Annotated in this window: 47 protein-coding genes and 7 tRNA genes (2 of these 54 only partly in view); 12 read left to right on the top strand and 42 right to left on the bottom strand. The window is 63.3% G+C overall.

Going from position 1 to position 56,450, the window contains the following annotated elements; genetic code table 11:
* Positions 1-533: the 3' end of a glycosyltransferase family protein gene (locus ACQRCJ_RS00550; protein WP_204624989.1), read on the top strand. 553 nt of this gene lie to the left of the window's left edge; only the last 533 of its 1,086 coding nucleotides appear in the window; the start codon falls outside the window, past its left edge; its stop codon occupies positions 531-533.
* A 418-nt stretch (positions 534-951) separates the two neighbouring features.
* Here the strand turns inward: ACQRCJ_RS00550 and ACQRCJ_RS00545 are convergent, their stop codons facing one another.
* The 14 genes from ACQRCJ_RS00545 to ACQRCJ_RS00480 form a co-directional block, all read right to left on the bottom strand.
* The gene (locus ACQRCJ_RS00545) at positions 952-1,656 is read right to left on the bottom strand and encodes an ABC transporter ATP-binding protein (protein ID WP_006003506.1); all 705 of its coding nucleotides are present in this window, start codon (positions 1,654-1,656) and stop codon (positions 952-954) included.
* Positions 1,649-2,437 carry an ABC transporter ATP-binding protein gene (locus ACQRCJ_RS00540; protein WP_006003508.1) on the bottom strand — a complete coding sequence of 263 codons (789 nt, stop codon included), beginning with the start codon at positions 2,435-2,437 and terminating at the stop codon, positions 1,649-1,651. Before ACQRCJ_RS00540 ends, ACQRCJ_RS00545 begins: the two co-directional genes overlap by 8 nt.
* Positions 2,434-3,666 carry an ABC transporter permease subunit gene (locus ACQRCJ_RS00535; RefSeq protein ID WP_168935224.1) on the bottom strand — a complete coding sequence of 411 codons (1,233 nt, stop codon included), beginning with the start codon at positions 3,664-3,666 and terminating at the stop codon, positions 2,434-2,436. Before ACQRCJ_RS00535 ends, ACQRCJ_RS00540 begins: the two co-directional genes overlap by 4 nt.
* A 9-nt stretch (positions 3,667-3,675) precedes the next feature.
* The gene (locus ACQRCJ_RS00530; protein WP_168935217.1) at positions 3,676-4,584 is read right to left on the bottom strand and encodes an ABC transporter permease subunit; all 909 of its coding nucleotides are present in this window, start codon (positions 4,582-4,584) and stop codon (positions 3,676-3,678) included.
* A gap of 88 nt (positions 4,585-4,672) precedes the next feature.
* Complete coding sequence (locus ACQRCJ_RS00525; RefSeq protein WP_297158967.1) at positions 4,673-5,803, bottom strand: branched-chain amino acid ABC transporter substrate-binding protein; 1,131 nt, start codon at positions 5,801-5,803, stop codon at positions 4,673-4,675.
* A 167-nt stretch (positions 5,804-5,970) separates the two neighbouring features.
* On the bottom strand, positions 5,971-7,326 hold the full coding sequence (der, locus tag ACQRCJ_RS00520) for a ribosome biogenesis GTPase Der (RefSeq protein ID WP_297137499.1): 1,356 nt from the start codon (positions 7,324-7,326) through the stop codon (positions 5,971-5,973).
* A gap of 408 nt (positions 7,327-7,734) precedes the next feature.
* A complete protein-coding gene (locus ACQRCJ_RS00515) occupies positions 7,735-8,877 on the bottom strand; it encodes a sensor histidine kinase (protein ID WP_303995314.1) in 1,143 nt (380 codons plus the stop codon).
* Positions 8,878-8,981: 104 nt separating this feature from the next.
* The gene (locus tag ACQRCJ_RS00510; RefSeq protein WP_297137495.1) at positions 8,982-9,455 is read right to left on the bottom strand and encodes a response regulator; all 474 of its coding nucleotides are present in this window, start codon (positions 9,453-9,455) and stop codon (positions 8,982-8,984) included.
* A gap of 41 nt (positions 9,456-9,496) precedes the next feature.
* Positions 9,497-10,153, bottom strand: coding sequence for a sensor histidine kinase (locus ACQRCJ_RS00505; protein ID WP_427799165.1), 657 nt, complete (start codon positions 10,151-10,153; stop codon positions 9,497-9,499).
* Position 10,154: 1 nt separating this feature from the next.
* Positions 10,155-10,565, bottom strand: coding sequence for a response regulator (locus ACQRCJ_RS00500; RefSeq protein WP_204624993.1), 411 nt, complete (start codon positions 10,563-10,565; stop codon positions 10,155-10,157).
* Position 10,566: 1 nt separating this feature from the next.
* The gene (locus tag ACQRCJ_RS00495; RefSeq protein WP_204673840.1) at positions 10,567-12,288 is read right to left on the bottom strand and encodes a sensor histidine kinase; all 1,722 of its coding nucleotides are present in this window, start codon (positions 12,286-12,288) and stop codon (positions 10,567-10,569) included.
* Between the two features lie 43 nt (positions 12,289-12,331).
* The gene (locus ACQRCJ_RS00490; RefSeq protein ID WP_168935211.1) at positions 12,332-12,751 is read right to left on the bottom strand and encodes a DUF1634 domain-containing protein; all 420 of its coding nucleotides are present in this window, start codon (positions 12,749-12,751) and stop codon (positions 12,332-12,334) included.
* A 27-nt stretch (positions 12,752-12,778) separates the two neighbouring features.
* Positions 12,779-13,867: a sulfite exporter TauE/SafE family protein gene (locus ACQRCJ_RS00485; protein WP_427799164.1), complete on the bottom strand. Its 1,089-nt coding sequence runs from the start codon at positions 13,865-13,867 to the stop codon at positions 12,779-12,781.
* A 749-nt stretch (positions 13,868-14,616) separates the two neighbouring features.
* On the bottom strand, positions 14,617-15,969 hold the full coding sequence (locus tag ACQRCJ_RS00480) for an alanine/glycine:cation symporter family protein (protein WP_427799163.1): 1,353 nt from the start codon (positions 15,967-15,969) through the stop codon (positions 14,617-14,619).
* Between the two features lie 207 nt (positions 15,970-16,176).
* Here ACQRCJ_RS00480 and ACQRCJ_RS00475 point away from each other — a divergent pair, with 207 nt between their 5' ends.
* A complete protein-coding gene (locus ACQRCJ_RS00475) occupies positions 16,177-17,130 on the top strand; it encodes an alpha/beta fold hydrolase (protein WP_240937656.1) in 954 nt (317 codons plus the stop codon).
* Positions 17,131-17,380: 250 nt separating this feature from the next.
* On the opposite strand, the gene ACQRCJ_RS00470 is transcribed toward ACQRCJ_RS00475, so the two are convergent.
* On the bottom strand, positions 17,381-18,637 hold the full coding sequence (locus ACQRCJ_RS00470; RefSeq protein ID WP_427799162.1) for a competence/damage-inducible protein A: 1,257 nt from the start codon (positions 18,635-18,637) through the stop codon (positions 17,381-17,383).
* Between the two features lie 38 nt (positions 18,638-18,675).
* Complete coding sequence (locus ACQRCJ_RS00465) at positions 18,676-19,374, bottom strand: glutamine amidotransferase (protein ID WP_168935206.1); 699 nt, start codon at positions 19,372-19,374, stop codon at positions 18,676-18,678.
* A 153-nt stretch (positions 19,375-19,527) separates the two neighbouring features.
* On the opposite strand from ACQRCJ_RS00465, the gene ACQRCJ_RS00460 reads away from it, so the two are divergent.
* Both ACQRCJ_RS00460 and ACQRCJ_RS00455 read left to right on the top strand, forming a co-directional pair.
* On the top strand, positions 19,528-21,219 hold the full coding sequence (locus ACQRCJ_RS00460) for a diguanylate cyclase domain-containing protein (protein ID WP_427799161.1): 1,692 nt from the start codon (positions 19,528-19,530) through the stop codon (positions 21,217-21,219).
* Positions 21,209-22,210 (top strand): RluA family pseudouridine synthase, encoded by a 1,002-nt coding sequence (locus ACQRCJ_RS00455; protein ID WP_168935204.1) that lies wholly within the window; start codon positions 21,209-21,211, stop codon positions 22,208-22,210. The genes ACQRCJ_RS00460 and ACQRCJ_RS00455 overlap by 11 nt, the downstream gene beginning before the upstream one ends.
* Positions 22,211-22,338: 128 nt before the next feature.
* On the opposite strand, the gene ACQRCJ_RS00450 is transcribed toward ACQRCJ_RS00455, so the two are convergent.
* The 6 genes from ACQRCJ_RS00450 to ACQRCJ_RS00425 all read right to left on the bottom strand — a co-directional run bounded on the left by ACQRCJ_RS00450 (position 22,339) and on the right by ACQRCJ_RS00425 (position 26,991).
* The gene (locus ACQRCJ_RS00450) at positions 22,339-22,734 is read right to left on the bottom strand and encodes a PaaI family thioesterase (protein WP_168935203.1); all 396 of its coding nucleotides are present in this window, start codon (positions 22,732-22,734) and stop codon (positions 22,339-22,341) included.
* A 90-nt stretch (positions 22,735-22,824) separates the two neighbouring features.
* The gene (locus tag ACQRCJ_RS00445) at positions 22,825-23,727 is read right to left on the bottom strand and encodes a Tim44 domain-containing protein (RefSeq protein WP_300705791.1); all 903 of its coding nucleotides are present in this window, start codon (positions 23,725-23,727) and stop codon (positions 22,825-22,827) included.
* A 168-nt stretch (positions 23,728-23,895) separates the two neighbouring features.
* On the bottom strand, positions 23,896-24,879 hold the full coding sequence (locus ACQRCJ_RS00440) for a DUF4198 domain-containing protein (protein ID WP_427799160.1): 984 nt from the start codon (positions 24,877-24,879) through the stop codon (positions 23,896-23,898).
* A gap of 83 nt (positions 24,880-24,962) precedes the next feature.
* Complete coding sequence (locus tag ACQRCJ_RS00435) at positions 24,963-25,784, bottom strand: ComF family protein (RefSeq protein WP_303933354.1); 822 nt, start codon at positions 25,782-25,784, stop codon at positions 24,963-24,965.
* Positions 25,781-26,368 (bottom strand): flavodoxin family protein, encoded by a 588-nt coding sequence (locus ACQRCJ_RS00430; protein WP_239463769.1) that lies wholly within the window; start codon positions 26,366-26,368, stop codon positions 25,781-25,783. The genes ACQRCJ_RS00435 and ACQRCJ_RS00430 overlap by 4 nt, the downstream gene beginning before the upstream one ends.
* Positions 26,368-26,991: an MBL fold metallo-hydrolase gene (locus ACQRCJ_RS00425; RefSeq protein WP_300705794.1), complete on the bottom strand. Its 624-nt coding sequence runs from the start codon at positions 26,989-26,991 to the stop codon at positions 26,368-26,370. The genes ACQRCJ_RS00430 and ACQRCJ_RS00425 overlap by 1 nt, the downstream gene beginning before the upstream one ends.
* 145 nt (positions 26,992-27,136) lie before the next feature.
* Between ACQRCJ_RS00425 and ACQRCJ_RS00420 the strand changes: the two genes are divergently transcribed.
* Positions 27,137-29,641, top strand: coding sequence for a tetratricopeptide repeat protein (locus ACQRCJ_RS00420; RefSeq protein ID WP_204625003.1), 2,505 nt, complete (start codon positions 27,137-27,139; stop codon positions 29,639-29,641).
* Positions 29,642-30,000: 359 nt separating this feature from the next.
* On the opposite strand, the gene ACQRCJ_RS00415 is transcribed toward ACQRCJ_RS00420, so the two are convergent.
* Positions 30,001-30,495 (bottom strand): protoporphyrinogen oxidase, encoded by a 495-nt coding sequence (locus tag ACQRCJ_RS00415; protein WP_427799159.1) that lies wholly within the window; start codon positions 30,493-30,495, stop codon positions 30,001-30,003.
* Between the two features lie 71 nt (positions 30,496-30,566).
* Positions 30,567-31,496, bottom strand: a complete 930-nt coding sequence (locus tag ACQRCJ_RS00410) for a hypothetical protein (RefSeq protein WP_427799158.1) — start codon at positions 31,494-31,496, stop codon at positions 30,567-30,569.
* Between the two features lie 263 nt (positions 31,497-31,759).
* Here ACQRCJ_RS00410 and ACQRCJ_RS00405 point away from each other — a divergent pair, with 263 nt between their 5' ends.
* The 3 genes from ACQRCJ_RS00405 (at position 31,760) to queE (ending at position 33,575) form a co-directional block, all read left to right on the top strand.
* Complete coding sequence (locus tag ACQRCJ_RS00405; protein WP_168935197.1) at positions 31,760-32,341, top strand: manganese efflux pump MntP family protein; 582 nt, start codon at positions 31,760-31,762, stop codon at positions 32,339-32,341.
* Positions 32,342-32,481: 140 nt separating this feature from the next.
* Entirely contained in the window at positions 32,482-32,898 is a 417-nt protein-coding gene (locus ACQRCJ_RS00400) for a 6-pyruvoyl trahydropterin synthase family protein (protein WP_427799157.1), read from the top strand.
* The gene (gene queE / locus ACQRCJ_RS00395; protein WP_427799156.1) at positions 32,898-33,575 is read left to right on the top strand and encodes a 7-carboxy-7-deazaguanine synthase QueE; all 678 of its coding nucleotides are present in this window, start codon (positions 32,898-32,900) and stop codon (positions 33,573-33,575) included. Before ACQRCJ_RS00400 ends, queE begins: the two co-directional genes overlap by 1 nt.
* 415 nt (positions 33,576-33,990) lie before the next feature.
* On the opposite strand, the gene ACQRCJ_RS00390 is transcribed toward queE, so the two are convergent.
* The 9 genes from ACQRCJ_RS00390 to ACQRCJ_RS00350 all read right to left on the bottom strand — a co-directional run bounded on the left by ACQRCJ_RS00390 (position 33,991) and on the right by ACQRCJ_RS00350 (position 36,972).
* A complete protein-coding gene (locus tag ACQRCJ_RS00390) occupies positions 33,991-34,644 on the bottom strand; it encodes a GntR family transcriptional regulator (protein ID WP_168935195.1) in 654 nt (217 codons plus the stop codon).
* Positions 34,645-34,875: 231 nt separating this feature from the next.
* Positions 34,876-34,950 (bottom strand) — tRNA-Gly (locus ACQRCJ_RS00385).
* Between the two features lie 58 nt (positions 34,951-35,008).
* Positions 35,009-35,083, bottom strand: a tRNA-Gly gene (locus ACQRCJ_RS00380).
* A 19-nt stretch (positions 35,084-35,102) separates the two neighbouring features.
* Positions 35,103-35,177, bottom strand: a tRNA-Gly gene (locus ACQRCJ_RS00375).
* Positions 35,178-35,209: 32 nt separating this feature from the next.
* Positions 35,210-35,284: transfer RNA gene (locus ACQRCJ_RS00370), tRNA-Cys, on the bottom strand.
* A gap of 8 nt (positions 35,285-35,292) precedes the next feature.
* Positions 35,293-35,367 (bottom strand) — tRNA-Gly (locus ACQRCJ_RS00365).
* A 35-nt stretch (positions 35,368-35,402) separates the two neighbouring features.
* Positions 35,403-35,477: transfer RNA gene (locus ACQRCJ_RS00360), tRNA-Cys, on the bottom strand.
* 8 nt (positions 35,478-35,485) lie between these two features.
* Positions 35,486-35,560 (bottom strand) — tRNA-Gly (locus ACQRCJ_RS00355).
* A 107-nt stretch (positions 35,561-35,667) separates the two neighbouring features.
* A complete protein-coding gene (locus ACQRCJ_RS00350) occupies positions 35,668-36,972 on the bottom strand; it encodes a phenylacetate--CoA ligase family protein (protein ID WP_040368905.1) in 1,305 nt (434 codons plus the stop codon).
* 193 nt (positions 36,973-37,165) lie between these two features.
* Here ACQRCJ_RS00350 and rsfS point away from each other — a divergent pair, with 193 nt between their 5' ends.
* The 4 genes from rsfS (at position 37,166) to ACQRCJ_RS00330 (ending at position 40,830) form a co-directional block, all read left to right on the top strand.
* Complete coding sequence (rsfS, locus tag ACQRCJ_RS00345) at positions 37,166-37,558, top strand: ribosome silencing factor (protein ID WP_168935194.1); 393 nt, start codon at positions 37,166-37,168, stop codon at positions 37,556-37,558.
* A complete protein-coding gene (gpmI, locus tag ACQRCJ_RS00340; protein WP_297160241.1) occupies positions 37,555-39,090 on the top strand; it encodes a 2,3-bisphosphoglycerate-independent phosphoglycerate mutase in 1,536 nt (511 codons plus the stop codon). Before rsfS ends, gpmI begins: the two co-directional genes overlap by 4 nt.
* Positions 39,080-39,322 carry a hypothetical protein gene (locus ACQRCJ_RS00335; RefSeq protein ID WP_168935192.1) on the top strand — a complete coding sequence of 81 codons (243 nt, stop codon included), beginning with the start codon at positions 39,080-39,082 and terminating at the stop codon, positions 39,320-39,322. The genes gpmI and ACQRCJ_RS00335 overlap by 11 nt, the downstream gene beginning before the upstream one ends.
* A gap of 92 nt (positions 39,323-39,414) precedes the next feature.
* A complete protein-coding gene (locus ACQRCJ_RS00330; protein WP_427799155.1) occupies positions 39,415-40,830 on the top strand; it encodes a mannose-1-phosphate guanylyltransferase/mannose-6-phosphate isomerase in 1,416 nt (471 codons plus the stop codon).
* 479 nt (positions 40,831-41,309) lie between these two features.
* Here the strand turns inward: ACQRCJ_RS00330 and ACQRCJ_RS00325 are convergent, their stop codons facing one another.
* The 9 genes from ACQRCJ_RS00325 to nusG form a co-directional block, all read right to left on the bottom strand.
* Positions 41,310-42,908, bottom strand: coding sequence for a (Fe-S)-binding protein (locus ACQRCJ_RS00325; protein WP_168935190.1), 1,599 nt, complete (start codon positions 42,906-42,908; stop codon positions 41,310-41,312).
* Positions 42,909-42,918: 10 nt separating this feature from the next.
* Positions 42,919-43,842 carry a respiratory nitrate reductase subunit gamma gene (locus tag ACQRCJ_RS00320; protein ID WP_303930514.1) on the bottom strand — a complete coding sequence of 308 codons (924 nt, stop codon included), beginning with the start codon at positions 43,840-43,842 and terminating at the stop codon, positions 42,919-42,921.
* Between the two features lie 677 nt (positions 43,843-44,519).
* Positions 44,520-48,689, bottom strand: coding sequence for a DNA-directed RNA polymerase subunit beta' (gene rpoC / locus ACQRCJ_RS00315; protein WP_168935188.1), 4,170 nt, complete (start codon positions 48,687-48,689; stop codon positions 44,520-44,522).
* Positions 48,690-48,809: 120 nt separating this feature from the next.
* Positions 48,810-52,946 carry a DNA-directed RNA polymerase subunit beta gene (gene rpoB, locus ACQRCJ_RS00310; protein ID WP_300646347.1) on the bottom strand — a complete coding sequence of 1,379 codons (4,137 nt, stop codon included), beginning with the start codon at positions 52,944-52,946 and terminating at the stop codon, positions 48,810-48,812.
* 627 nt (positions 52,947-53,573) lie between these two features.
* A complete protein-coding gene (gene rplL, locus ACQRCJ_RS00305; protein ID WP_006003610.1) occupies positions 53,574-53,960 on the bottom strand; it encodes a 50S ribosomal protein L7/L12 in 387 nt (128 codons plus the stop codon).
* Between the two features lie 59 nt (positions 53,961-54,019).
* Positions 54,020-54,544 (bottom strand): 50S ribosomal protein L10, encoded by a 525-nt coding sequence (gene rplJ / locus ACQRCJ_RS00300; protein WP_427799154.1) that lies wholly within the window; start codon positions 54,542-54,544, stop codon positions 54,020-54,022.
* A 187-nt stretch (positions 54,545-54,731) separates the two neighbouring features.
* Positions 54,732-55,439 (bottom strand): 50S ribosomal protein L1, encoded by a 708-nt coding sequence (gene rplA, locus ACQRCJ_RS00295; RefSeq protein ID WP_040368907.1) that lies wholly within the window; start codon positions 55,437-55,439, stop codon positions 54,732-54,734.
* 109 nt (positions 55,440-55,548) lie between these two features.
* Entirely contained in the window at positions 55,549-55,971 is a 423-nt protein-coding gene (rplK, locus tag ACQRCJ_RS00290) for a 50S ribosomal protein L11 (RefSeq protein ID WP_006003616.1), read from the bottom strand.
* Between the two features lie 50 nt (positions 55,972-56,021).
* Positions 56,022-56,450 carry the 3' portion of a transcription termination/antitermination protein NusG gene (nusG, locus tag ACQRCJ_RS00285; protein ID WP_006003618.1) on the bottom strand. The gene runs 147 nt beyond the window's last position, so only the last 429 of its 576 coding nucleotides appear in the window; the start codon falls outside the window, past its right edge; the stop codon is at positions 56,022-56,024.

Below are 56,450 nucleotides of genomic sequence, written 5' to 3'. Positions count from 1 at the left end.
AAAGCGTGCTGCGCCTCAATCCCCGCGACGACGGCCATGTGGTGGTCTACCAGAGCAATTCCACGCACCGCAAGCTGGTGGACTTTTTGCTCCAGGCCACGGACCGCCCCTGCTATGTCTTCGGCTATGACCGGACGGAAGGCCGCGAGGGCAACGTCATCTTCATGAAGAAGAGCGAAGAGGGCTTTCTCAAGCTGCTGGAAGGCTGTTCCTACGTCATCCAGGGCGGCGGCCATACCCTGATGACCGAGGCCCTGCACCTGGGCAAGCCCATCCTGAGCCTGCCGCTCAAGGCCATGGTGGAACAGTGTTTCAACGCCCTGTACCTCGAACGTCTGAACTACGGCATGCAGGCCGACATGATGACCCTGGAGCCCGCCTTGCTGCGCCGCTTCGAGGAACGCCTGCCCGAGTTCCGGGCCTCCATCGCGCGCGGGCATTTCTGCGGCAACGATCTGGTCTTCGGCCTGGTGGATACCTTCATCCGCACCGGTACCCTGCCGGTATCGGGCACGCCGAAGGTGGTGGAGTAGGAGAAAAAGCTCGCATACGGCAGGGATTCCATCCCTGTTTCCATGATGGCAAAACGCCTCTTCCGTCTCATGCGGGAGAGGCGTTTCTGCGTGGGGCGCTCCACGCGCAGGGGGGCTCTTTGTCATTCTCTTTGTCCATATGTTCGCTCGGCCATCCCCACGGGAGTGGGGAATACTGCCTTCTCCGGCAAGCTCATCGGCGCGTCCTCGGTCCATCCCCACGCATGTGGGGAATACTCTTCGACGAGATGCAAAAGATAACAAGCTGTCAGAGGGACGGCTGCATACTGCCGAACCAGGCCATGCTCGCTGCGATCCCTGCGCCACGAGCATCAAAAAAGGGAAGGAGCTTTCGCGCAAGGCGGCTCCTTCCCTTCCAACGATACCGCCCGGCAGGGCAGTTAGGATCCATTGATTTTTACATGCCCAGATAGGCGGAACGCACGTCCTCGCTCTTGAGCAGGTTCTCGGCGCTGTCGCTGGTGACGATACGGCCGTTCTCCATCACATAGCCGCGGTGGGCGATGCGCAGGGCCTGGTTGGCGTTCTGTTCCACCAGGAAGACCGTGGTGCCGTTGGCGTTGACGCGCTGGATGATCTGGAAGATCTGCTGGATGATGATGGGTGCGAGGCCCAGCGAGGGCTCGTCCAGCAGGAGCAGCTTGGGCCGGGCCATAAGGGCGCGGCTGATGGCCAGCATCTGCTGTTCGCCACCGGACAGGGTGCCGCCGGTCTGCTTGCGGCGCTGGGCCAGGATGGGGAAGAGGTCGAACACGTAGTCCATGTCTTCCTTGATGCCCTGCACGTCGTTGCGCAGGAAAGCGCCCAGGTCGAGGTTCTCGCGCACGCTCAGGTCGGGGAAGATGAGGCGGCCTTCGGGCACCTGCGAGATGCCCAGGCGGACGATCTCGTGCGGGGGCAGCTCGTGGATGGGCTCGCCGTTCCAGAGGATCTCGCCCTTGCGCGGCCGGTTGATGCCGCAGATGGTCATGAGCGTGGTGGACTTGCCGGCGCCGTTGGCACCGATGAGGGTCACGATCTCGCCGTCATCCACGCGCAGGGAAACGTCGCGCAGGGCCTGGATGTTGCCGTAGTAGGTATCAATGCCCTTGACTTCAAGCATCTTCGCTTTCTCCCAGATAGGCCTGAATGACGCGCGGGTTGCTGCGCACTTCCGCGGGAGTGCCGGCAGCGATGCGCGAACCGTATTCCATGACATAGATGCGGTCGGACAGGGACATGACCATGCCCATGTCGTGCTCGATGAGCAGGATGGAAAGATCCCGGTCCGCGCGGATCTGGAGCACCAGATCCTTGAGCTCGTTGGTCTCCTGCGGGTTCATGCCGGCGGCGGGTTCGTCCAGCAGCAGCATGCGGGGCTCGGTGGCCAGGGCGCGGGCGATCTCCAGACGGCGCTGGGCACCGTAGGCCAGGTTGCAGGCCTTTTCGTTCCACAGATCCTGCAGGTGCACGGTCTCCAGCAGGCTGTAGGAGATGTCGATGGATTCCTGCTCTTCGCGACGGGTGGCGGGGTTGCGGGTCAGCGCGCCCCAGATGCCGGCCTTGGTGCGGCAGTGGCGGCCGATCATCACGTTCTCCAGCACGGTCATGTCGCTGAACAGACGGATGTTCTGGAAGGTGCGGGCCATGCCCAGCGCCGTGATGAGGTGGGGCTTGCGCCCGTTGAGCAGATGCTTCTCGCCGTTGGCGCCGTACAGGTGCACGGTGCCTTCCGTGGGCTTGTAGATGCCGGTGACGCAGTTGAAGAAGGTGGTCTTGCCGGCGCCGTTGGGGCCGATGAGGGCCACGATCTCGCCTTCGTTGACGGTCAGGTCCAGCTCGTTGAGGGCGCGCAGACCGCCGAAGTCACGCGTCAGGCCCTTGACTTCAAGGACGGGTTTCATGCGCGTTCTCCTTTGTTGCCGCCCTGCAGGGCGGTGATGCGGTAGCGGCGGCGCTCACCGGTGACGAGGCCCTGGGGCCGGAAGATCATCATGATGACCATGATGGCGCCGAAGATCAGCATGCGGTACTCGGAGAAGGCACGCAGGTATTCGGGAGCCAGGATGAGGATGGTGGCGGCGATGACCACACCCACGATGGAGCCCATGCCGCCCAGCACCACCATGGAGAGGATCATGGCCGATTCCATGAAGGTGAAGCTGGCGGGGTTGATGAAGGTGGTCTTGGCCGCAAAGATGACGCCGGCGAAACCGGCCCAGCAGGAGCTCAGGGCAAAGGCCGAGAGCTTGACGCGGGCCAGGTCGATGCCCATGGCCTCACAGGCGATCTCGTCTTCACGCAGGGCCTGCAGGGCAAGGCCCACACGGGAGTTCTTGAGGCGGCTGATGACGATGATGGTCAGGATCACGGCCAGCAGCACCAGATAGTAGATGAAGATGGTGTTGGCGGCGATCTCCAGCTCCTGGCCGAAGAAGGAGGGACCGGGGATGTTCTTGATGCCGCCGGAACCGCCGGTGAGGCTGGTCCAGTTGAGCAGCACCAGGCGCACGATCTCGCCGAAGCCCAGGGTCACGATGGCCAGATAGTCACCGCGCAGGCGCAGCACGGGGAAGCCCAGGGCCAGGCCGAAAACGATGGCCATGAAGCCGCCCACGGGCAGACAGGCCCAGAAGCCCAGGCCGAACGCCTGGTTGAGCAGGGCGTAGGAATAGGCGCCCACGGCGTAGAAGGCCACATAGCCCAGCACCAGCTGGCCGGCGATGCCCACGGCGATGTTCAGGCCCAGGGCCAGGATGACGTAGAGCATGGCCGAGATCATGATGTTGGTCTGGTAGAAGGAGCTCACCAGAGGCATGACGATCATGACGGCCAGCAGCAGGCCGAGGCTGGTCAGACGGGTGGTGGTATTGCGGTTGGGCAGGGTGACCAGGCTGTGCAGGCCCTTGCCCAGGCCTTCGGGCAGGCGGATCAGCGGGATGCCGCGGGCCTTGCGGCTGAAACACCAGTTCCAGAGCATGGAAAGGAAGAAGATGGCCACGCCCAGCAGGATGACCCTGTCGAACTGCCATTCCACGGTCTGGTCAACGCTGTTGAGCTTGATGCCCATGACCGGGAAGGTCAGGAGCATGAACCAACAGGCAGCCAAAAGGGCTTTTGTAAGATATTGCATCATGATTGGCTACACCTTCTGCACTTTCGCTTTGCCGAGGATGCCGTCGGGACGGAAGATGAGGATGAGGATGAGCAGGGCAAAGGCCAGGGCATCCTCATAGTTGCCCGACAGGTAGCCGGTGGTCATGCTCTCGGCGATACCCAGCACAAGGCCGCCCACCATGGCACCGGGGATGGAACCGATGCCGCCGAGCACCGCGGCCGTGAAGGCCTTAAGGCCGGCCAGGAAGCCGATGCCGAAGTTGACCTGTCCCATGTGGGAGGCGATGAGCACGCCGCCCAGGGCCGCCAGGGCCGAGCCGACGATGAAGGTGAGCGAGATGATGCGGTCGGCATTGATGCCCAGCAGCAGGGCCATCTTGCGGTTTTGCGCGGTGGCGCGCATGGCCTTGCCCATGCGGGTATAGCGGATGAACAGGCTCAGGGAGACCATGGCCAGCGTGCTGGTGACAAGGATCAGGAAATCACTGGGGCCCATGATGTTGCCCAGGTAATCCAGAAACTCCATCTCCGGCAGCAGGCGGGGGAAGGGGACATAGTCAGAGGTCTGCGCCAGCAGCACATAGTTCTGTAGGAAGATGGACATGCCGATGGCCGAAATGAGGGGCGACAGACGCGGGGCGCCGCGCAGGGGTTTGTAGGCCACCTTTTCCAGAGTATAGCCGTAGGCCGCGCTCCAGACCACGGCCGCGAGGGCCGCAACGATGAGGATGCCTCCGGCGGGGAAACCGACGATGCCCAGCACACCGGCTACCAGCAGGGCCGTGAAGGCGCCCAGCATGTAGATTTCGCCGTGTGCGAAGTTGATCAGTTCGATGATGCCGTACACCAGCGTATAGCCCAGGGCGATGAGGGCATAGATGCTGCCGCGTGTGAGGCCGCCGAAGAAAAGTTCGATAAAGTACTGGAAGTCCATGCCGTTACAGGGGCTGCGGTTTACCCGGGCGCAGCGGGCAAGAGGGCGCGGAGGCCATGCCTCCGCGCCCGTGCGCCATAGTATCCTATTAATGCAGAGTGACGCTGTGGTCGCTTTCGACGAACTTGCCGTCCTTCACCACATAGACGGACAGGCCCAGACCGGTGGCGTCACCGGCCTTGTTGAAGGACATTTTGCCCAGAGGGGTGTCCACTTCGGTGCTCTTCAGAGCGGCCATGATCTTGTCGGTCTCGGTGCTACCGGCCACTTCGATGGCCTTGATGAGGGCCTGGGTGGCGGCATAGGCGTTGTAGTAACCGAAGCCGGGCTCGCTGCCGAACTGCTTGACGTGGGCTTCGCGGGCGTGCTTGTACATGGCCAGGGTACTGGTATCCTTGGGATAGGAGGCCATGACGCCTTCGCTGTCCTTGCCGGTCATCTTGAGGAAGGTCTCGTCCTTCACGCCGTCAGGACCGATGAGGGGGGTCTTGACGCGGTCGCGGCGCATCTGCTGCACCAGCTTGGAGGCGGTGTTCTGGTAGCCGCCGAAGATCAGGACGTCGGCCTTGGCGCGACGCAGCTTGCGCACCACGGCGGAGAAGTCCACGGCGTCGGGGGTCACGGCTTCGAACAGGACGGTCTCGACGCCGGCCTTTTCGAGGATGCCGCGGTTCTGCTGGGCAAAGCCCTTGCCGTATTCGCCGTTGTCATGCAGGTAGGCGACCTTCTTGGCCTTCAGCACTTCGATGATGTAGCTGCTGGTCAGCTGGGCCTGGGCATTGTCGTTGGCCACGGTGCGCAGGAACAGGGGGTGCTTGCCTTCCAGGGTCAGGGCAGGCGTGGTGGCCGTGGGGGAGATGCTGATGATGTTGGCGCTTTCATACATGGGCAGGGAGGCGTTGGTGGCGCCGGAGCAGATGGGGCCCATGATGGCCACGACCTTGTCGGAGATCAGCTTGGTCGCGGCGTTGGTGGCCAGTTCGGGCTTACACTGGTCGTCCTGGGACACCAGTTCGATCTTCTTGCCCAGCACGCCGCCCTTGGCGTTGGCTTCTTCAATGACGATCTTGGCGGCATTGAGGCTGGGGACGCCGTACGAGGCCAGGTCGCCGGAATGGGCGCCCTGCACGCCGATTTTGATGGTGTCGGCGGCCATGGCAGGAGCCGCAACGGCAACGCTGCACAGCGCGGCCATGAGCCAGGTCATGCACTTTTTCATTTTCTCCCTCCTTGAGAGACTCCATGCACTGCCGGGCGTCGCACAACAGCAAAGCGACGTCTACCTTGCGGCAGTATAAGCCCTTTCTATTGCATCTTTATCTGATTCCTGTCAATGCGGTTTGCCGGATGGACACACAAATCCATCTCCCCCGCACGGCCACATATCTACTGTGATTTCTTGTGGCTGGAACGCAGGTGCAGGCGCATGGGCGCATGCGTGATGCCGAAGATGCGGCGCAGGGCGCGTTCCAGATAGCGGGCATAGCTTTCCGGCACGCGGTCGGCGTCACTGACGAAAAAGACGAAGGTCGGCGGCTGGGACTCGGCCTGGGTCAGATAGAAGAACTTGGCGCGCACGCGCTTGACCACCGGGGGCTGGTGGCGGGTCAGCACTTCTTCCATGGCCCGGTTGAGCTGGCCGGTGGGCACGCGGATGGCGCATTCCTCATGGATCTTGCGGGCCATGGGCAGGATCTTGTTCAGGCCCGTGCCCTTGAGGGCCGAGACCGTGAGGATGGGCACATGCTTGCAGAAGGCCAGCATCTCGCTCACGTTCTGCAGCAGCTGCTTGAGCTGACCGGCGGGCACCAGGTCGCACTTGTTGACCAGCACCATGAAGGGGATCTTGCGGGTATCCAGCAGATCCATGAGGCGCTTGTCCTGCTGGCTCACGCCTTCGGTGGCGTCCAGGGTCAGCAGGGTCACGTCGGCCTTGGTGGTGGACTTGAGGGCCGCGTTGACGGAGTACTTTTCCACGATGTCCGTGATCTTGGTACGGCGGCGCACCCCGGCGGTATCCACAAAGACGTAATCCTGGCCGTCGCGCTCGAAGCGCACGTCCACGCTGTCGCGGGTGGTGCCGGCCACGTCGGAGACGATCATGCGTTCCTCACCGGCCAGGGCGTTGATCATGGAGGACTTGCCCGCATTGGGGCGGCCCAGCATGGCCAGGCGCAGGGCCGGGGGCTCGTGTTCGGCCTCGTAATCATCGGGCAGCAGGTCGGCCAGTTCTTCGGTAAGGGCGCGGATGTTGTGCCCGTGCTCGGCCGAGACCGGCAGCAGGGGGAAGCCCAGGCTGTGGAACTCGGCCAGCAGCTCGTCTTCCTTCTCCAGGCCGTCCACCTTGTTGACCACGCAAAGGGTGGGCAGGCCCATGCGGCGGATGTGGGCCGCCAGATATTCGTCCAGGGGCAGCAGGCCGTCACGGCCGTCCACCACGAAGGCCACGGCACAGGCGTCCTTCATGGCCGCCTCGGCCTGGCGCAGGATGTCGGACTCGAAGCCGCGGATGCCTTCGGGGCCTGCGGTGACCATGGCATGGGCATCCAGGGTGATGCCGCCGGTATCCACGATGCCGAAATCAGGATGGCCCTTGCGGCGGACCACACCTTCCATGCGGTCGCGGGTCACGCCGGGACGGTCATGGGTGATGGCGCGGTTGCTGCGGATCAGGCGGTTGAACAGAGTGGACTTGCCCACGTTGGGGCGTCCCACCAGAACGATGCAGGGTAATGAGGACATGGGTCTCCCTTCGGCCATGACGGGCCGTTGTTGCGAAAATGGGGCCGCACGGGGCGGCGGGCATGGCGCACGGAGAAACGGGATGGAAAAAAGGCCCCTCAAAGCGGGGTGAGCGCCACACGCTGCGCTTGTGTAGCATCCTTGAGGCCGTTTGAAAAGAAAAAAATGCCCCGCGGGCGCATTTGCCGGAATCGACCGGATGCGGGCAGACAACACAGCGGGATGACAGGCGTTTTTTCAGGATGCCGTCAGGGCGGCAGAAAGCCGTGCCGGGCAGTCGTAAAAAAACAGTCCCTGCCGGTCCGAAGGGCCTGCAGGGACTGTGTGGGTGTGGCTGATCGCTGGGGCCGCCGGAGCGGCCATGGCCCGGAGAGGGGGCCTTGGGGAAAAATGCGGTGCGGGAGGCACTCACTCGTTGCCCTCGCTCCGGCTCTCGCTGACGGGCAGGGGCAGCAGCAGGCGGAACAGGGCCCCGCCTTCGGGGCGGTTGGCCGCCGTGATCTGGCCGCCCCGACCGTGGACAAGGCCCGTGGCCACGGAAAGGCCCAGGCCCGCAGCCCGGCCCGCCTGACGGTGGGTGGTGAAGAAGGGCTCGAAAATATGGGGCATGATGTCGTCAGCGATGCCGGTACCGCTGTCGGCCACCGAAAGTTCGTACCAGGTGGTGCCGTCGTCATCGGCGGGCAGCAGCCGGGCGCCGATGTCCAGCGTGCCGCCCTCGGGCATGGCGTCCAGGGCGTTCTCCACCAGATGCAGGCAGATCTGTTCCAGCTCCAGCGCGGAGCCCAGGGGACGGGGCGCGTCCTCGCCCCATTCCGGCGGGAAGTGCAGCCGGCAGGTCACCTTGAGGCTGTCCATGCGGCCTTGCAGCAGGGTCAGGACACGGGAGACCACGGCCTGCACGTCCATGGGCGCGCTGCGGGGGTCCAGGCCCACACCGGCCATGAGCAGCTTGCGGGTGATCTCGCGCACGCGCATGCTCTGGGTCACGATGGCCTTGAGGGACTCGCGCAGGTCCTCGATGTCGGGCAGGGCCTCGGCCTCGGGGCTGTCCAGACTGTCGCCCATGAGGCCCGCGGCCTGGACGATGATGTTCAGGGGGTTGTTGACTTCGTGGGCCACGCCTTCGGCGATGCGGCCCAGACTGCGCAGGCGGGCCTCTTCGGCCAGACGCCGGGCCTGGCGCCGGGATTCGGCCCGCTCCCGGGCCTTGCGGCATTCTTCCAGCACCGCATCCAGCGAGACGGGCTTGGCAAGCCAGTTGAGCGCGCCGCGCCGCATGGCCTTGACCGCCTGGCTCATCTCCGTGGCGCCGGAGAGCATGACCACATCGGGACGCGGTTCATGTTCCTGCAGGAGCTTGAGCAGGGAGACGCCGTCCATGCCCGGCAGGCAGACATCCAGAAAGACCAGATCCCATTCCTGCCGGGAGAGCATGCCCAGGGCCGTTTCCGCATCGCCGGCCACGGCAGCCTCGATACCGCGCAGCTCCAGGCGCTGTGCCAGCGGTTCGGCAAAGGCCTGTTCGTCGTCGACGATGAGTACACGCATGACGTCTTTCCCCCTTGCGACAATGCGTCAACATGATGCACGCCCGGAGCGTGCGGGATCTTTCCTGTCCGGCGGTACTGCCGCCGGACAGGGGCAATGGCGGCCTAAAGCTTGTGCTCGGCCAGGAGGTCTTTTTCGTTGAGGACATCCTGGGCGGCGTCGAAATCACCGCCTTCGGCCAGGCTGACAGCCACCATGGCGTTCTCCACCTTGTCGCGGTAGGCCATGCGGATGCTGTTCAGCAGCTCGTCGATGTCCATGGGTTTCTTGAGGAAGTTGTAGGCGCCCATGCGGTAGGCCGTCTGTTCTTCGGCATCACCGCCGTGACCGGTCAGGATGATGACCTGCACCTGGGGGTTGCTCTTCTTGACGCTGCGCAGCACTTCGAAACCGTCCATGCCGGGCATGCGCAGGTCCAGGACGATGACGTCGGTGGGCTCTTCAACGGCTTTGAGGGCCTGCGGGCCGTCATAGGCCACGCGCGCTGAAAAACCGCGCATGGCAAGGCGCTCGGCAAGCGTGTCCACAAACTGTTTTTCGTCGTCTACCAGCAGAATCTTGATATCTTCCTTGCTCATGCCATTCTCCTTCACCCGGTGATGCCGGGAAAAATGTCGTTCTAGTCTTCACTCCCGCAGGCGGAAATGGAGAGGAAAAAGCGCTGTGCCGGATCGCGCCAGGGCATCAGCAGGGCCTGCCAGCCGGGCCGGGGCCGGGCGTTGAGCAGGGGGCTGCCCGTCAGGGCCGCCAGGGCCATGTCGCGATTGGCGCCGTCGCAAACTTCGATGATGATGCCTTCCACCTTGTTCTGGCGACCGGCGGAAAAGCGGAGCTTCACCTGCCCGCCCACGGAGGCGCACAGGTCGAAGATGTCCAGCAGGGCACGCAGCACCGCCAGGGCGGGCACGGCGGACCATACGGGTTCTTCGCTGTCGGCAGATTCCAGCACCATCTGCACGGCGCGGGCCCGGCGGGCCGCCATGAGGCAGAAGGTGCCGGCCACACGCGCCAGGTCGCAGGGCGCGTTCTCGTTCTCGCTATGGCTGACCTGGGCCAGGTACTCCATGCACTCGGCCAGGGCCGCGCCCCGCAGGATCTGCTGCTGGGCTTCCTTCAGGGCCTTGATGACGCGCAGGTCGGCGGGCTTGTCGGCCCCGGCGGCCAGCTGCACCATGTCCTGCGCCAGTCCGGCGGATTCGCGGATCACGGCCAGCACGTTGCGCATGTCGTGCGTGGCCGAGGCCAGCAGACGTCCCATGCATTGCGAATCGGTCATGCTACGCCCCCCTGGCCTTGTCGCTGCCGGTGCCGCCGGAACGGGCCGCGGCTTCCAGCGTTTCCAGGAACATGCCCAGGCTCAGCGGCTTGGTCAGGCAGGCGAAGGCACTGGCCACGGGGCTGTCGCCGGAATCGTCCACGGAGTCATGCCCCGTGAGCACGATGACCGGCAGGCCGGGGTACTTCTGGCGCACCTGCTGGAGGACGGCGTCCCCGGTCATGCCGGGCATGAGCAGATCCACCACCATCACGTCGGGCAGGGCCTCCGCGGCCGCCATCTCGTCCAGGGTGGTCAGGGCCGCCTTGCCGTCCAGGGCCACCCGTACTTCGATACCGCGCAGATCCAGGCGCTCGGCCAGGGTCTCCACGAATTCCTTCTCGTCATCGGCCAACAATACACGCAGTGCCATCTCAAGCCTCCACAGGACGTTCCGGCGGTGTAAGCGGCAGCGTGATGCTGACCGTCGTGCCCTTGCCTTCGGTGCTGTCCACGGTGATCTCGCCGCCGAGACGGCGCACGATACCGTAGGTGATAAACATGCCCAGACCGTTGCCCTTCTCCTTCTTGGTGGAATAGAAGGGCTCGAAGATGTGCTTGATCACTTCCGGGCTCATCCCCTTGCCGTTGTCGGTGACGCGCACCAGCAGCCCGCCGTCGGCCATCCGGCTGCAGGCGATGTCCACCTTGCCGCCGTCAGGCACCGCATCCAGGGCATTGCCCATGATGTTGAGGAAGACCTGCTGCAGCTGGCCGCGGTCGGACACGATGTCCGGCAGGCCTTCGGCAAAGTCCGTGCCGATGGTCACGCCGCGGTTCTTGGCGCCGCGTTCCAGAAAGCCCATGGTCTCGGTCAGCACTTCGGGCACGCTCAGTTCCTGGCGGTTGGCCTCCATGCGCCGGGCAAAGCCCAGCAGACGGTGGGTGATGCCGCGGGCACGTTCCACGGTGCTCTCGATGGCCTCCAGCAGGCTGATGAGCCTGTCCTTGCGCTCGAAGTTGCCGCTCATGTGCAACAGGTCGAGACCAAGGCCCGCCTTTTCGTTGATGACGGCCAGGGGGTTGTTGACCTCGTGGGCCACCCCGGCTGCCAGCCGGCCGATGGAGGAGAGCTTCTGGTTGTGTTCCATCTGGGCGAAGACCGCCACGCGGCGTTCGTCGCTGGCCTGCAGGCGTCCCACCAGATGCTTCATCAGCAGGTGCGAGACCAGCACGATGATGGCGATGCCGCCGCAGAAGACCAGCAGCAGCTCGCTGCGCAGGGCCGTCCAGGGTTTGTAGATGTCCAGGGTGGGCTTGACGGCCAGGAGCATGAAGTCCGTGCCCGCCAGGCTGGTATAGGCCACCATGAGATCCTGGCCGCTGTCGTCCTTCCAGGGCCGCACCGTGGTCTCGAAGGACTGGGGCGGCAGGGTCAGGGGCAGCTTGTCCAGCACCTTGCCGTAGAAACGGGAGTTGGTCTGGAGCACGCCCCGGCTGTCACAGAGGAAGGCGTCGGTATCCTGCATCAGGCCCACGGCCGCCACCAGGCGTTCCAGCCGGGAGGTGTCGATGGTCACGCGCAGGGTCCATTCCCGGCCGCTCTCTTCCATGCGGTGCACGGCGATGACCATGTGCGGGAAGCCGCGCAGCCCCAGGAAGACGTCGCTGATGTAGCGGCCCTTGACCTGGGCCTCGCTGAGCCAGGGCTGTCCGGCGTAGTCGGCGTCCTTGAGCTTGTAGGGGCCCACATAGGCCACCTGCCGCCCGTTCACATCCACCAGGCCCATGTCCACGAAGCCCTGGAACTCGCTCTTGAGCGCCAGGAAGACACGGTTGAGGGTCTGCTCGTTGGTCAGGTCGTCAAAGCTGTAGGCATGGGCGATCAGACTGACGGTGGAGGCCCGCTCGCCGAGGAAAAGCTCCATCGAGGCCTGCGATTTGCGCACCATGGCGTAGAGCGGGTTCTCCATCTCCCGTTCCAGGGTGCTCATGTACTGGGCGTGGTTGATACCGGTGAGGATCAGCAGCGGCGTCACCGACACCGTGACCATCAGGATGGTCATGATGCGCCGCAGTGAGCGGTAACGCGCTGGTGATACGGCGTCCGGCACTTCCAGCAGATGCCCGAAATACGCTTTGATTGCAGAAAACATGCGACCTCCCGCGCAGGAACGGCGCGGCCTGTGCTCCGTCGGCCTAATGCCCGCCGCCCACCAGGATGCCGGAGGCGGCCAGCACCAGCACCAGCACTTCGAGGATGGCGATGACGCACAGCAGCCACTGCTTGCGACGCGCCAGGGAAAGCGCCAGCTGGGCGAAGCAGACGATGGTCAGGCCCGCCAGGATGATGATGCCCACAAAGTTGCAGATGTCGCCCTTGCCGATGAGGGCCAGCCAGCCCCAGCCCTGCGGGATGCTGCCGGCGGCACGGTAATCGGCGGCGCTGCCGGTCCACAGGCGCGGCAGGTCGTCCAGGGGGATCTGCGGGGTGAGGATGCCCGTCACGTACAGGACGTAGGTGATGAGCATGATCACGAAACCGATGAGGGAACCATAGAACAGAGTATCGGCATAGCGCAATTGCGCGGGCGAAGCCTGGATGTCATTCTTGTTCATTTTTCTGTCTCCTTCATGCCCGGCAGCTTACCAGCCCAGGCCCTTCAGCAGCGCCTTGGCGCCAGAGAAAAACAGCACGGCGATGACCATGATACGGATGAACTTGGGCTTGGCCTTGGCCAGCAGGCGCACACCCACCACGGAACCGAGCATCAGGCCCACGATGGACGGGATGGCCATCAGCGGGATCACGCAGCCTTGGTTCAGGTAGACCCAGGCGGCGGAAGTATCGGTGATGGAGAGCAGGAACTTGGAGGTACCCACGCTGACCTTCAGCGGCACGCCCATGAGCAGGTTGAGCACGGGCACGTTGGCCCAGCCGGCGCCCAGGCCGAACATACCGGCCATGATGCCGATGACGATGAACAGCAGCAGACCGGCCAGAGTGCGGTGGGTCTTCCAGTCCATCACTTCACCGGTGCTGGGCTCGAGGAACACACCGTTCATGCCCAGGGCCAGGCCCACGGCGTCCTGCTTGTTGACCACGGGACGCACGGAGTTCTTGGAGAAGAAGAGCAGCACGGCGATGCCCAGGATGGTCACGCCAAGGCAGGTCTGGATGATGTCGGTGGGCAGGGCCAGGCCCAGCATGGCGCCCACGATGGAGCAGGCCGAGGCGATGAGGGCCACGGGCAGGGCCAGACGCAGGTTGGCGAAGTTACGCCGCAGCAGACCGGGACCGGCAGCCAGGGCACCGGCCAGGGCCACCAGCAGGCCCGCGCCGCGGACGAAGTCCAGATGGAAGGGGAAGAAGCCCGAGACCAGCGGCACGAAGAGCACGCCGCCGCCCACACCGGCCATAACGGCGATGATGCCGAGGATGAAGCAGAAGAAAAGCAGCGCCACAGGCCAGAACCACCACGGATGGTCATCCACGACCTGGGCGGTCTGCACGTCGCCCGTGGTGGCGGCCACCGGCGAAGGCGTCACGGCCGTATCCTGGGCATCGGCCACGGTGACGACGTTCGTCTGGGCGGCAGGAGCCGTAGCGACGGCATCGGCCGCCATGCTGATGGCCGGACAGGCCAGGACGAAGGTCAGGAAAAACAGAACGAGCCACTGCCCGGCAGTGGCTTTGACGGCACGGGCCGTCGTTGCAAGTGCGTTGCGCGCCATGTGATCCCCCTTTACTGTCTGGTGGGGCGGTGCCCCACATGCATTCCTTTTGATGGCCTTACCCTACGCGTACGGCGGGGCGGCCGGTATCAGGAGAATCCTGAAATTGGCTCCATCAGCGGCCTGCGGCCGGAAGATGCGGTACAGGTGACTGCTTTTATTCGTTATTTTCTTCACAAAAAACAGCTGCCACACCTGCATGCGGACAGGAATGGCTCTCAGGAGGAAGAGCCTACATGGGGAAATCTCCCCATAGCGGCGGGGAAAGCCGCTTTTTTCCTGATGCCTGCTCGGGCATCCCGGAGAGGAGCACGGAGCGCAGGCGACGCGGGCCTGAAGGACAGATAGGCAAGAGGGAGAGGTGCAGAGCCGGGAAGCGTCTTTACACGTTGGGACGGCCTCCGAAAAGCAGGGGCAGGTAAGCGGAGGTACAGGACATGTGCTGTACCTCCGGCCCCCGGCAACGACCGTGACGGACAGGCGGAGGTCAGCAGGCAAGTCTGTTCGCGGCAACAGGGGCCAGGCACTCGGGACGAAAAAAGGCTGCCGGGACTGAGGGCGCAGGCAGCGCGGCAGACGTCCGGTCTTCGGTCTGCCGCGACGTCCGGGAGATTTTGCAGGGCACAGGACGGAAGAAAGCCCCCGCAGGGCAGGGGCTTTCCGTTCGGAAGGCGGACAGCGGCAGGATATGACGGATGCCGCTGCGTGATGGAGCAGGCAGGAGGAGGGGGGATCCCCTGCTTCGGGGGCTATCCTTCGGAGGTCGGTTCCTTCTTGAGGGAACGCAGGTAGGCCAGGGTCTCGGCCTTGACCACCGGGGTCAGCATGATGAGGCCTATAAGGTTGGGGAAGGCCATGAGGGCATTGAAGATGTCGGACAGGGTCCAGACCAGATCCAGCTTCATGGACGCGCCCAGGCCGACGGAGATGATGAAGGCCCAGCGGTAGGGGATGATGGCCTTGCTGCCCAGCAGGTATTCGATGGCCTTTTCGCCGTAGTAGCTCCAGCCGAGGATGGTGGAGTAGGCGAAGAGGATGATGCCGATGGTCACGATAAGGCCGCCCAGTTCGCCGGGCAGGCCCGTCTCGAAAGCATAGGAGGTGAGGGGGGCGCCGTTCTTGCCGGAAGTCCAGACGCCGGTGACAAGGATGACCAGGCCGGTCATGGAACAGACCACCAGGGTGTCGATGAAGGTCTGGGTCATGGAGATGAGGGCCTGCACCACGGGCTGGCTGGTGCGGGCGGCCGCGGCGGCGATAGGAGCGGAACCCAGGCCGGATTCGTTGGAGAACAGGCCGCGGGCCACGCCCAGACGGATGGCCATCATCACCGTGGCGCCGGCAAAGCCGCCGGTGGCCGCCACAGGCTGGAAGGCGCTGGACACGACCATGGCCAGGACGCCGGGGATCTCGGTGATGTGCATGAGGATCACCGCCAGAGCGCCCAGCACATAGAGGGCGATCATGACGGGCACCAGCAGGGCGGTCACGCGGCCGATGCTGCGCACACCGCCGATGATGACGGCGGCGGTCAGGCCCATGAGCACGATGCCGGTGATGCCGGGAGCGATGGAAAAGCTGTGGTTGAGGGCGTCAGCCACGGAATTGGACTGCACCATGCTGCCGATGCCGAAGGTGGCGATGGCCGCGAAGAAGGCGAAGAGCGTGGCCAGCCATTTCCAGCCCAGCCCGCGCGAGATGTAGTACATGGGGCCGCCGCTGAAGGTGCCGTTCTCGTTCTGCACGCGGTATTTCACGGCCAGCACGGCCTCGGCGTATTTGGTGGCCATGCCCACAAGGCCGGTCATCCACATCCAGAACAGCGCACCGGGGCCGCCGATGTAGATGGCCGTGGCCACACCGGCGATATTGCCGGTGCCCACGGTGGCGGAAAGGGCCACCATCAGGGCCTCGAAGTTGGAGATGTCGCCCTGGGCCTTCCTGTCGGGGGTCTTGCGGACGATGAGGGTGAATGCGTGGATCAGATGACTGAACTGCAGGGCTCGCAGGGAAAAGGTCAGCCACAGGCCCGTGCCGACCAGAAGGATCATCAATGGCCATCCCCAGACATACCCAGAAACCGTGTTCAAGAAATCCAGCATGTTCCCTCCCGGAAAAGAGGCCGCAGCCGCGTGCCTCCCGGCGTCTTTGCATTAAACTGAATACGCCGTTGTTTATAAATATTAAACCATGCTATAAAATTTTTTTGCGACTGCAAAGGGGTTTCAGCCGCAAAAGCTCACATCTTTCACATTTCATCCAAGGCCGCTCCTGCGGGGATGATCCGGGGAGCGGACACGGGGGGAACCATGATCCGTTCACTTCTGTCCTGCCTGCTGATGCTGCAGGTGCTGCTTTTTTCCCTTCAGGTCGCCACGGTCCAGGCCCGTGCTGATGCCGCCACGGAATATCAGATCCAGACCTTCCCGCTGGAGCGCAACGGCGTCGCCCTGCATCTGCAGCGTCTGGCCGTGGCCGGGACGCAGCCCCAGCGCCAGATCCTGCTGGTGCACGGCCTGACCTATTCCTCGCATGAGTTCGACGTGAACTATGCCGACTACAGCCTGGCCCGCTACCTTGCCGCGCGCGGCTTCGCTGTCTGGACCTTCGACGTGGCCGGTTATGGTGAATCCCAGGAAGTGGAAGACGGCTTCATGCCCAATTCCGACTATGCCGCCGAGGATGCTGCGGCCGCCGCGGCCGAGATCCTCAAGGTCTCCGGCCAGAAGAAGCTGGATGTGCTGGGCTGGAGCTGGGGCACCGTCACCAGCAGCCGCTTCGTGGCCCGTCATCCCGAGATGGTGAAGAAGCTGGTGCTGTATGCGCCCATCATGGTGGGCCTGGGTGCCGCCGAAGTGAAGGTGCCCTTCAACCACAATACCTGGCTGCATGCGGCGGGCGACTTCCAGACCACCAAGGACGGCGCCATCGACTACACCATCGTGGACCCGCAGGTGGTGGCCGTGTTCCAGTCCAACTGCTGGCGCTATGACAAGGACTCCAGCCCCAACGGCGGCCGCCGCGACCTGCTGGTCTCCGCGGAGACGCCTCTCATCGACCCCGCCGCCATCCGGGTGCCCACCCTGGTCATCGGCGGTGACAAGGACCCGTACCTGAACCTCGACAGCATGCGGGCCGCCATGAGCAAGCTGCCTTCCGGCTCCAAGCTGGAGATCATGCCCGGCGCTGCCCATGCCATGATGATGGAAAAGCCCTATTACAAGGAATTCCGCCAGAAGGTGGTGGAGTTCCTGGAACACTAGTCCCGGGCTGCGACAGGCCGGGATACCGGCTTGACGGAAAAGCCCGGTCATGACATACCGCCCCGTCCATCAGCTCATGCCGATAAACGGGGCGGTATCGTTTCAGGGAAGAAAGGGAGACGGCAGCGTGTTCGACGTACCGGAGCACGGCTGTCTGCCATGCGGGCAAGCTGCCGGTCTTCACACCGGGATGGGGCGCTGTGCAGGATGTTCCGGGGAAGGACGCTCCTTCCCGGCTTTGAGCAGGCTGCTACGCCTCCATCTCCACAGGCAGGCCGAGCATGGCGCGGCGCAGCATGTCCAGGGCGTGGCTGGCGGCGCGCTGGCGGGTCCAGGCCCGGCCCATGTAGCGGCCGTGGGGGCGCATGACGCGCAGCCAGGTCTGCCGGCCGTTGCTGAGGGCGATATAGACCAGGCCCACGGGCTTGGTGGCCGTGGCGCCGCCGGGGCCCGCGATGCCGGAGATGCCCACACCCCAGGTGCTGCCGTAGCGGGTGCAGGCCTGTTCGGCCATGCAGCGGGCCACTTCGGGGCTGACGGCCCCCACGCTGGCCAGCAGCTCTTCGGGAACGCCCAGCAGCCGGGTCTTGGCTTCGTTGGCATAGGTCACGACCCCCTGATGGAAGACCGACGAGGCACCGGCCACGTCGGTGATGCGTTTGGCCAGCAGGCCGCCCGTGCAGGATTCGGCCGTGGTCAGGGTCTCGCCGCGTTGCAGCAGCAGGGGCACGACGACGCTTTCCAGATTTTCCACGTCCACGCCGTAGACGTGTTCGCCCAGACGGCGGCAGACGGCATCCCGCACGGGGGCCACCAGCCGTGCGGCCTCTTCGGCGGTGGCGGCCTTGGCCGTGATGCGCACGAACATCTCGCCATCGGTGGCATAGGTAGCCACTGTGGGGTTGGCGGCACCGGTCATGTCGCGCAGCCGCAGTTCGGCATCCCCTTCGCCCAGGGCAAAGGTGCGCACCATGCTGGAGTGGATGCAGGCCCCGGTCTTGCGGGCAAGCCAGGGCACGACCTCGTCATGCAGCATGGGCAGGAGCTCGGACGGCGGGCCGGGCAGCAGGATGACCAGCTTGCCGCCTTCCGCAGGCGCGGCGCAGCCCGGGGCCGTGCCCACGCTGTTGGCAAAGGCGTGGCTGCTGCGCGGCAACCAGGCCTGCTTGTACTGGTTCTCGCCCACGGGCCGGTCACCGAAGTATTCCCGCAGCCTGCGCAGGCTGTCCGCATCTTCTTCCAGCGGCAGGCCCAGGACGCGGGCCACGGTCTCCTTGGTGAGGTCGTCGTTGGTGGGGCCCAGGCCGCCGGTGGTGATGATCAGGTCGCTGCGCTGCAGGGCGGCGCGCAGGCATTCTTCCAGGCGGGCGGCGTTGTCGCCCACCACGCAGGCATGGTGCAGGTCGATGCCCAGGGAGGAGAGGGCGCGGGCCACATGGGCGGCGTCCGTATTGATGGTGTGGCCGAGCAAAAGCTCGGTGCCCACGGAAATGATCTCGGCTTTCATGCGATGTTCCTTATCTGTGGGGATGCGTCGGGGCGGGCTCAGGCGGTGAAGACGCCGGTCAGCCAGCGGCGGAAGAAATCTTGTCCGGCGGCCGCGGCACGGCTGCCCAGATCGCGGGCATCCTGACGGATGGCCGCCACGTCCAGACCGGCGGCGGCCAGTTCGCAGGCATGGCCCATGAGCCAGTGCTCCATGCGGGCGGCGTCGGCCTCGGCATGGAATTGCAGGGCCAGCTGGCCTGCCCCTGCCTGAAAAGCCTGATGGGGCGTGATGTCCGTGGAGGCCAGCAGGGTGGCGGCGGGCGGCAGGTCGAAGGTATCGCCGTGCCAGTGCAGCACGGGGGCCCCGCGCAGGGCTGCCAGGGGCGAGGCTGCGCCGGCTTCCGTCAGCTGCAGGCCGCCCCAGCCGATCTCCTTGGCCTTGCCCGCATAGACCGCCGCGCCCAGGGCCTGTGCCATGAGCTGGGCGCCCAGGCAGATGCCCAGCAGGGGCCGTCCTTCGCCCAGGCGGCTGCGGACGAGCTCCAGTTCACGGGAAAGGAAGGGATAGGCCGCCCCGTCGTGGACGCCCATGGGCCCGCCCAGGACGATGCACAGGTCGGCATCGCGCCAGTCCCGTGCATCCGGGAGGCCATCCGCCACATGGCAGGCCTGTATGGTCCAGCCTGTTTCAAGGAGTACGGGCGCGAATGTCCCAAGATCTTCAAAAGCCAGATGTTGCAGTACGCAGCAGCGCATGGGGACCTCCTGTGAGGGAGCGTCGTCCGGTGTCATGGAAGGTACGGGCGCTCCCGCTGCCCCCTGTCATACACGCGGAATGCCGGGAGGGAAAGGCTTGCTCCCTTCATGCGCTTTTGATAGGAAATCATGTATGATACCCGGGATGACCCTATGAGTGATGTACCTTTACCGGCTGACTGGTATGAATCCCATGTCATGGGTGCCGCAGACCCCCTTTGGCAGTGGGACGTCCACAGTGACCGCATCGTCCTGAGCCCGGAGGCCGCCAACCTGCTGCAAGGCGGGGCGGGGAATGGTTACCGGGGCGAATGCGGGGCCTTCTGTGACGGCCTTGCCGAAGACCGGCAGGAAAGTGTCCGGCAGCTCTTCGGTAGCCTGCGCCGCTCTTCCTTCGACAGTGCCATGGAGATCCTGCAGACCGTGGGCGAGGACATCATCTGCTGCCGGGCCATCGTGCTGGAGCGTTTTTCCTGCGGCACGCCCCGCCTGCTGGTCGGGGCCCTGACCAGGCTGGACGGCAGGGGCTGGTTGCATGAGACCGGCGCGGAAGGCCGGTGGGTCTATGATTGCGCCTGGGAGGAATATACGCTGGACAGGAACTGTGCCCGGCTGCTCCGCCTTCCCGACAGCGTCGGCCTGCGTCTGCCCCGTCAGACCATCCGGGACATGCTGGGGGCCGATGCCGCACGCTTTTTTTCCAGCCGCTTTTCCCGGCTCCTGAACGCCCGTGACCATGACGGCAGCTTCGTGGAGCGCGCGCTGCTGCATTTGCCGGACGGCAGCCGTAAAAATTTTCTGGTTTCCGGCACCCTTGTGGGCCATGACGATTCCGGGCAGCCCGTCTATGTGACAGGGAACCTCGTGCAGCGGGGCGGGGAAGAACCTCAGGAAGCCCTTTCCAGCAAAAGCTGCGAGATCTCCCTCATGGCCCTGTTCGGCAGCGGTGACGGCCTGTGGGACTGGAACATGGAGACCAACACCATCTACTACAGTCCCCGCTATACCGCCATGCTGGGCTATGACAGGAGCACTTTCGGCAACACTTTCGAAAGCTGGCGGGACAAGCTGCATCCCGATGAGCGTCCGGCGATCCTGAAACGGCAGATGGACATCATCATGTCGCCCCGCTACGGTGACAGTTACGAACATTCTTTCCGCATGCTCAAGGCAGACGGCACCTATTGCTGGATACTGAGCCGGGCCCGCGTTCTGCGGCGCAACGCCCACGGTCGCGCAACGCGCCTCATCGGCCTGCATACGGACATCACCACCACCCAGGGAGAGCGCGACCGGCTGGCGGAGATGATCGAATACGATCCCCTGACGGACGTCCACAGCCTGGTCTATTTCCATAACGAGCTGGACCGGCTGGACATGCAGCCGGACAAGGTGGTCAGCATCATCAGCTGCGACGTCAACGGACTGAAACTGATCAACGACTATCTGGGACACGACACCGGCAACAGCATGTTGCAGACGGCCGCCCGTCTGCTGCGGAGCTCGCTGCGTTCCACGGACTGCGTAGCCCGGCTGGGCGGTGGCGAGTTCGCCGTGCTGCTGCCCCGGTGCAATCTGCGCGATGCCGCGCGGGTCCTGGAAAAGATCAGGGCGGTGTTCCGGCATTACAACGAACATTCCGGCAATGTGCCGGTCATCATGTCCTTTGGCCTTTCCGGTGCGGAGGAGGCACCCTCCCTGCGGGAGGCCCTTGCCCTTGCCGACCGCCGGATGCTCCACGAAAAGCACGGCAGCCGGCTGGTTTCCGGCCATGCCATCAAGGCCTGGATAGAAAAACGCAAGGATTGCGTGGTATCCCTGGAGGAGAGCCGATATGATGGGTGAAGCGCCCGACCCCAATACAGTCATCGTGGATCCCCGCGAAGGCGGGCAGAAGCTGCTGCAATTCCTGCAACGGCGTCTGGATCTGCCGCCGTCGCTGCTGCATCGCTGGATCCGCACGGGTCAGGTCCGCATCAATGGTGGCCGGGCAAAACCGTTCGGCCTTGTGGCCGCGGGCGACAGCGTGCGCCTGCCTCCCTTTGCTCTGGGCATGAGCCGCCGGAGCAAGGCCACGGGAGGTCAGGCCTCCCCGGAGCAGGAGCATGAGCCGCGCCAGCGGACACAGGCCCTGCCCCCTGCCCCCCGTCCATTGCAGAAGGACGGGGACCTCTGGGTCTTCTGCAAGCCGGCGGGCCTGCCCACGCATCCCGGCACCGGCCACGAGGACAGTCTGTCCAGCCGTCTGGCGGCCCGGGCAGGGGATGCCCCGTTCAAGCCCACGCCTGTCCATCGTCTGGACAAGGACACTTCGGGCATCCTGCTGGTGGCTGCCAGTTTTTCCGTCCTGCGCGAGCTGACCACGGCTCTGCGTGAACGGCGGATGAAAAAAGAATATCTGGCCTGGGTGGAAGGGCGCTGGCCCCATACGGGGGTGCGCCTGTTCCGGCACTGGCTGCGCAAGGAGGCCGATAACGGCCGGGAACAGATGCATGTCCGGCAGACCGGCGCACCGGGCAATGGGGAGACGGAAGCCCTGCTGCTGGTCCGGCCCGTACGGGTGGAGGATCGTCGCAGTCTGCTGCTGGTCCGTCTGCTGACCGGGCGCACCCACCAGATCCGGGCCCAGCTTTCCTCCCTGGGGCATCCCATCGAGGGGGACGTCAAATACGGGGCCCGCGGACGTGCCGCAGGGACGCCCATGTACCTGCATGCCATGCGGGTCATCCTGCCGGATGGACGACGTTTTGCCTGCCTGCCCGACTGGCCCGCCGACAGGCTGCCGCAGGCCGTGCCGGACGAGATCGACGAGGCGGCGGCCCGGCAGGGGAACTGAATCCTAAGATGACCATAAAGAAAGGGGACGGCATGATGCCGTCCCCTTTTTGTGTGCTTGTTGCCTTGCCGGAAGGAGAGCGCCTGCCGGTAAAGGACGCGCAGGGAAAAAGGACTTTTTCGCTCGCGTTAGCGGGGCAGGGGCACGTTGGTCTGGAAACCGGTGGCCAGACACTTGGCCACATGGGCGCCGCTGCCGTCATAGACGTTGACGTCGTAGGTGAGCACATGGGCGCCGTTGCGCACCAGACGGGCTTCGGCCTTGAGGGGGCTGACCATACCGGGGCGCAGGTACTCGATGGTGGTGGACAGGCTGACCACACCGTGGTCGTTGCCGGCATTGGCCGCACAGCCGAAGGCCACGTCGGCCAGGGAGAAGATGGCGCCGCCGTGGGCCACGCCCATGCCGTTCTTGTGGTTCTCGGTGATGGGCATGGTCACGCGGGCATATTCGCGGCTGACTTCTTCGATGCACATATCAAGATGACGCACGAGCTTGTCGTGCTTGCGGACATAACATTCCATGTGGACTCCTTGCCCCGCCGGGCGGGGGATAAAAAAGGCCGGAAGAACTTCCGGCCCCGGTTACTTAGTAATAGTTCTTCTTTGCGTATATTACGCTACTTGCTGGATGCCGTCCAGCTTCCAGGTGCCACCGTCGAGCTCACGGACGAAATGCCAGATCTCGCGCATGTTGGAAGGCGTAGGCTGATCGGGACGTTCGCGCATGAGGACATCGAAGTAGACCTGGGCGCGCTGTTCCTTGTCTTCATTGACCACGCTCAGGAGCTGGGCGTTGACCAGCAGGATCTCGGTCTTGCTGGGTTCGGTCTCTTCGGCCAGCTGCTGACGCACGGCGTCCATGACGGCCGGGCTGGCGAACTGGGCGATATCGTTGAGATCACGGCTGTCCCAGGCAGCCTGGAGGCGGTTGTAGGCCATCTTGGCGCCGCGCAGGAATTCTTCGGCATCGAAGTCGGCGGGCATGGGGATGACCACTTCGGGCTGGCTGTTGTAGGCATTGTTCTGGCCGCTCAGGGTGTCCCAGCCGGAAGCCGCGGTGTCGTTACGCTGCAGGGGGGGCTCCATGCCGCCCATGGGAGCGTTGCCGGCACCGGCGGGCGCGGGCTGGGCCTTGCTGCGGGCGCGGGCAAAAAGCTTCAGGCCCACGAAGAGCAGGATGCCGAGCAGCAGGATGTCCATGATGCCGCCACCGGAGAAGCCGCCGCCGAAGAGCAGGGAGCCGATGAGCGAACCGGCCAGAAGGCCGCCGAGCAGGCCACCCATACCGCCGAGGAAGCCCTTGCGCTGGGGCTGCTGGGCCTGGGCCGCCTGCTGGCGCTGCTGCGTGGACTGGCGCTGCATGGCGCTGGGGGCCTGGGCGGGCTGAGACATGGAAGGACGGCTGCCGAAGGAACGCCCCCCGCCCAGACGGGCCGCATCGGCGGTGTCGGGCAGGGCATACATACAGGCGCCTCCCAGCATGATGAGCATGGTCAGGATAGCTTTGATCTTCATTGATGTCTCCGTAAGGGTAAAGATGCGTTCAGGCTTCTTTTCTCAATACCATTTACTATAGCTGGCTTGGGCAAAAAGGCAAGGCCCGCAAGGCTCTCCCGGGGGGACGGCCGGGGCTGCACGGTGATAATCGCGGGAAATACCTGCTGAAAAAAGTGTATTTTCGGCCTACCGGTTTTTGTCGGGCTGTTCCGCCGCATCCACGTACAGCCAGAGGACGCTCCCCAGGATCAGGGGCGTGGGCTGGCCGTCAGGGCCCTTGAGGGGCTGGCCGGGCACTTCCACCACGCAGCACCACCAGCCGGGCGCTCCGGGGGTGAAGGTGAACTGGCCGTCGGCATCGGTGCGGGCTTCCAGATCATGCTGCCAGGGCAGGGGGCCGGTCTTTTTTTCCGTGCGGATGCGGTCCATGTATACACGGGCATTTGTCAGGGGACCGTCAGGACCCAGTGCCTTGCCCGTAAAGCTGCTGCCTGCGGTCAGGCCGAAAGGCCGGGTCAGGGGCAGGATCTCCAGGCGCAGTCCGGCGGGCCGCTCCCAGCCTTCTTCCACGCCGCAGACCGGCAGGATGCTCTTGACGTACTGCTGCTCGAAGCATTGCCGTTCCGCATTGAGGCGCGGGCGGGTCTCGGTGATGAACTGGTAGAGGCCGGGCTGGTCGATGGCCACATTGGCGCCCCAGGCCTTGGTATCCAGGTACAGGCTTTCTTCCATGTCGCCCAGCAGGTCACGGCGCTCGGGCTGGGGAGTCCCGTTGACGAAACGGGTCCCGGCATCGTGCCGCAGCACGGCGAAGAGCTGCGGCATGTCCATGGGCTGGGCGGCATGTTCTCTGGGACGCATCAGGCTGATGAGCATGTCCACCTCCGCATTGAGCGGCGGCGGGGCGGGCTGGGCGGCAGCTTGGGCCTTGCTCTCCTCACCGGCGGCTTCGGCAGGGGCCTCCTTGCCGCTGTCGGCGGTGTTCTTGGTTTCTTTGGCGGCAGGCGCTTTGGCAGCCTGGGGTTCCGTGCCTTTTTTCTCGGCGGGGACGTCGATGAAGGTATGGCTGGGGATGAGCAGGGTGACTTCGGCGCGGGCCGGGGCAGGGACAGTCAGGGAGACGGCCAGGGACAGCATACAGCCCAGCAGGGCGGCACGTGGCAGTGACATGCTTCGATCCTTATTTTATGGGTAATATAGGGCAGATGTAGCAATTTTCCCCATTTTTGTCATGCGCCATTTCCAGAGGCGCCTCAGGGACGGGGCGTCCGCGCCAAGGCCAGGACATCCACGCGCGCGGCCCCGGCCCGACGCAGTTCGGCGCTGGCGGCCCGCAGGGTGCTGCCGGTGGTGATGATGTCGTCCACCAGCCACAGGTGCAGCCCCCGGACGTCGGCAGCCTGAAAGCTCCCGGCGGCGTTGCGCTGCCGCTGGGCCGCGGTGAGGCCTGTCTGGTGAGGGCTGTCCGCCGGACGGCGCAGCAGTCCGGGACGGACAGGAAGGGAGAGCAAGAGCCCCAGCGCCACGGCCAGCTCATGCGCCTGGTTGTAGCCGCGTCGGCGCAAATGATCCTCATGCTGGGGGATGCCCAGGACGGCGTCGGGCAATGGCAGGCAGGAGGCGGCATCGGCCAGCATCCCGGCCAGCAAGAAGGCCAGGGCCGGTTTGCCGCCGTGCTTGAAACGCAAGATGAGCTGGCGCAACGGCCCGTGGTACTGGCCGTGCAGTGCCAGTCCCTGCCAGGGAGGCGGGGAAGTCAGGCAGTCTCCGCACAGCAGCGGCTGCCCGGCGGCAGGCCAGGGCAGGGGGAGCCCGCAGGCCCGGCAGCGGCCCCCGACGTACGGGCCCAGGGCCCGGGCACAGGCGGGACAGAGGCCGTGGGCCAGCATCCCGGCTTCCGGGCCGGAGCCGCCTGTCCCGTCATCCTCCACAGGCGTGCCGCAGACCGGGCAGCGGTGTTCGCTGAAGCCCAGCAGACGGGTCAGGCGGAACAGGAAGGAGGAACGCCGCAGCGGCGCCTCCGGGACAGCGCCGGGTCTCCTCTCCCTGACGTGATCCCGCCCGGCAGGGCTCACGGGCGGCCCTCCGCCAGACGGACGGCCCAGTCCCGGCCCCAGCGCTCAAGATCGGCGCACAGGTCGGGACGGGAAAGCAGGTCCTCGGGACAGGCCAGGCCCCGAAGGGTGCGGGTATCCGCTATCCGGGCGCCGAAGCTGGCAAAAAAGTATTTCAGGCCCAGAAGGCTGCCGGTGAAGAGCTGTTCCCCGCGCGGACGGGCCGCCGCCAGAGCCGCCAGCACCAGGGGGCCTTTGCCTGCCGGTCGGCCCGCCTCCACCCCGGCCCAGATGCGCTGGGAACGGTCCACCAGCGCCTTGGCCTGGGCGGGCAGGCCGTAGAAGTAGACGGGGGACGTCCAGAGGACCACGTCCGCGGCGGCGATGGCCGCAAAGACGGCCTCGGCATCGTCCGTCCGCGCCAGCGGGCAGACATGGGGCGCGGCGTCACAGCTCTGGCAGCCCCGGCAGGGACGGATGTGCTTTTCCTGCAGGGCGATCTCCTCCACGGGCCCGCCGCCGGACAGTCCCCCGGCGATGAGGCGGGCCATGGTATGGGTGGTGCCGTTGGCGCGGGGACTGCCCAGCAGGGAAAGGATGCGCATCAGACGAAGTCCCCGCAGAAGGGGTTGTTGCGGCGTTCGTTGCCGATGCTGGTGGCCGGGCCGTGACCGGGCAGGACGGCCGTTTCTTCCGGCAGGGCGAAGAGCACCTTGCGGATGGAATGCAGCAGGGTGTCGTGATCGCCGCCGGGGAAGTCCGTGCGGCCCAGGGAACGGTAGAAGAGGGCATCACCGGTGAACACGGCCTTTTCGTCCGGGAAGTAATAGGAGACGCCGCCGGGGGTATGGCCGGGGGTGTCCAGCACGGTGCAGGCCATGCCGCCGAAGACCTGCGGTCCCGTGGGCAGGTCACGGCTCTCGAAGGCAGGCACCGGCGGGAAGCCCCAGATGCCGCCGTCGGAGGATTCCGTACCGATCAGGCAGGCATCGTGGACCGGAGAGTAGACAGGGGCGCCGGTCTCCTTCACCAGCGTGGCCACGCCGTACATATGGTCGAAGTGGCGGTGCGTGAGGCAGATGGCGGCCAGCGTCAGGCCCTTGGCGCGAAGATCGTGCAGGATGGGGGCGGGATCGCCGCCGGCATCGATGACCACGGCCTGGCCGTCCTTGTAGACGAGGTAACTGTTGGTCTCCAGCGGACCCAGAGGATAGACGGAATACGGCATGGGATCCTTCCTTTTGCGAATGGGATTTTCTTCTAGGTAGCGCAGGAGGGTCCGGGGGGCAAGCCCGCCCGGTACCGGCATATTCGCGGACGATATTTCTTGATTTTTTCTAGACAATGCCCGGGGGGACAACTACACTGGCGGCATGAATACCGCTCCTTCCGCCTGTGACCTGACCCGCAGGGACCTCATGGACATGGACGCCCTCCTGATGCAGGAACTGGGCAAGTTCATCCAGTGTTCGCACCATGCCCTGTACTTCCCCACCACCCATGCGCCGCGCCAGCCGGAACTGCTGCCGCGCGAACGCCGCCTGCTCCTGCCCCTGTACCGGCAGGGGAGCCTTTTGGGCGTGCTGATGCTGCACGGCGTCAAGGTGAGGGATGCCCGTCTCCTGTTGCCGCAGCTCCCTGCCATCGCTGACCTTTGCCTGGAACTTCTGGCCCGGGTCAAGGCCACGCGCGTGGATGCCGTCACCGGCCTTGCCACGGAGAACGTGCTCTACGGCTCCATGGAAGACGAGGCCGCCCGGGTGCGCGAGATATTCGCGGACCCCTCCCGCGGGGACGGACAGAGCTCCCCCCTGCACCGGCTGTGCATGGGGCTGGTGCTGCTGCATTTTTCCAACGGGCGCGAGATCGTGGGCCGCATGGGCTTCCGCTTTGCCGATGAGCTCATGCGCCGCGCGGCCGAAGCCTTGCAGGAGGAGCTGCCGTCGGATGTGGTGGCCGCCCGTGTGGGGCGCTTCGGCATGGCCCTGCTGCTGCCGTCGGTGAGCGGCCGCAGCGCCTGCCAGAAGATGGCCGAGGCCGCGCTGGCCCGCATGGCCGGGGCCGCCATGCCCGCCCCCCTGACGGGCAGGACCATACGTCCCCGTCTGAGCGCCGGACATGCCGTGTACCCGCAGGACATGGAGGGCGCCGAGCTGCGTCTGCCCATGTTCGAGCAGGCCCGCATGCTCATGGAACGTGCCCGGCTCGCGGCCCGCATGACCTCCCAGCCGGGAGCGCCGCGCGTCATGCCCTTTGCCCGCATCCTTCAGGACGGCGGTACCGTGCTCCGGGCCCTGCCGCAGGGCCGGGTGCGGGTGGGGCTGGGGGCCCAGGCCAAGGCCCGCGAAGGCATGCGTTTCGCGGTCTGGGGGCCGTCGGGACAGGAAGGCTCCGGCAACCAGTACAAGGGCGAAGTGGTGCTCCTGCAGGTGCGGGAATTCCACTCCGTGGCCGAGACCGTGCATCTGGCCGATGCCACGGCGCCGCTGGAAGCCGGGGACAGGCTCAGCCTGCTGGAAGTGCCCTCCCTTGCGGCGTCGCATCCCCATACGCCGGGCGGCAAGACCGCTGCCGCCGATGCATCCGGCACGCCCGGGCAGGAAGGGACGGCCGCGGCGGATAAGGAAACGGAGGAGGCTTCCGCTGCCGGGAGCGTGCAGGAGGTACGCGCCCGCATCCCCGTTCTGGAGGACGGCTCCTGCGCGGGCATCTACGGGCATGGGGACTTTTTGCATCTTTTTGCCCAGGAGAAAGAGCGCACGGGGCGCTTCGTGCTGGCCATCGTGCGGGTGGATGTCCCGCATGACGCACGGCAGGAAGCGGCGCTGGGCGAATGCCTCGCGGCATGGCGGCAGATCCCCGAACTGTGCGCCGGGGAACCGCTGGCGGGGCTCTATGGCAGCAATGCCCTGATCTTTTTCCATGCGGACAGCAGCGCCGAGACGCTGTTGCCCCACTATGCGGCCCTGTGCACCCGGCTGGAAGGGGCCGGACTGCCGGTCTCGGCCGGTCTTGCCGGGTATCCCCTCCTGCACTACCGCAAGGGCGAGATGCCCGACTGCGCCCTCAAGGCCTTGGAGTACGCCCAGCTGCTGCCTTCGCCGCGCGCGGGCCTGTGCAATTCCCTGGCCCTGAACATCAGTGCGGACCGCCGCTATGCGCTGGGGGACGTCTTCGGCGCCATCGACGAATACAAGCTGGCCCTGCTGGCGGATGCGGAAAACGTGCTGGCCCGCAATTCCCTGGGGGTCTGCATGGCCGCTCTGGGGCGTTATCACGAGGCCCGGCGGCATTTTCTGGAGGCCCTGCGCTACAAGGGCGATGCCGGGCCGGAACGGCAGGAGCGCATCGCCCAGACCCATTACAATCTGGGCACGGTCTGCCAGCAGCTGGGCGAGCGCCGTGCCGCGGCCCGCTATTACCGGGAATGCATCAAGGACGCCCCGGAACACGTCTATGCCCATCTGCGTCTGGGGCAGCTGTGCGAGGAGGGCGGACGCCGCAACGAGGCCCGGCGCTTCTATGAGCTGGCCGCCGCCATCGAGGACAGGCAGGCGGAGCAGGCCGGGGAACAGCGGCCCAGCCTTGCCCGGCGCTATCTGGCCCGGCTCGCGGCCCGGCAGCGGCATGGCGGCGAGGCCCGCGAACTGCTGCACGATACCCTGCTGCGCAATCCTTTCGATGCCGCGGCCATGCTCCTGCTGGCCCGCCTGTATCTGGACGGCGACGAGGATCCGGCCATGGCCGAGCTGCTGGCCCGCAAGAGCGTGGGCCTGCGCGACACGCCCGAAGGCTGGCAGGTACTGGCCCGGGCCCTGCGCGCCCTGGGCCGTGAAGAGGAAGCCAGCCTGGCCGAGGCGCATGCCTCCGTGGGCTAGCGGCAACGTACGGGCAGTGAAGGAAGAGGCCCTTGCCTCGTTCTTCTGTCTGTGCTTGTGAGGGCAAGGGGACGCCCGCGCCTTCGGGGAGCTGTCGGCGGCCCGGCAACTCTTCCTCCGGACGGGCCGGGAAGGAAAAAGGATGGGCGGCCCTCCCTTCATCCGGGAGGGCGGGAAGATATTTCTCCGCTTCGTGTGTCCGGCGGAGAGGATGCGGGACGGATCAGCCGTACCGTGCATCGTGAAGAGGGGGGAGCCTGCGGGTCCCCCTCTTTTCGCATTTGCGGCGGACGGGCATGAAAAAAGGCCACCCGCATGGCGGATGGCCCCGGATGTTCGCGATGTGTGGAAGGCCAGGCCTAGCGGCCCAGCAGGGCCTTGCTGGCCGGGGTCAGGCCGCGCAGGCTTTCCACGACCCTGGCCGTGCCCAGACCGGCCGGATCCTGTTCCATGATGATGAGGATGCGGGCGTCATCGGCGCTGACGCGGGTCAGGGTCTCCATGGCCATGGCCCGGCTGCGGGGCGTGCCGCGGAAGATCCACATGGCGCCTTCCTGCTGCAGGTCCGTGGGAGCGTCCTGCATCTCGCGCATGCGGGAAGCAAAGGTCCTGGCGTCCATCTTGTCCTTGTTGGGCAGGATGAAGATGGTGATGTGGGCCTCCACGGCTTCCTCGCCGCGCTTGCCCAGCAGGAGCATGTATTCGTCCGGGTGTCCGCTCTGGAAACCGGGACGTTCGTCACTGGTCCAGCCGTCGGGCAGGTCCACGGCGAACTGGCTGAAGGTCTTTTCGGCGGCCGGAGTACTGACGGCGGCGGTCAGCAGAAACACGAGAGCAAGAAGAATATGGCGCATAACGGATCCTTTGGAGTGGGGTAAGATGTTCTCGCCAGCATAGCCCGCAGCGGGGACGGGAGCAAGCGGGGTCAGAGCCGCGGCAGCTGGGTGAGCGGTACGGCCATCCGTATGATGAGGAAACACCAGGGCAGGAGCTGCAGCACAAGGCTGCGGGCCTTCCGGGGCCGGTACAGGAAGACGCTCCAGCTGATGATGGCCAGGGCGGCCAGCACCGACAGGATCAGGGCGTTCATCTGGGGCATGATGTCGAAGGGGACGCCGCTGTGCAGGCTGCGCAGCAGGGCGGCCAGCAGGGTGCTCCAGAAGTCTATGATGGAAGGCAGATACCCCACCACGGCCCAGACCGTGCACCAGCGGACGGCCAGGGGGAACGCCCTTTCGTCCGTCAGCGGTGCGCGGTGGCGCAGATACCAGAGCCAGAGCAGGGCAGCGCCGCCCGCCAGCGAGAGGTAGCGGAAGAGCAGGTGCAGGGCCTGGCGGATCTGGAGCAGGATGAAGTTGCTGCGCTCCATGCCCTGCGGCGGCTCCAGCAGCAGGCCTGTGGACAGCAGGCTGCCCAGCAGGAAGAGCAGCAGGGCCAGCAGACAGCCCCAGAGCGTCAGGCGCAGGTCAGTGGTGCGATAGACCGTGATGGCCGGATCCGTGGTGTCGGGCCAGTGACGGGAGGCACGCAGCAGGCCCCAGAGCAGCAGGGTGGCCGGCAGCCAGGCCAGCAGGGCCACGCTGGCGGGCTGGACGAGAAGGTCGGCCAGCGGAGGCATCTGCGGTTGCCGCAGGGTTTCCAGCAGGAGCATGAGCGGGAACAGGGGCAGGGAGAGGGCGGCACAGAACAGGTCCAGACGCAGGAGCTGACGTCCGCCCCAGAGGCACAGGGCCGCGTTGCCCTTGCGGCCGGCCAGCAGGGTCATGAGGATGAGGAAGGGCAGGGCCTGGGCCGTCTGTGCGAGCAGGGCCTGCAGGTTGCCAAGCCAGTATATGAGGATGAAAGTCATTTGCATGGGATACTCTCCTGCCCGCTATATAAGCGTTGCCCGTGCGGGCTGCAAGAGGAGGGCGCCGGGACAGCAGCCTTTGCCGCGGGCCGTCGGGATGCGGATCTGCCGTGCGGGCGCGTGATCGTGGCTGCCGCGCAGGAACGCGGAAGTGGTTTCCGGCTCCGGAGCCTCTTCCCGGCCGGGGATGCTGCGGCGGAAAGCTTGCCGCCGTCGTGCGCTTGGGGTATGACTCGTCTGTTTCACCTCCGTCAACCTGCGGGATAATCATGTCATTTTTTACTGTTTTTCTGCTGGCTGTGGCCCTGTCCATGGATGCTTTTGCCGTGGCGCTGGCCTCGGGATGCGCCATCCGCGAAGTCCGGCTACGCCAGTATGTCCGGGTCAGCGCGGCCTTTGGCTTTTTCCAGTTCTTCATGCCGGTGCTGGGCTGGTTCCTGGGGCAGTCGGTGCATCATTTCATCGAGGCCTGGGACCACTGGCTGGCCTTCGTGCTGCTGGCGTGGATCGGCGGCAACATGCTGCGCTCCGGTATCGGTGGCCTGCGCAAGAACGAGCCCGTGTCCTGTCCCCAGAGCGACCCCACCGCAGGCTGGAACCTGCTCCTTCTGGCCGTGGCCACCAGCATCGATGCCCTGGCCGTGGGCCTGACCTTTGCCATGACGAATACCAATGCCTTCCTGCCTTCCTGTCTTATCGGGGTGGTCTGCGCCGCCATCTCGGCCTGCGGGCTCTTTTTGGGCAAAAAGCTGTCCTCGCTGCCCATGCTCAACGGCTGGGCCGAGGTGCTGGGCGGCGTGGTGCTGCTGTGCATCGGCCTGAACATCCTGCACGAGAGCGGTGTCATCTAGCCTGCCGGGAAGGCCGCAGGCCCCTGCCGGATGGTTGCCGAGCCGCGCCAAGATGCCCTATAGTGCCGGAGGCCCGGAGACCGTCCGTGCCGCAGGCATGTCCGAAATCATCCGGCATGCCGGAGTGTTGAGAGGAGACCATGATCAGTATCTGCCGTTATCATAATATTTCCGTGGGACACCGCATCTGCGGGCACGAATCCCACTGCGCCCGTCTGCACGGGCATAATTACCGCATCCATTTCACCTGCACCGCCGACGAGCTGGACGCCCTGGGGCGCGTGCTGGACTTCCAGGTGGTCAAGGAACGCCTGTGCCAGTGGCTGGAAGACCACTGGGATCACCGCTTTCTGGTCTGGGACAAGGATCCCCTGCTGGAAGGCCTGCGGGCGCTGGATCCTTCGGTGAGCGTCCTGCCCTGCAATCCGTCCGCCGAGAACATGGCCCGCTATCTGGGCGAAGTGGTGGGGCCGGCCCAGCTGGAAGGCACCGGGGCCCGTCTGGTGGCCGTGGAAGTGGAAGAGACCGCCAAGTGCAAGGCGCGCTGGAGCCTGTGATGCGGACCCTGGCGGTCAACGAATTTTTCGTCACCCTGCAGGGCGAGGCCTCCTTTGCCGGGACGCCTGCCGTGTTCGTCCGTTTCCAGGGCTGTCCTGTGGCCTGCCCGTGGTGCGATACGCAGTACGCCGCCCGCCTGGACGGCGCGACGCTGGATTTTGCCGCCGTGCGTGCCAAGCAGGGGCCGGGAGCGGGCTATGCCGATGTGGAGCCCGGGGCGTTGCTGGCAGCCATCCGGGAGGCCGGGCCGCGCCATGTGGTGCTGACCGGCGGCGAGCCCTGCCGCCATGACCTCACGGAGCTGACCTCCCGGCTGGTGGCGGAAGGTTTTCGTGTCCAGATCGAGACCAGCGGCACCATGCCCATCCGTTGCCATGCGGATGTCTGGGTGACCCTGAGCCCCAAACTGGACATGCCGGGGGGGCTGGCAGTGCGTCAGGATGCCTGGGAGCGGGCCGGAGAGATCAAATTCCCTGTGGATGCGGCCGCGGATCTGGCCCGTTTCGAACAGGCGCTGGCAGCGGCCCGCAAGGCGGCTGTCCGGCCGCTGACGGAGCTCGTCTGGCTGCAGCCCGTGAGCCAGGGGAAGGAAGCCACACGACTGTGCGTGGAGGCGGCTTTTGCCCATCAGTGGCGTGTGAGCGTCCAGGTCCACAAATATCTGGACTTGCGTTGACGCAGCCCTTTGAACAGGGAAAGGCACAACGAATATGAAAGGCGGCATGCACATGGCATGTCGCCTTTTTCTTTAGCTGGTGGCCGCAGCAGCAAAGGATTCTGGAACGTTAGGGACGACTATACCGGATGGAACGGCTGCCGAAAAGGGAGCAAGCCATGCCTGCCGATGTGGCTAGGCATCCGGCGATCAGCCGCAGCGTTTCGCCGGGGAAACGGGGCAAGGCTTATGGAGAGGCCATCCATAGTACAGGCAGAGGATACAGGAAGAGGGGATCTTGCCGGGGGGGCATTCCGCAGGCTTCCGGCATCCCGTTCGTGATGTGAAAAGCGTGCGCAAGGTATAGGCCTGTCCCCAGAACGAAAAAAAAAGCCACCCGAAGGTGGCTTGTCATATCCGGTGGAGCGCGCGCAACCTAGTGGCGCTTCAGGCGCTTCATCTCGTCCTGCATCAGTTCCAGGCCGACCAGGATGTTACGGCGCATGGCTTCCATGAGTTTTTCTTCATCCTTGTCGCGCATGGCGGTCAGGATGTCCTTGTGCTGCTGGATGAAGAGCGAGATGTCTTCGGGAGAATAGCGGCGGGTGTTGAGGAAACCTTCCACATAGTCCAGCAGGTGGCTGTCCACGGCCAGCAGATGGTGCATCCGCGAAAGAGAGTAGAGCTGCAGGTGGAAGTCCCTGTCTTTGTGGAAGAAAAAGTCGGCATCACGGGTATCGGCCAGGTCGCCGGCCAGCTGCTCCAGCCTGTCCATGTCTTCGGCGGTCGCCTGCTGCATGGCTTCCTTGGCCAGGGCACATTCCACCTGGATGCGCAGATTGAAGATGTGCTCAATTTCCTTGGAAGAGGGCGGCATCATGACGATGGCCCCCTTGTAGGGGATGTTCTGGACCAGGCCGGATTTGTCCAGGCGCATGAGGGCATCCCGGATGGGCCCGCGCCCCACGCCAAGCTTTTTTTCCAAGTCTACAAGGACTAGTCGGGTGCCGGGCAGGGCCTCACCGGACAGGATCATGTCACGGATCAAATCGTAGGCCGCCAGCGATTTGATGGTAGAAGCAGTACTCATGGAAACTCCTTCTGTAAGGTACATATTTTGATAAATAATTTATGAAATTATGTCAAATGGCCCGGGATGGCAAAAAAAGGAGGAAACTCGCCTGCATGGCACGTTTTTTTGCGGTCCGCCAGCAGGGCGGGGAAGCCTCCGGACATGCGTACAGCAGGAGAACGCTGTCGGGGAGATATGTCCGGATACAAAAAAAGGGGCTTTCTCCTAAGAGAAAACCCCTGAATTTGCTGGAGCGGGAGACGGGATTTGAACCCGCGACTTCAACCTTGGCAAGGTTGCACTCTACCACTGAGTTACTCCCGCGCGGGATGCGGAACGATCCGCTATGGAAAGGACCTCATAAGAAGTCCGTGTCGGCTTGTGGAGCGGGAAACGGGACTTGAACCCGCAACCTTCAGCTTGGGAAGCTGACACTCTACCGTTGAGTTATTCCCGCCCGAAAGGGCAGTTTTTTATGGAGCGGGAGACGGGATTTGAACCCGCGACTTCAACCTTGGCAAGGTTGCACTCTACCACTGAGTTACTCCCGCACACTGGCACGGTATGTTGCGATCGTTTTTTATGGAGGCGACATCCAGATTTGAACTGGAGAATGGAGGTTTTGCAGACCTCTGCCTTACCACTTGGCTATGTCGCCTTATGTTGTGGAGCGGGAGACGGGATTTGAACCCGCGACTTCAACCTTGGCAAGGTTGCACTCTACCACTGAGTTACTCCCGCGCATATGCACGGCATATCCACCGATCGTTTTTTTTTGGAGGCGACATCCAGATTTGAACTGGAGAGTGGAGGTTTTGCAGACCTCTGCCTTACCACTTGGCTATGTCGCCTCATTTGTTGGAGCGGGAGACGGGATTTGAACCCGCGACTTCAACCTTGGCAAGGTTGCACTCTACCACTGAGTTACTCCCGCTCAACGAAAGAGGGTTCTACGCTAGAGACCCCCTTTCTGTCAAGCAGCTTTTTTCATTTTGTCGAAAAATAAAAAATTTATTTTCCAACATGCTGTTTTTGTTAGCTTTATTCTGTAGGCCGCTTGTCGATGATACGCTTGGCCTTACCTTCGGAACGCTGGATGGAATGCGGTTCCATAAGGCGCACCTTGGTGGTGACGCCCAGGAATTCCTTGATGCTCTTCTGGATGGAGCTTTCCAGGCTCTGCAGCTTGCGGATCTCGTCGGCAAAAAGGGTCTCGTTCATCTCCACCTGGACTTCCAGGGTATCCAGGTTGTTCACGCGGTCCACGATGATCTGATAGTTGGGGCTCAGGTTCTGGTTTTCCATGAGCAGGGCTTCGATCTGCTGCGGGAAGACATTGACGCCGCGGATGATGAGCATGTCGTCGCTGCGGCCCCGGATGCGGGTCAAACGCACATGGGTACGTCCGCAACGGCAGGGAGTGTAATCCAGGCTGGTCAGGTCGCGGGTGCGGTAGCGGATCAGCGGGATGCCTTCCTTGGTGAGCGTGGTGATGACCAGTTCGCCCACTTCGCCCTCGGGGAGCTGTTCGCCGGTGACGGGGTCGATGATCTCGGGCAGGAAGTGGTCTTCCCACAGGTGCATGCCGCACTTGGATTCCAGGCATTCCATGGCCACGCCGGGGCCCATGACTTCGGAAAGGCCGTAGATGTTCAGGGCATTGATGCCCATTTTCTGCTCGATGTCCTGGCGCATCTCTTCGGTCCAGGGCTCGGCACCGAACACGCCGGTACGCAGGGGCAGGTCACGGAAGTCGATGCCCACTTCCTGGCCGGCTTCCCACAGGTGCAGGGCGTAGGAGGGCGTACAGCACAGGGCCGTGGCGCCGAAATCGCGCAGCAGGTAGGCCTGGCGACGCGTGGCGCCGCCCGAGGCCGGGACCACCGTAGCACCGATGCGCTCGGCACCGCCGTGGGCGCCCAGACCGCCGGTGAACAGGCCGTAGCCGTAGGCCACATGCACGATGTCCGTCTGGTTGACGCCGGCGGCGGACAGGCTGCGGCCGGCCAGTTCGGCCCAGTTGTGCAGGTCGCGGGCGGTATAGCCCACCACCACGGCCTTGCCGGTGGTGCCGCTGGAGGCGTGCAGGCGGACGATGTTGTCACGCGGCACGGCGAAAAGACCGAAGGGATAGTAATTGCGCAGGTCCTGCTTTTCGGTAAAGGGCAGGTTCTTCAGATCGGCCAGGCTCTTGATGTCGCCGGGCTTGATACCGCTCTCGTCGAAGCGTTTGCGGTAGAAAGGCACATTGGCATAGACACGGGAGCAAAGGTCCTGCAGACGGCGCAATTGCAGGGCTTCGATATCTTCGCGGGGCAGCGTTTCCTTGTCGATATTGAAAATCACGGCGTTTCTCCTTGAAATCCTGAGTAGTCTATGGATGACGCAAAAGCCCCCCAAGGTCAAGATATCTGCTTGAAAAACATGGATAACATATTGCAATGCAATGTCTTTTTTTATGCCCGGAACAATGCGCCGGGCCATCCCCGGGCCGGGCGGCATTGTTGCCCTCGGGTACGCTTTGAGGTATGGGAGGGACATGCAAAACCTTATCTCTACCCCCAAGAAATATTCGGAACTGCCTACGGCGGAAAAAATGGCCGTCATCAAGGCGTGGCTTGAGGAACACAAGGCTGTCGACGTGGCCGAGATCGACCTGGCCGGCCAGGGTGCCTTCACGGACGCCCTGCTGGTGGTCAGCGCCACCTCCGTGCGTCATGCCCAGAGCCTGGCGGACGGCGTCTCTGCCCTGTGCCATGAACAGAACTACGAATACCTGCGCATGGAAGGCTACAACACCGGCCAGTGGATCCTGGTGGACTGCAACGACATCGTGGTCAACATCTTCCAGCAGTCCGTGCGTGATCTTTATCAGCTGGAGAACCTGTGGGGCGCGGCTGCCGCTGCCCTCAACAAGGAGCCCCGTGCATGACCCCCACCCTGTTGCTCATCCTTGACGGCTGGGGCCTGACGGAAAAAGGGGAAGGCAATGCCCCCTGGGTGGCAGCCACGCCCCATCTGGATGACCTGATGGCGCGCTGCCCCCACAGCCGCCTTGCCGCCTCCGGGCGCGAAGTGGGCCTGCCTGCCGGCTATATGGGCAACTCCGAGGTGGGACACCTCAATATCGGTGCGGGACGCATCGTCTATCAGGACATGACGCGCATCGACGTGGCCCTTGAGGACGGCTCCCTGTTCCACAACCCCGTGCTGCAGGACGTGCTGGAAAAAACACGCCGCAGCGGCGGCCGTCTGCATCTGGCGGGCCTGCTCTCCGACGGCGGTGTGCACAGCCACATCAACCATCTGGTGGCCCTGTGCGCCATGGCTTTCGCCGCCGGTGTGCCGGTGCGCATCCACTGCTTCATGGACGGGCGCGATACCCCGCCCCAGAGCGGCGCCTCCTATGTGCGCAGCCTGCTGGAACAGATCGTCTCCATGAAGGACGTGCGTGTGGCCAGCCTGGCGGGGCGCTTCTATGCCATGGACCGCGACAAGCGCTGGGAGCGCGTGTCCGAGGTCTGGGATCTCATGGTCCACGGCAAGGGCCGCAAGGCCACGGATGCCGTGCAGGCTGTGGAAGATTCCTATGCCGAGGGCGTCAGCGACGAATTCATCAAGCCCGTGCTGCTGGAAGGCGAGGATGCCTCCACCCTGCAGGACGGCGACGGCCTGTTCTTCTACAATTTCCGCGCCGACCGCATGCGCGAGCTTTCCCAGGCCTTCGTGGACGCGGACTTCACCGGTTTCGAGCGGGGCAGGGTGCCGCAGCTGGCTGCCGTGGCTTCCATGACGGCCTACGACGCCCACTTCCCCCTGCCGGTGGCCTTCCCCAAGGAATCCGTGACCATGGGCCTTGGCGAAGTCGTTTCGCAGCAGGGCATGCACCAGTTGCGTCTGGCCGAAACGGAAAAATACGCGCACGTCACCTATTTCTTCAACGGCGGTGTGGAAGAGCCCCTGCCGCTGGAAGACCGCATCCTCGTGCCTTCGCCGCGCGAGGTGCAGACTTATGACCAGAAACCGGCCATGAGCGCCCGCGAGGTCACGGACAAGTTCGTGGAAGCCTGGCAGAGCGGCCAGTACGACCTGGTGGTCTGCAACCTGGCCAACGGCGATATGGTGGGCCATACGGGCGTGCTCTCCGCCGCCGTGGAAGCCTGCACGGTGGTGGATGAATGCGTGGGCCGCATGGTGGCTGCCGTGGAGGCCCGCAAGGGCCGTATGCTGCTCATCGCCGACCACGGCAACTGCGAAGTCATGAAGGACGGAGAGGGCAAGCCCCAGACCGCCCATACCACCAATCCCGTGCCCTGCATCCTGCTGGATGCCTCCGGCAAGGAATGGCGCCTGCATGACGGCAAGCTGGCCGATGTGGCCCCGACTCTGCTGCGCATGTGGGGCATCGCCCAGCCCGAGGCCATGACCGGGACGCCGCTGGTGGAGGAAGCCCATGTCCGGTAGCCAGAAACCTTTGGAGCCTGTGGCTCCTGACGGCATGGAGCTGCTGTTCTTCTACCGCTGCCCCCACTGCCTGCGCCATGTACCGCTGGTCAACCCGGTGGAGCCGCGCAATGTGCGCTGCGACGGCTGCGGCAAGCAGTTCCCCATCATCCCGGTGGACGAGCACGGCCTGCATTATGTGCGCATCATGCTGGCCAACGGCAAGGCCGCTGCCAATCCCGACTATCTGTAAGCGTCGCCATACGGCCGGAGGAAAGTCCTCCGGCCGTTTTCTCTGCCGCGATGCTTTTTTCTCCACGCTACCAAATATACCGAGCAAACGACATGAAGATCTGTCCCGTCATCTTGTGCGGGGGCGCCGGTACACGCCTGTGGCCCCTGTCCCGTCGCAAGTATCCCAAGCAATTCATGGACCTGGGCGGCCATACGCTGTTCGAGGACACGCTGCAGCGTCTTGCGGCCGTGCCCGGACTGGCCGCGCCCGTGGTCATCTGCAATGAAGAGCAGCGCTTTCTTGCCGCCGCAGCCCTGCAGCGTCAGGGACTGAACGGCCGGATCCTGCTGGAACCGGAACCGCGCAATACGGCACCGGCCATCGCCGCTGCCGCGCTGGCCGTGACGGTCGCCTGTGACGTGGAAGACGGTGATCCTGTCCTGCTGGTCCTGCCTTCGGACCATGTGCTGGAGGATCTGCCGGCTTTTGCCGCTGCCGTCACACAGGCTGCAGAGTGTGCCCGCGAAGGGGCCTTGGTCACCTTCGGGGTCACGCCGGACCGCCCCGAGACCGGTTACGGCTACATCGAAAAGGGCGATGCCCTGGCTTCCGGTTTCGCGGTTCGCCGTTTTGTGGAAAAGCCCGCGCAGGAGGCTGCCGAGGCCATGCTGGCGCAGGGCGGCTATTTCTGGAACAGCGGCATGTTCGTGTTTCGCGCCTCCCAGTATCTGGCCGAGCTGGAAGCGCAGGCTCCGGCCATCATGGCCGCGGTGCGCAAGGCCTGGGCCCTGCGCCGGGCCGATTATGACTTCATCCGCCTGCATCGGGAATCTTTTGCCCACTGCCCCTCTGATTCGGTGGACTATGCCCTGATGGAGAAAAGCGCGCATGTGGCCATGGTGCCGCTGCCGTGCCGCTGGAGCGATCTGGGATCCTGGGAAGCCATCTACGAAAACAGCACGCAGGATGCGGAAGGCAATGCCTGCGTGGGCGATGTGATGGCCCAGGACAGCCGGGGATGCTACATCCATGCCGGGAGCCGCCTGGTGACGACGCTGGGCGTGAAGGATCTTGTGGTGGTGGAGACCGGCGACGCCGTCCTGGTGGCCGACAGGGCCCGCAGCCAGGAGGTCAAGACCCTGGTGGCCCGTCTTGCCGCCCAGGACCGGCACGAGCAGGAGATGCATCTGCGTGTGTATCGTCCCTGGGGCTGGTATGAGACCCTGACCCTGGGCGAGCGATTCCAGGTCAAGCGGATCCAGGTCAATCCCGGAGCAGCGCTTTCCCTGCAGCGTCACCGGCACCGGGCCGAGCACTGGGTCGTCATCGCCGGGGAAGGTCTGGTGCGCGTGGGGGACGAAGAGATGCACCTGCATGTGGACCAGTCGGTCTACATCCCCCAGAAGACCATGCATCGGCTGAGCAACGCTTCGGCACAGCCGCTGGAGATCGTGGAAGTCCAGACCGGTGATTACCTGGGCGAAGACGATATCGAGCGTTTTGACGACCGTTACGGGCGTGAATGAGCCTGAGATGGCCTGAGGCCATCACCAGATACCAAGGCTGCGGGAGAGTTCCCGCGGCCTTTTTTATTTTTGGGGTCAGCCTGGTGAGCGTCACGACGCGAAACGAAATGGCGGATGATTTGGAGGATGGCCCAGGGACAGGCATCAGGCAAACGTCCCCGATAACGTCTCGCAGTCCTTCAGAGCCCGTCTGGTATACGACGCAGCCAGATGGATGAAACGGATCTTTTTTGTAAGCATCCGGACGTTTTTCCTGATGTCACAGGGCGATCGCCGGACACAGGACAGGCCCGGAAAAAAGTTTTTTGGCGAGGAGGGGGCGAGGGGAGGACGCAGCTTTTGTCCACCAAAGGGGGCCTTTCCCTCGCCCGCAGGAAAACACGGGTGCAGACGGATGCGTCGCAGTTCTCCCGCTTTTCTGCAGGTATAAAAAAGGGGGAGCATCGCTGCTCCCCCCAAAGATGACACATGGTCGAAGATTACTCTTCGTCGCCTTCCCACTTGATGAAGCCGGGATTGACGTTGACCATGGCGTTGACGATCAGTTCCACCAGACCGCCGTAGGCGAAGCTGTTCTTGGTGTACAGATCGCTGTGTTCCAGCATTTCGCGGATCTGGCCCTTGCAGTTGGAGCAGGGAGCGCAGATGTACTTCTTGGTTTCGGGGCCAAGGCAGTCCTTGAAGGCCTGGGCGATCTGCCACATCTTTTTACGGCCGGAGATGTTGCCGCGCCATTCGTCGATGTTCTGACGGGTCATGATGGCGAAGCCGGAACCACCGCCGCAGCAGTAGTTGTCCACGCCGTGGCAGGGCATTTCGCGGAACTGCGGGGCGATCTTGTGCAGGATGTCGCGCTGGGGCTGCACCACACCCATCAGACGGACCACGTTGCAGGGGTCGTGCAGGGTGACGGGGAAGTTGTTGCGCGAGGGATCCAGCTTCAGACGACCGGACATGATGATGTCACGCAGGGTTACATAGCAGGATTCGCGGGGCACCTGGTATTCGTAGGGGATGACGCGGTCGGCGATAACGGTCATGGCCTTGTGGGCGTGGCCGCATTCGCCGATGACGATCTTCTTGGCACCCAGTTCCTTGGCGGCCTGCATGTGCTGCAGGGCGATACGGGCGGTCTGGGCGTCGTCATAGAACACGCCGTAGTTCACGCCGTCATAGGCCACGGCCTTGCTGGACAGGGTCCAGGAAAGGCCGGCTTCCTGGAAGATCAGGGAGAAGCTGGCGATGTTTTCGGGCCAGGCCATGACTTCGCCGGCGTTGTGGATCAGCAGGATGTCGGCGCCCTTCACGTCGAAGGGGGTGTGGATGCCCACGCCGGTGATTTCGGTGTAGTCCTCGTCGATGAACTCCACGTTTTCTTTCACCACGTCGGGGGTCATACCGGTGGAGGAGCCCACCTTCATCTGGTTGATGGTGCCCTTTTCGTGCAGTTCGCGGGGCGAGAAGCCCAGTTCCTGGCTGAACAGCTTGCGGATTTCGCGGGCGATCAGGCCGTTATCCACACCGATGGGGCAGGTCTGGGCGCAGCGACGGCAGAGGTTGCAGCGGTAGGCCAGTTCGCCCAGGCGGGCAACGGTCTTCCAGTTCAGGCCCATGTCGCCGTAACGCCATTTGGCCAGGGGCTCTTTCTTCACATACTGCTTGTAGATGCGGCGGAAGATTTCAGAGCGGTAGTTGGGGCGGTACATCTCGTTCTTGCCGGACATCTCGTACAGATGACAGGCATCGGAACAGGAGTTGCACTGGGCGCAGTAGTCCATGCTGGTTTCCAGCATGGGCAGGAAGGTCCAGTTGTTCTCCTTGCTGAACAGCTTGCGCATACCGTCCAGGAAACGGTTGACCAGCTCTTCTTCTTCCTGGGGGGTCTGGGGCTTGGGGATGTTCAGCACGCAGACTTCGTCCAGGATGCAGGCCACTTTGGCCTTCTGCTCGTCGGTAACGGGGCGCCAGGGCATCTTGACGAGGTCAAGGCCTTCCACATCGGGGATGTCCTTGAGGTCGATGCTGACCATCTGGCCTTCGGCCGTGGAAATATCAGTCAAACGCAGCGTATCTTTCATGATATACTCCCTAGTCCTTCTTGGGGGATTCGGTAGCGATGTCGAGCCAGGTCTTGGTGCCCTGACCGTTGATGTGGTCGGCAGCCCAGCTCACCTTGAACTGCAGGGCCTGCTTCATCTTCTCGTTGTTCTTCTGGCTGAAATCGGTGGGGGTGTCGCCCCAGCGGATGTCATGGTAGGTGAAGTACTTGAAGAGCAGGTGGCCCATGTGGGTCATGGGGATCCAGATCAGCACGAAGAAGCCGAACAGCATGTGGATCACGAAAGTGGTGCTGTTGATGTCGGCAAAGTTGAAGGTGAGCAGGTTGTAGATGAAGTCACCGGACATGCGGGCAAAGGAGGGGTTGAAGGCCCAGGCCACCAGACCCACCAGGGCGAAGACGATGAACACGCCCAGGTTGAAGAAGTGTTCGGGGGTGGAGTACTTGCGCAGGCCTTCGTCGTGCAGACGACGGCAGATCAGGCCGATGCCGCCGCCGATGATGCCGAACATGCCCAGCAGGCTGATGGCATTGATGACGTTGTGCACGAAGGTCAGGAAGCCGCCGTCGGGGTTCATGCCGAACAGGCGCAGGAAGGCGGCCACGACCAGGATGATGGTGCCGCCCATCAGCATGTACAGACCAAAGTGGAAGGGATAGGTGCGGAACCACAGCTTGAGGTTGTGGGTGAAGGTGGCGTGCAGGAAGAGCACTTCTTCCAGCAGGGCCTTGATATCGCCCAGGTGGTCGACGTGGCGGGGCTTGGTCCACCAGTCGGTCTCTTCCATGAAGCTGCCGCCGTAGGAGACTTTGGGGCCTTCATGCGGCACGGGGTAGAGCTCCCAGCGGACGTGCAGGGGGCTGGCAGCCAGATAGCCTTTCACCTTGATGGCGGCAGTCGCCACAAAGCCGATTACTGCAAGGTAGGCCAGGATGTAGAACAGAGTTGTCATGCGTTTTCTCCCATGAGTCGAGATGCCTGCGGCATCGTGGTTTCTGCGCATGACCGAGCCAGATCCGGTCATGAGCAAGAGGTGCAGCGCACCAGGAACCAACCTCTCCAGAACAATGCGCCGGGATCCTGCGGCTCGGATCATGCCGGGGCACGACCTGTCGCCGCCTGGTCTCAGGCGCGGAACAATTCCTGCCTTCTACCGTAAAATGCAAGAAATGCAAAGATGGCACGCAGATTCCCAAAATACTCCGACCTGACTATGTTTTCTTATTTATGTAATTATTTTAATGTTTTAATATGAATGAAGCCATGCTTTGCGCGTATGAAAAATTTTTTGACCTCCTTTTCACAACACGTCGGCTCCGGCGGAGGGGGATGCGTCTTAGCCAGCAGGTCTTCCCGGCCATGGCCGGGAAATTTTTCTCTCTTATCAGGAATTAGTCACAAAAAGAAAGATGGGAAGGGCTTCTCTACATTTTGTTGCACTGGGGACGACACCACCCGGTCCCAGCCGCAGGGAGGAAGGCGCCGGGACAGCGGCCGGCAAGAGAGGCAGGGCCGGCGATGGCGAGAGGGCAGGGCGTGCTGCATACGGTCCTTCGGCCGATCAGCCATACATAAAAAAAGGGCGACCGCCATATGACGGTCGCCCTGATGTTCAGCAGAGGAAAGGGCCTACTGGCCCAGATCCACCAGCACGGGGTTCTCTTCCAGATCTTCCAGGAACTTGTCCGGACGTTCCTTCTGGTCGGGCACGGTGATGTCGCCGTGGACATACTCGCGATAGCCCGTACCGGCCGGGATGAGACGGCCCACGATGACGTTTTCCTTGAGGCCGCGCAGGTAGTCCATCTTGCCCTTGAGGGAGGCCTCGGTGAGTACCTTGGTGGTTTCCTGGAAGGAAGCCGCCGAGATGAAGGACGAGGTGGTCAGCGAAGCCTGGGTGATGCCCAGCACCAGCGGTTCGGCGGTGGCGGGCTGACGGCCTTCGGCGATGGCCTTGTGGTTCTCGGCCTTGAACTCGGCCTTGTCCACCTGTTCGCCCACCAGGAAGCTGGTGCCACCGGAATCCAGCACGGTGACCTTCTTGAGCATCTGGCGCACGATGACTTCGATGTGCTTGTCGTCGATGCCTACGCCCTGGAAGCGGTACACTTCCTGGATCTCGTCCACGAGGTAGCGGGCCAGGTACTTTTCACCGCGGGTGCGCAGGATGTCGTGCAGTTCGGGCGAACCTTCGGTCAGCGGATCGCCGGCTTCCACGAAGTCGCCGTCGGCCACGGTGATGTGCTTGCCCTTGGGCACCAGGTATTCCTTGGAATCACCGATCTCGGGGGTCACCACCAGCTTGCGCTTGCCCTTGGATTCGCCGGCGTAGGACACGGTACCGGAGATCTCGGAGACCACGGCCATGTCCTTGGGCTTGCGGACTTCGAAGAGCTCGGCCACGCGGGGAAGACCACCCACGATGTCCTTGGTCTTGGAAGTTTCGCGGGGCTTACGGGCGATGATGTCACCGGCCTGGATGGCCTCGCCGTCCTTGACCATGATGATGGAGCCCACGGGCAGGCTGTACACGGCGGACGCCACGCTGTGCGGACGCTGCTTGACGTTGCCGTTCTCATCGCAGACCGAGATGGACGGACGGTAGTTGGTGGTACGGTATTCCATGATGGTCAGGGAGGCCTGACGCGTCACGTCGTCCACCTTTTCCTGCACGGTCTTGCCGTCCACGATGTCGGTGAAGCGGATGATACCCTCTTCTTCGGACACGAAGGGTTCGTTGAAGGGGTCCCACTCGGCCAGCACGGTGCCCTTGGTCACTTCCTGACCGTCGGTCACATGCAGGCGGGCGCCGTTGGGCAGGATGTACTTTTCACGTTCGCGGCCCTGCGGATCCACGATGGTCAGCTGGCCGCTCTTGCCCAGCACCAGCTGGATGCCGTCACGGTTGGTAACGGCGCGCACGCGGTTGAGGATGACGCGACCGGTGTTCTGGGCTTCGAACTTGTTCTTTTCAATGGTGCTGGATGCGGTACCACCGATGTGGAAGGTACGCATGGTCAGCTGGGTGCCGGGTTCACCGATGGACTGGGCGGCGATGATGCCCACGGTCTCGCCGGTGTTGACCAGGTGCCCGCGGGCCAGATCGCGGCCGTAGCACAGGGCGCAGATGCCGCGCCCGGCCTGGCAGGTGAGGGGCGAACGCACCGTGATGGAGCTCACGCCGTGTTCACGCAGCACAGCGGCCTCGGCTTCGTCGATGAGGGTGTTCTCGGGCAGCAGCACCTTTTCCGCGTCTTCGGGATCGTAGACGGGGTAGAGCAGCACACGGCCCATGGCACGTTCCCACACCGGGGTCTTGATGTCGCCGCCTTCGCGCAGGTGGGTCAGCTCGATGCCGTCCACCGTGCCGCAGTCGTGTTCGGAGACGATCACGTCCTGCACCACGTCCACCAGACGACGGGTCAGGTAACCGGAGTTGGCCGTCTTCAGGGCGGTGTCGGCCAGACCCTTACGGGCACCGTGGGTGGAGGTGAAGTACTGCAGCACCGACAGACCTTCGCGGAAGGACGAGGTGATGGGCGTTTCGATGATTTCACCGGAAGGCTTGGCCATCAGACCGCGCATACCGGCCAGCTGACGCATCTGGTCCTGGTTGCCTCGGGCACCGGAGGTGGACATCATGAAGATGGAGTTGAAGCTCTGGTTCTTCTCTTCACGGCCGGTCTTGGGATCCTTCAGGATATCGTAAGAGATCTCCTTGATCATTTCCGTGGAGACGTCCTGGGTGGCCTTGGTCCACACATCGACGACCTTGTTGTACTTTTCGGTACGGGTGATGATACCGTCGCGGTACTGGCGTTCGATGCCGTCCACCTCGGCCTGGGAAGCGGCCAGGATGTCCTTCTTGCGGGCCGGGATGATGAGGTCCTTCACACCGATACTGACACCGGCGCGGGTAGCGAACTCATAACCCATGTTCTTCAGATTGTCGCAGAGGATGACCGTGGCCTTGATGCCGCACTGGCGGTAGCAGTTTTCCACCAGCTTGGCGATCATCTTCTTGGTCAGCACCAGGTTGACGTTCTCGAAGGACATTTCCTTGGGCAGGATGTTGCTCACCAGCACGCGGCCGGGCGTGGTGCGGTGGGTCTTGCCGTCGGGCATGCGCACGTTGATGCGGGCGTGCAGGGACACGGCATCGGCATCATAGGCGGCTTCCACTTCCCAGGGACCGCAGAAGGTCATGCCTTCGCCCTTCTCGAAGCTGCGCTCGGAGGTCATGTAGTACAGACCCAGAACGATGTCCTGGGAAGGCACGATGACGGGACCGCCGTTGGCGGGCGAGAGGATGTTGTTGGTGCTCATCATGAGCACGCGGCATTCGATCTGCGCTTCCACGGAAAGCGGGATGTGCACGGCCATCTGGTCACCGTCGAAGTCGGCGTTGTAGGCCGAGCAGACCAGGGGATGCAGACGGATGGCCTTGCCTTCCACCAGCAGGGGCTCAAAGGCCTGGATACCCAGACGGTGCAGGGTAGGGGCACGGTTGAGCATGATGGGGTATTCGCGCACCACTTCCGAGAGGATGTCCCAGACCACCAGCTCTTCACGCTCCACCATCTTCTTGGCGCTCTTGATGGTGGAGGCATAACCGCGCTTTTCCAGCTCCGAGTAGATGAAGGGCTTGAACAGCTCCAGGGCCATCTTCTTGGGCAGGCCGCACTGGTGCAGCTTGAGGTAAGGACCCACGGTAATAACGGAACGACCGGAGTAGTCCACGCGCTTGCCCAGCAGGTTCTGACGGAAGCGGCCCTGCTTGCCCTTGATCATGTCGGACAGGGACTTGAGCGGACGACCGTTGGTACCGGCGATGGCGCGACCGCGGCGGCCGTTGTCGAACAGGGCGTCCACGGCTTCCTGCAGCATGCGCTTTTCGTTGCGGATGATGATGTCGGGAGCGCCCAGTTCGATGAGGCGCTTCAGACGGTTGTTGCGGTTGATGACGCGGCGGTACAGGTCGTTGAGGTCGGAGGTGGCGAAACGGCCGCCGTCCAGGGGCACCAGGGGACGCAGCTCCGGCGGGATGACGGGAATGACTTCCATGATCATCCATTCGGGCTTGTTGTTGGACTCCAGGAAGGCCTCGACGATCTTCAGGCGCTTGGTGAGCTTCTTCTTTTTGGTCTGGCTCTTGGTGGTCTCGCTTTCTTCGCGCAGTTCGGTGCGCAGCTTTTCCAGATCCAGCTCTTCCAGAAGGGAGCGCACGGCTTCGGCGCCCATGCCCACGGTCAGGGCGTCTTCGGTGCCGTAGTGGTCCAGGATCTGCAGGTACTGGTCTTCAGAGATGACCTGGCGGCGCTGCAGATTGGTCTGGCCGGGATCGAGCACGATGTAGGAATCAAAGTACAGGACCTTTTCCAGATCGGCCATGGTCATGTCGAGCAGGGTGCCGATCTTGGAGGGCAGGGTCTTGAGGAACCAGATGTGGGCCACGGGCGCGGCCAGTTCGATGTGGCCCATGCGCTCGCGACGCACCTTGGAGGCAATGACTTCAACGCCGCACTTTTCGCAGACGATGCCGCGGTGCTTCATGCGCTTGTACTTGCCGCAGTTGCACTCGTAGTCCTTCACGGGGCCGAAGATCTTGGCGCAGAACAGGCCGTCGCGCTCCGGCTTGAAGGTACGGTAGTTGATGGTTTCCGGTTTCTTGACCTCACCGTAGGACCATTCGCGGATGGCTTCGGGCGAGGCGATGGAAATCTGGATGGCTTTCAGGTTGCGGATGTTGGTCACATTGGCCGACGTGCCGCGTGCAGTGAAGAGATCGTCCAGGCTCATATATCTACCTTGCTTGTCAAAAGCTCGTTACAGTCGTTGTGGCGTATGGTTGACGCTCCGTCCCGGGGAATGGCGCTGCCGGGCACCGCGCGGTGGCGTGATGCCCGGCGCATCCATGAATTATTCCTCGGGTTCCTGGTCGCGCATGAAGCCGATACGCTTGGGCTTTTTCTTGCCGTCTTCCTGATGCAGGGTCACGTCGAGGCCCAGGCTCATGAGTTCCTTGACCAGAACGTTGAAGGATTCGGGCAGACCGGCTTCCAGGAAGTTGTCGCCCTTGACGATCTTCTCGTACATCTTCACGCGTCCGGTCACGTCGTCGGACTTGACGGTGAGGAATTCCTGCAGGAGATAGGCGGCGCCGTAGGCTTCCAGAGCCCAGACTTCCATTTCACCCAGACGCTGGCCACCGAACTGCGCCTTACCGCCCAGCGGCTGCTGGGTGACCAGGCTGTAGGGGCCGGTGGAGCGGGCGTGGATCTTTTCGTCGACCAGGTGGTGCAGCTTCAGGATGTACATGACACCGGTGGTCACGCGGTTCTTGAAGGGCACGCCGGTACGGCCGTCGTACAGGATGGTCTTGCCGTCGCTGTCCTTGCCGGCCTTTTCCATCCAGCCCCAGATCTCTTCTTCGGTGGCGCCGTCGAAGACCGGGGTCTTGGTCACGATGCCGTTGCGCAGCTTCTTGACCGAGGCGATGAACTCTTCGTCATCCATCTTGTCCACCAGCTCGCTGATGGCCGGAGAATCGAAGACGTCCTTGACCTCGTCACGCACCACCTGCAGGGCCGCGCCGGAATCCAGCAGTTCGGCCAGCTGGCGGCCAAGTTCCTTGGCGCCCCAGCCCAGGTGGGTTTCCATGATCTGGCCGATGTTCATTCGCGAAGGCACGCCCAGGGGGTTGAGCACGATGTCCACGGGGCGACCGTCGGCGAAGAAGGGCATGTCTTCTTCGGGCAGGATGCAGGAGACCACACCCTTGTTACCGTGACGGCCGGCCATCTTGTCGCCCACCGAGAGCTTACGCTTGATGGCGATGTGGACCTTGACCATCTTGATGACGCCGGGAGGCAGATCGTCCCCTTCGGTGACCTTCTCGCGCTTGGAGTCATAGATGGCGTGCAGGTAATCCACCTGATGGTCGTAGTCCTTGAGCTGGTCGGCCACGATGTCGTTGACTTCCTTGCTCTCGAACAGGCCCTGCAGCTTCTTCACCGGGATGGCGTCCAGCTGCTCGCGGGTCAGGGCGACACCGGCTTCCACCAGCACTTCGCCCTTCTTGTTGCCGGGGACGCTGACGGCGGTCAGCTTGCCCAGCACATGGGGGGCCAGCACTTCGCGGGTGCGGTTGCCCAGAGCGCGCATGTGATCGGATTCCTTCTGATCCAGCACGGCGGTGTCGTGGGCCTCGATGGCCAGGGTGCGGTCGTCCTTTTCACCGGAACGACGGTTGAACACCTTGACGTCGATGACCGTACCTTCCACTCCCGGGGGCACCTTGAGGGAGGTGTTCTTCACGTCGCGGGCCTTCTCGCCGAAGATGGCGCGCAACAGCTTTTCTTCCGGGGTCAGCTGGGTCTCGCCCTTGGGGGTGATCTTGCCGACCAGGATGTCGTCAGGCTTCACGGCCGCGCCGATGCGGATGATGCCGCTGTCGTCCAGGTTGCGCAGCATGTCTTCGCTGACGTTGGGGATGTCGCGGGTGATCTCTTCGGGTCCGAGCTTGGTGTCGCGGGCCACCACTTCGAATTCTTCGATGTGGATGGAGGTGAAGATGTCCTCTTTCACGGTACGTTCGGAAATGAGGATGGAGTCTTCGTAGTTGTAACCGCACCAAGGCATGAAGGCCACCACCAGGTTCTTGCCCAGAGCCAGCTGGCCTTCGTCGATGCCGGGACCGTCAGCGAGGATCTCGCCCTTCTTGAACACCTGACCGGGGTAGCAGGTGGGCTTCTGACCAAAGCAGGAGTTCTGGTTGGACTTGTGGAACTTCAGCAGGTCATAGGCGCGCACGCCGCCCTGTTTCTTGTACAGGTCGCCTTCGTAGGAGACCACGATGCGGTCGGCGTCGGCGTATTCCACCTTGCCGTCGGCCTGGGCCACGATGCAGGCGCCGGAGTCGCGGGCCACGTCGATTTCCATGCCGGTGCCCACCAGGGGCTTTTCGCTGCGCAGCAGCGGCACGGCCTGGCGCTGCATGTTGGAACCCATGAGGGCGCGGTTGGCGTCGTCGTGTTCCAGGAAGGGGATGAGCGCGGCCGAGATGGAGACCATCTGGCTGGGCGAGATGTCCATGAGGGTCACCTCGTCACGGGAGCGCATTTCCACTTCGCCCTTGACGCGCACGGTCACGAACTCGTCCAGGAAGTTGCCGTCGGCGTCCACGCGGGCGTTGGCCTGGGCCACCACCTGGTCGCCTTCGCGGGAAGCGTCCAGATGCACGATCTCGTCAGTCATGCGGCCATTGCGCACCACGCGGTACGGGGTCTCGATGAAACCGAAGTCGTTGACCTTGGCGAAGGTGGTCAGCGACACGATCAGACCGATGTTGGGACCTTCGGGCGTTTCGATGGGGCAGATGCGGCCATAGTGGGAGGTGTGCACGTCGCGCACTTCGAAGCCGGCACGCTCACGGGTCAGACCGCCGGGGCCCAGGGCCGACAGACGGCGCTTGTGGGTCACTTCGGACAGGGAGTTGGTCTGGTCCATGAACTGCGACAGCTGGGAAGTACCGAAGAACTCCTTGAGCACCGCAGCCACAGGCTTGGGATTGATCAGGTCGTGGGGCATGAGCGTGGAGATTTCCTGGATGCTCATGCGTTCCTTGATGGCGCGCTCCATGCGCACCAGACCGATGCGGTACTGGTTCTCCACCAGTTCGCCCACCAGGCGCACGCGGCGATTGCCCAGATGGTCGATATCGTCGGCCGGACCGTGGCTGTCCTTCAACTGCACCAGCACCTTGATGGCGGTGAGGATGTCGTTGTCGGTCAGGGTACGGGAATCTTCGGTGTCGGGCAGGCCCAGGCGCTGGTTGAGCTTGTAACGGCCCACCGGCGACAGGTCATAGTAATCCGGGCTGCGGAACAGGTTGTCGAAGAAGCTGGCGGCGATCTCGGCGGTCGGCGGGCTGGAAGGACGCAGACGACGGTAGATCTCTTCCTGAGCCTTTTCCTGATCGGGGATGCGGTCCTGCATCAGGGTGTCGCGGATGGAGGAAGAGGTGTCGGTGCCCTTGGTGTGCAGCACGGCGATACGCTCGATGCCGGCTTCGCGCATGCGCTCCAGCAGGCCGGGAGTGATCTCGTCGGCGGCTTCGGCCAGCACTTCGCCACTGCCGGGAGCGATGACGTCTTCGGCCAGGAACATGCCGTCCAGGGTGTCGGGACGCACTTCGATGGCCTTGATGCCCGCTTCACAGACCTGACGCCAGCCACGCTTGGTGATGGGCTTGCCGGCCTTGATGAGCACGGTGCCGTCCTCGGTGGCGATGTCGGAGTAGGCGTTGTCCTTGCGGTACAGGGACTTTTCCACTTCCCACATCAGGGTGTTGTGCGGCTTCAGCAGGTAGTGCTCGCGGGTGTAGAAGTACTCCAGGATGTCCATCTTGCTCATGCCCATGGCCTTGAACAGGATGGTGGCGGGCATCTTGCGGCGACGGTCGATGCGGACATACAGGATGTCCTTGTGGTCGAAGTCGAAGTCCAGCCAGGAGCCACGCATGGGGATGACTCGGCAGGAGTAGAGCACCTTGCGGCTGGTGTGGGTCTTGCCGCCGTCGTGTTCAAAGATGATGCCGGGAGAACGCTGCAGCTGGTTGACGATGACGCGCTCGGTGCCGTTGATGATGAACGTGCCTTTTTCCGTCATCAGGGGCAGGGTGCCAAAGTAGATGCCCTGTTCCTTGATGTCGCGGATGGTGCGGTTGCCCGTGGCTTCATCGGTGTCATAGACCACCAGGCGCACCTTGATGTGCACCGGGGCTTCGTAGGTCAGGCCCTTGGAGATGCACTCGGCCTGGTCGTACTTGGGCTCGCGGATTTCGTAGCTGACGAATTCCAGGCTGGCGGTCTTGTTGAAATCTTCGATGGGGAAGACGGTGTGGAACACGCCTTCCAGACCTTCCTCCTTATTTCGATCGGCTTCGGCAACGCCTTCCTGCAGGAACTTGCTGTAGGAGTCGATCTGAAGATTGAGGAGGTGCGGAATGGGGAGAGTAACGTTGATTTTGCCGAACTGTTTGGTAAGCTGGCCCATGCGATACCTCAAGGTAGGTAGCGGTTGCGCTTCGGCTGCCGGCGTTGCACCGGAACGTCCGGTCGGCATTCTGCCCGTGCAGACCGCTGTGGACAGACTGCCAAAACGCCAGTCATGCCGCGATCCGAAGCGTACAATCTATATCTCTCAGTGGGATCCGGTTTTCACAACACGCAAAAAGGACAAACGACACTTCCCCGCGTTGCCGGCAGGGGTGAGGCCGCTTGTCTTGAAAGAAAAGGCTATGCGCGTCGGGCGTTATCTACCAGAAAAACCAGATACTTCTCCCACAACAGTTTTGGAACGAAGAGACATACCGCAAAAGCATGGTTTTTGCAAGCACTTTTTCCGCAGCCCGGAAGCGCCCCGGAAGGGAGAGGGGCGAGGGCGGGACGGCTGCCGTGAGCAGCCTGGGCAGTATCTACCATGCCTGTGCCGCCGGGGCAACGCCGAAAAAAAGAAACTCCGTCTTTTTTTGTATGGAAAAAGACGGAGCGTCAATGAAAAAAAAGCAGGCTGCATCAAAAAGACACAAAAGGGAACCCGCAAGATACCGGCCGACTGTGGGCAGACAATAAAAAAGGCGGGGTTTGCACCCCGCCTTCAAAAAGATCGGAAAAACCGAACTTACTTCACTTCGACAACAGCGCCGGCTTCGGTCAGCTGCTTCTTGGCTTCTTCGGCTTCTTCCTTGCTCACGCCTTCCTTCAGGGTGGAGGGGCAGCCGTCGACCTTTTCCTTGGCTTCCTTCAGGCCCAGGCTGGTCAGAGCGCGCACGACCTTGATGACGCCGATCTTGTTGGCGCCGGCTTCCTTCAGGATAACGTCGAATTCGGTCTTTTCTTCGGCAGCGGCAGCGGCGCCACCGTCAGCGGGGGCGGCCATCACCATGGCAGCGGCGGGAGCGGCAGCGGACACGCCGAACTTTTCTTCCAGTTCCTTGATGAATTCGGACAGTTCCAGGACGGTCATGTTGGAGATGAACTCAACAACCTGTTCTTTGGTCACGGACATGGTAAACTCCTAGCTCTTTGGCTAAAATTTGGTTGATTGCTTTTCTTGCTGCGAAAGCCTTAGGCGGCTTCGCCCTTCTTTTCTTCGATGGCCTTAAGCGCATAGAGCAGGCCGCGGAGAACGTTGGCGAACAGCGAAACAAAATTGGTGGGCACGGCGTTCATGGTGCCGAGCAGCTGACCAAGGAGCTGTTCCTTGGACGGCAGCTTGGCCAGGGCTTCAACCTGTTCGGCAGACATTTCCTTGCCTTCCAGGCTGCCGCAGCGCAGCTGGAACAGCTTGCTCTGCTTAGCAAAATCACTCAACGCCTTGGCCACCGCCACGGGGTCATCGAAACCAAGGGCAATGGCGCTGTTGTTGTGGAACTTGTCCTTGACAACGTCATGCGTGCCACCGGTAAAAGCGATACGGGCCAACGTGTTCTTGACGACGTAGAATTCGCCGCCAGCCTTGCGCAGGTTCACACGGAGGTTCGTCAGCTCTTCCACCGTCATGCCCTTGAACTCGGTCAGCACCGCAAAAGAAGCACGATCGGCATTCGCTTTGATCGCTTCAATGACGGCTGCTTTTTCAGACCTGGTCACGTGATACCTCTCACGTTCGGGGTTGCCGGGTGGAATGCCGAGCCAAAGATAAGTCTGGACAGGTGGATTAAAGGCCTTGCGGCCTGCCTGCCGTCTTCGACTCGAATTCCCTTGCCTTAGCCAGTAAATTCAAATGCGGGGATTGCTATTACTGCAATCCCCGCACGATGTCAACTAAAAAATGGGCTTAGCCTTCCAGGAATTTTTTCACCTGGGACATATCGATCTTGAAGCCGGGGCCCATGGTGGTGGACACAGCCATGGAGAGCATGTAGGTGCCCTTGGCGCCGGAGGGCTTCAGACGATTCACGGTTTCCAGCAGGGCCTTGAGGTTGCCCAGGATCTTTTCGGGACCGAAGGAAACCTTGCCCAGAGGAGCGTGCAGAACACCGGCCTTGTCGACCTTGAAGTCCACGCGACCGGCCTTCAGTTCGTTGACGGCCTTGGTCACGTCGAAGGTAACGGAACCGGTCTTGGCGTTGGGCATCAGGCCGCGGGGGCCGAGCAGACGGCCGATCTGGCCCACCAGAGCCATGACGTCAGGGGTGGCGACGGCGGCGTCGAAGTCCAGCCAGCCTTCCTTGACCTTGGCCACCAGGTCTTCAGCACCCACGAAGTCGGCGCCGGCGGCGGTGGCTTCGGCCTGCTTTTCACCCTTACAGAAAACGGCCACGCGAACGGTCTTGCCCAGGCCGTGAGGCAGGGTCACAGCGCCGCGCACCATCTGGTCGGAGTACTTGGGGTCAACACCCAGGCGGATGGCCACGTCGACGGTTTCGTCGAACTTGGCGAAGGAAGCGCCCAGGGATTTGCTCACAGCGTCTTCAACGCTCAGGCGTTCCTGCAGGTTCACGCCTTCGAGAGCTTTGCGAAAATTTTTGCCATGCTTGGGCATGTCTTTATCCTTTCGTTTTATCTCCTGCCACACATGGACTGCTCCAGGTCTGGCAGTACAATTGATCAACGAGGGGCAGCCAGGCTGCCGTCATCCGGTAAACCGGTCCCTACTTGATTTCGATGCCCATGCTGCGGGCGGTGCCGGCGATGGACTTCACAGCGGACTCAAGGGTGGCGGCGTTGAGATCGGGCAGCTTCAGCTTGGCGATTTCTTCCACCTGGGCCATGGTCAGGCTGCCAACCTTGTTACGGTTGGGTTCACCGGAGCCCTTTTCGATCTTGGCGGCCTTCATGATCAGCACCGCGGCCGGGGGAGTCTTGGTGATGAAGGTGAAGGAGCGGTCAGCGTAGACCGTGATGACCACAGGGATGATCATGCCCTTCTGGTCCTGGGTGCGGGCATTGAATTCCTTGCAGAAGCCCATGATGTTCAGGCCATGCTGACCCAGGGCGGGACCCACCGGCGGGGAGGGGTTGGCGGCGCCGGCCGGAATCTGCAGTTTGATTTTGGCAACTTCTTTTTTGGCCATGATGTTCTATCCTTATGACTGGAACAGCGCCCTGCGGCGCTGCTCCGATGCTAGCCCTTGGAAACCTGCACGAAATCCAGTTCCACCGGGGTTTGTCTTCCGAAGATGGAAACGGATACGCGCAGCTTGCCCTTTTCGTAGTTGACATCGTCCACGACGCCATTGAAGCCCTCGAAGGGGCCCTCGATAACCCGAACGTCGTCGCCGCGTTCGAAGTTGAACTTGGGCCGGGGGGTCTCCTGGCGACTTTCCATCAGCGAGAGGATGCGCGCGGCGTCACTTTCGCTCATGGGAGTGGGGCGGTTCTTACCCCCCACAAAACCGGTGACCTTGGGGATGGACTGCACCAGATGGCAGGAAAGATCCGTCATAATCATGCGGATCATCACATAGCCGGGGTAGAATTTGCGGGTACTGGTGCGAGGCTGCGAGCCGTTCTTGGAAGGTTCGATGACCTTTTCGGTAGGCACGACCACTTC

It is taken from the genome of Desulfovibrio sp. SGI.102 (assembly GCF_050314315.1).
In the GTDB taxonomy this organism is placed as follows: domain Bacteria; phylum Desulfobacterota; class Desulfovibrionia; order Desulfovibrionales; family Desulfovibrionaceae; genus Desulfovibrio.
Note: the sequence above shows the minus strand (reverse complement) of the source record. Positions and strands in the feature narration are given on the sequence as shown.

What these genes read in the sequence shown, in the direction of transcription:
- rplA (WP_040368907.1), bottom strand. Translation starts at nt 55,439, where the DNA reads ATGCCCAAGCATGGCAAAAATTTTCGCAAAGCTCTCGAAGGCGTGAAC.
- rplL (WP_006003610.1), bottom strand. Translation starts at nt 53,960, where the DNA reads ATGTCCGTGACCAAAGAACAGGTTGTTGAGTTCATCTCCAACATGACC.
- rplK (WP_006003616.1), bottom strand. Translation starts at nt 55,971, where the DNA reads ATGGCCAAAAAAGAAGTTGCCAAAATCAAACTGCAGATTCCGGCCGGC.
- ACQRCJ_RS00525 (WP_297158967.1), bottom strand. Translation starts at nt 5,803, where the DNA reads ATGAAAAAGTGCATGACCTGGCTCATGGCCGCGCTGTGCAGCGTTGCC.
- ACQRCJ_RS00460 (WP_427799161.1), top strand. Translation starts at nt 19,528, where the DNA reads ATGAGTGATGTACCTTTACCGGCTGACTGGTATGAATCCCATGTCATG.
- rpoB (WP_300646347.1), bottom strand. Translation starts at nt 52,946, where the DNA reads ATGGGCCAGCTTACCAAACAGTTCGGCAAAATCAACGTTACTCTCCCC.
- ACQRCJ_RS00510 (WP_297137495.1), bottom strand. Translation starts at nt 9,455, where the DNA reads ATGAGCAAGGAAGATATCAAGATTCTGCTGGTAGACGACGAAAAACAG.
- ACQRCJ_RS00530 (WP_168935217.1), bottom strand. Translation starts at nt 4,584, where the DNA reads ATGGACTTCCAGTACTTTATCGAACTTTTCTTCGGCGGCCTCACACGC.
- ACQRCJ_RS00490 (WP_168935211.1), bottom strand. Translation starts at nt 12,751, where the DNA reads ATGAACAAGAATGACATCCAGGCTTCGCCCGCGCAATTGCGCTATGCC.
- ACQRCJ_RS00495 (WP_204673840.1), bottom strand. Translation starts at nt 12,288, where the DNA reads ATGTTTTCTGCAATCAAAGCGTATTTCGGGCATCTGCTGGAAGTGCCG.
- ACQRCJ_RS00330 (WP_427799155.1), top strand. Translation starts at nt 39,415, where the DNA reads ATGAAGATCTGTCCCGTCATCTTGTGCGGGGGCGCCGGTACACGCCTG.
- queE (WP_427799156.1), top strand. Translation starts at nt 32,898, where the DNA reads ATGCGGACCCTGGCGGTCAACGAATTTTTCGTCACCCTGCAGGGCGAG.
- ACQRCJ_RS00450 (WP_168935203.1), bottom strand. Translation starts at nt 22,734, where the DNA reads ATGGAATGTTATGTCCGCAAGCACGACAAGCTCGTGCGTCATCTTGAT.
- der (WP_297137499.1), bottom strand. Translation starts at nt 7,326, where the DNA reads ATGTCCTCATTACCCTGCATCGTTCTGGTGGGACGCCCCAACGTGGGC.
- gpmI (WP_297160241.1), top strand. Translation starts at nt 37,555, where the DNA reads ATGACCCCCACCCTGTTGCTCATCCTTGACGGCTGGGGCCTGACGGAA.
- rpoC (WP_168935188.1), bottom strand. Translation starts at nt 48,689, where the DNA reads ATGAGCCTGGACGATCTCTTCACTGCACGCGGCACGTCGGCCAATGTG.
- ACQRCJ_RS00455 (WP_168935204.1), top strand. Translation starts at nt 21,209, where the DNA reads ATGATGGGTGAAGCGCCCGACCCCAATACAGTCATCGTGGATCCCCGC.
- ACQRCJ_RS00485 (WP_427799164.1), bottom strand. Translation starts at nt 13,867, where the DNA reads ATGGCGCGCAACGCACTTGCAACGACGGCCCGTGCCGTCAAAGCCACT.
- ACQRCJ_RS00465 (WP_168935206.1), bottom strand. Translation starts at nt 19,374, where the DNA reads ATGCGCTGCTGCGTACTGCAACATCTGGCTTTTGAAGATCTTGGGACA.
- ACQRCJ_RS00430 (WP_239463769.1), bottom strand. Translation starts at nt 26,368, where the DNA reads ATGCGCATCCTTTCCCTGCTGGGCAGTCCCCGCGCCAACGGCACCACC.
- ACQRCJ_RS00470 (WP_427799162.1), bottom strand. Translation starts at nt 18,637, where the DNA reads ATGAAAGCCGAGATCATTTCCGTGGGCACCGAGCTTTTGCTCGGCCAC.
- ACQRCJ_RS00545 (WP_006003506.1), bottom strand. Translation starts at nt 1,656, where the DNA reads ATGCTTGAAGTCAAGGGCATTGATACCTACTACGGCAACATCCAGGCC.
- ACQRCJ_RS00400 (WP_427799157.1), top strand. Translation starts at nt 32,482, where the DNA reads ATGATCAGTATCTGCCGTTATCATAATATTTCCGTGGGACACCGCATC.
- ACQRCJ_RS00420 (WP_204625003.1), top strand. Translation starts at nt 27,137, where the DNA reads ATGAATACCGCTCCTTCCGCCTGTGACCTGACCCGCAGGGACCTCATG.
- ACQRCJ_RS00480 (WP_427799163.1), bottom strand. Translation starts at nt 15,969, where the DNA reads ATGCTGGATTTCTTGAACACGGTTTCTGGGTATGTCTGGGGATGGCCA.
- ACQRCJ_RS00515 (WP_303995314.1), bottom strand. Translation starts at nt 8,877, where the DNA reads ATGCGTGTACTCATCGTCGACGACGAACAGGCCTTTGCCGAACCGCTG.
- ACQRCJ_RS00335 (WP_168935192.1), top strand. Translation starts at nt 39,080, where the DNA reads ATGTCCGGTAGCCAGAAACCTTTGGAGCCTGTGGCTCCTGACGGCATG.
- ACQRCJ_RS00320 (WP_303930514.1), bottom strand. Translation starts at nt 43,842, where the DNA reads ATGACAACTCTGTTCTACATCCTGGCCTACCTTGCAGTAATCGGCTTT.
- ACQRCJ_RS00505 (WP_427799165.1), bottom strand. Translation starts at nt 10,153, where the DNA reads ATGACCGATTCGCAATGCATGGGACGTCTGCTGGCCTCGGCCACGCAC.
- ACQRCJ_RS00475 (WP_240937656.1), top strand. Translation starts at nt 16,177, where the DNA reads ATGATCCGTTCACTTCTGTCCTGCCTGCTGATGCTGCAGGTGCTGCTT.
- ACQRCJ_RS00325 (WP_168935190.1), bottom strand. Translation starts at nt 42,908, where the DNA reads ATGAAAGATACGCTGCGTTTGACTGATATTTCCACGGCCGAAGGCCAG.
- ACQRCJ_RS00405 (WP_168935197.1), top strand. Translation starts at nt 31,760, where the DNA reads ATGTCATTTTTTACTGTTTTTCTGCTGGCTGTGGCCCTGTCCATGGAT.
- ACQRCJ_RS00410 (WP_427799158.1), bottom strand. Translation starts at nt 31,496, where the DNA reads ATGCAAATGACTTTCATCCTCATATACTGGCTTGGCAACCTGCAGGCC.
- ACQRCJ_RS00440 (WP_427799160.1), bottom strand. Translation starts at nt 24,879, where the DNA reads ATGTCACTGCCACGTGCCGCCCTGCTGGGCTGTATGCTGTCCCTGGCC.
- ACQRCJ_RS00390 (WP_168935195.1), bottom strand. Translation starts at nt 34,644, where the DNA reads ATGAGTACTGCTTCTACCATCAAATCGCTGGCGGCCTACGATTTGATC.
- rsfS (WP_168935194.1), top strand. Translation starts at nt 37,166, where the DNA reads ATGCAAAACCTTATCTCTACCCCCAAGAAATATTCGGAACTGCCTACG.
- ACQRCJ_RS00425 (WP_300705794.1), bottom strand. Translation starts at nt 26,991, where the DNA reads ATGCCGTATTCCGTCTATCCTCTGGGTCCGCTGGAGACCAACAGTTAC.
- ACQRCJ_RS00415 (WP_427799159.1), bottom strand. Translation starts at nt 30,495, where the DNA reads ATGCGCCATATTCTTCTTGCTCTCGTGTTTCTGCTGACCGCCGCCGTC.
- ACQRCJ_RS00500 (WP_204624993.1), bottom strand. Translation starts at nt 10,565, where the DNA reads ATGGCACTGCGTGTATTGTTGGCCGATGACGAGAAGGAATTCGTGGAG.
- ACQRCJ_RS00445 (WP_300705791.1), bottom strand. Translation starts at nt 23,727, where the DNA reads ATGAAGATCAAAGCTATCCTGACCATGCTCATCATGCTGGGAGGCGCC.
- ACQRCJ_RS00540 (WP_006003508.1), bottom strand. Translation starts at nt 2,437, where the DNA reads ATGAAACCCGTCCTTGAAGTCAAGGGCCTGACGCGTGACTTCGGCGGT.
- ACQRCJ_RS00535 (WP_168935224.1), bottom strand. Translation starts at nt 3,666, where the DNA reads ATGCAATATCTTACAAAAGCCCTTTTGGCTGCCTGTTGGTTCATGCTC.